General features: G+C 59.2%; 50 protein-coding genes (1 of these 50 running past the window's edge). 23 read left to right on the top strand and 27 right to left on the bottom strand.

Annotated features, from left to right (window positions below; translation table 11 throughout):
- The 5 genes from LH464_RS18165 to LH464_RS18145 form a co-directional block, all read left to right on the top strand.
- Positions 1-74, top strand: partial view of an NIPSNAP family protein gene (locus tag LH464_RS18165; protein WP_226787820.1) — the final stretch only. 538 nt of this gene lie to the left of the window's left edge; 74 of the gene's 612 nt are visible here — the last part of the coding sequence; its start codon lies beyond the left edge, outside the window; its stop codon occupies positions 72-74.
- A gap of 2 nt (positions 75-76) precedes the next feature.
- Positions 77-898 (top strand): sugar phosphate isomerase/epimerase family protein, encoded by an 822-nt coding sequence (locus LH464_RS18160; RefSeq protein ID WP_226787819.1) that lies wholly within the window; start codon positions 77-79, stop codon positions 896-898.
- Positions 895-1,341, top strand: coding sequence for an ArsR/SmtB family transcription factor (locus tag LH464_RS18155; RefSeq protein WP_226787818.1), 447 nt, complete (start codon positions 895-897; stop codon positions 1,339-1,341). The genes LH464_RS18160 and LH464_RS18155 overlap by 4 nt, the downstream gene beginning before the upstream one ends.
- Complete coding sequence (locus tag LH464_RS18150; RefSeq protein WP_226787817.1) at positions 1,338-1,481, top strand: hypothetical protein; 144 nt, start codon at positions 1,338-1,340, stop codon at positions 1,479-1,481. Before LH464_RS18155 ends, LH464_RS18150 begins: the two co-directional genes overlap by 4 nt.
- Positions 1,482-1,586: 105 nt before the next feature.
- Positions 1,587-3,329 (top strand): FAD-dependent oxidoreductase, encoded by a 1,743-nt coding sequence (locus LH464_RS18145; protein ID WP_226787816.1) that lies wholly within the window; start codon positions 1,587-1,589, stop codon positions 3,327-3,329.
- Between the two features lie 192 nt (positions 3,330-3,521).
- Here the strand turns inward: LH464_RS18145 and LH464_RS18140 are convergent, their stop codons facing one another.
- From LH464_RS18140 to LH464_RS24600, 5 genes are all read right to left on the bottom strand, one after another.
- Positions 3,522-3,842 (bottom strand): DUF2798 domain-containing protein, encoded by a 321-nt coding sequence (locus tag LH464_RS18140; RefSeq protein WP_226787815.1) that lies wholly within the window; start codon positions 3,840-3,842, stop codon positions 3,522-3,524.
- Between the two features lie 193 nt (positions 3,843-4,035).
- Positions 4,036-5,373, bottom strand: a complete 1,338-nt coding sequence (locus LH464_RS18135) for an HlyD family type I secretion periplasmic adaptor subunit (protein ID WP_226787814.1) — start codon at positions 5,371-5,373, stop codon at positions 4,036-4,038.
- Positions 5,374-5,382: 9 nt separating this feature from the next.
- The gene (locus LH464_RS18130; protein WP_226787813.1) at positions 5,383-7,527 is read right to left on the bottom strand and encodes a type I secretion system permease/ATPase; all 2,145 of its coding nucleotides are present in this window, start codon (positions 7,525-7,527) and stop codon (positions 5,383-5,385) included.
- A 17-nt stretch (positions 7,528-7,544) separates the two neighbouring features.
- Positions 7,545-9,527, bottom strand: a complete 1,983-nt coding sequence (locus LH464_RS18125) for a hypothetical protein (protein WP_226787812.1) — start codon at positions 9,525-9,527, stop codon at positions 7,545-7,547.
- Positions 9,528-9,657: 130 nt separating this feature from the next.
- Entirely contained in the window at positions 9,658-11,358 is a 1,701-nt protein-coding gene (locus LH464_RS24600; protein ID WP_255648465.1) for a hypothetical protein, read from the bottom strand.
- A gap of 558 nt (positions 11,359-11,916) precedes the next feature.
- Between LH464_RS24600 and LH464_RS18115 the strand changes: the two genes are divergently transcribed.
- The 5 genes from LH464_RS18115 to tcuB all read left to right on the top strand — a co-directional run bounded on the left by LH464_RS18115 (position 11,917) and on the right by tcuB (position 16,996).
- On the top strand, positions 11,917-12,687 hold the full coding sequence (locus tag LH464_RS18115; RefSeq protein WP_226787811.1) for a helix-turn-helix transcriptional regulator: 771 nt from the start codon (positions 11,917-11,919) through the stop codon (positions 12,685-12,687).
- 11 nt (positions 12,688-12,698) lie between these two features.
- Complete coding sequence (locus tag LH464_RS18110; protein ID WP_226787810.1) at positions 12,699-13,181, top strand: hypothetical protein; 483 nt, start codon at positions 12,699-12,701, stop codon at positions 13,179-13,181.
- A gap of 217 nt (positions 13,182-13,398) precedes the next feature.
- Complete coding sequence (locus LH464_RS18105; protein ID WP_226787809.1) at positions 13,399-14,346, top strand: LysR family transcriptional regulator; 948 nt, start codon at positions 13,399-13,401, stop codon at positions 14,344-14,346.
- Between the two features lie 80 nt (positions 14,347-14,426).
- Entirely contained in the window at positions 14,427-15,833 is a 1,407-nt protein-coding gene (gene tcuA / locus LH464_RS18100; RefSeq protein ID WP_226787808.1) for an FAD-dependent tricarballylate dehydrogenase TcuA, read from the top strand.
- 2 nt (positions 15,834-15,835) lie between these two features.
- A complete protein-coding gene (tcuB, locus tag LH464_RS18095; protein WP_315859686.1) occupies positions 15,836-16,996 on the top strand; it encodes a tricarballylate utilization 4Fe-4S protein TcuB in 1,161 nt (386 codons plus the stop codon).
- Positions 16,997-17,050: 54 nt separating this feature from the next.
- Here tcuB and uxuA read toward each other — a convergent pair whose 3' ends face one another.
- From uxuA to LH464_RS18075, 4 genes are read right to left on the bottom strand one after another with little or no spacing between them, the layout of a single operon-like run.
- Positions 17,051-18,265: a mannonate dehydratase gene (uxuA, locus tag LH464_RS18090; protein ID WP_226787807.1), complete on the bottom strand. Its 1,215-nt coding sequence runs from the start codon at positions 18,263-18,265 to the stop codon at positions 17,051-17,053.
- Between the two features lie 9 nt (positions 18,266-18,274).
- Entirely contained in the window at positions 18,275-19,555 is a 1,281-nt protein-coding gene (locus tag LH464_RS18085; RefSeq protein WP_226787806.1) for a TRAP transporter large permease, read from the bottom strand.
- A gap of 2 nt (positions 19,556-19,557) precedes the next feature.
- Positions 19,558-20,079 carry a TRAP transporter small permease gene (locus LH464_RS18080; protein ID WP_226787805.1) on the bottom strand — a complete coding sequence of 174 codons (522 nt, stop codon included), beginning with the start codon at positions 20,077-20,079 and terminating at the stop codon, positions 19,558-19,560.
- Positions 20,080-20,124: 45 nt separating this feature from the next.
- On the bottom strand, positions 20,125-21,105 hold the full coding sequence (locus LH464_RS18075) for a C4-dicarboxylate TRAP transporter substrate-binding protein (protein ID WP_226787804.1): 981 nt from the start codon (positions 21,103-21,105) through the stop codon (positions 20,125-20,127).
- A 75-nt stretch (positions 21,106-21,180) separates the two neighbouring features.
- Between LH464_RS18075 and LH464_RS18070 the strand changes: the two genes are divergently transcribed.
- Positions 21,181-21,891 carry a GntR family transcriptional regulator gene (locus LH464_RS18070; RefSeq protein ID WP_226787803.1) on the top strand — a complete coding sequence of 237 codons (711 nt, stop codon included), beginning with the start codon at positions 21,181-21,183 and terminating at the stop codon, positions 21,889-21,891.
- 91 nt (positions 21,892-21,982) lie between these two features.
- On the opposite strand, the gene LH464_RS18065 is transcribed toward LH464_RS18070, so the two are convergent.
- The 11 genes from LH464_RS18065 to LH464_RS18015 all read right to left on the bottom strand — a co-directional run bounded on the left by LH464_RS18065 (position 21,983) and on the right by LH464_RS18015 (position 34,681).
- Entirely contained in the window at positions 21,983-22,675 is a 693-nt protein-coding gene (locus LH464_RS18065) for a response regulator transcription factor (protein WP_226787802.1), read from the bottom strand.
- Entirely contained in the window at positions 22,672-25,359 is a 2,688-nt protein-coding gene (locus tag LH464_RS18060; RefSeq protein ID WP_226787801.1) for a sensor histidine kinase, read from the bottom strand. The genes LH464_RS18065 and LH464_RS18060 overlap by 4 nt, the downstream gene beginning before the upstream one ends.
- A gap of 75 nt (positions 25,360-25,434) precedes the next feature.
- Entirely contained in the window at positions 25,435-25,638 is a 204-nt protein-coding gene (locus LH464_RS18055) for a potassium-transporting ATPase subunit C (RefSeq protein ID WP_226787800.1), read from the bottom strand.
- Between the two features lie 70 nt (positions 25,639-25,708).
- Positions 25,709-26,755 carry a glutathione synthase gene (locus tag LH464_RS18050; RefSeq protein ID WP_226787799.1) on the bottom strand — a complete coding sequence of 349 codons (1,047 nt, stop codon included), beginning with the start codon at positions 26,753-26,755 and terminating at the stop codon, positions 25,709-25,711.
- On the bottom strand, positions 26,756-28,657 hold the full coding sequence (locus tag LH464_RS18045; protein ID WP_226787798.1) for a flavohemoglobin expression-modulating QEGLA motif protein: 1,902 nt from the start codon (positions 28,655-28,657) through the stop codon (positions 26,756-26,758).
- Positions 28,654-29,472 carry an N-formylglutamate amidohydrolase gene (locus LH464_RS18040; RefSeq protein WP_226787797.1) on the bottom strand — a complete coding sequence of 273 codons (819 nt, stop codon included), beginning with the start codon at positions 29,470-29,472 and terminating at the stop codon, positions 28,654-28,656. Before LH464_RS18040 ends, LH464_RS18045 begins: the two co-directional genes overlap by 4 nt.
- A 186-nt stretch (positions 29,473-29,658) precedes the next feature.
- On the bottom strand, positions 29,659-30,732 hold the full coding sequence (locus tag LH464_RS18035) for a DUF2218 domain-containing protein (RefSeq protein ID WP_226787796.1): 1,074 nt from the start codon (positions 30,730-30,732) through the stop codon (positions 29,659-29,661).
- 55 nt (positions 30,733-30,787) lie between these two features.
- The gene (locus LH464_RS18030; RefSeq protein WP_226787795.1) at positions 30,788-31,609 is read right to left on the bottom strand and encodes an ABC transporter ATP-binding protein; all 822 of its coding nucleotides are present in this window, start codon (positions 31,607-31,609) and stop codon (positions 30,788-30,790) included.
- The gene (locus LH464_RS18025; protein WP_226787794.1) at positions 31,606-32,640 is read right to left on the bottom strand and encodes a FecCD family ABC transporter permease; all 1,035 of its coding nucleotides are present in this window, start codon (positions 32,638-32,640) and stop codon (positions 31,606-31,608) included. Before LH464_RS18025 ends, LH464_RS18030 begins: the two co-directional genes overlap by 4 nt.
- A 2-nt stretch (positions 32,641-32,642) precedes the next feature.
- Entirely contained in the window at positions 32,643-33,686 is a 1,044-nt protein-coding gene (locus LH464_RS18020; RefSeq protein ID WP_226787793.1) for a FecCD family ABC transporter permease, read from the bottom strand.
- Positions 33,683-34,681 carry an iron-siderophore ABC transporter substrate-binding protein gene (locus tag LH464_RS18015; protein ID WP_226787792.1) on the bottom strand — a complete coding sequence of 333 codons (999 nt, stop codon included), beginning with the start codon at positions 34,679-34,681 and terminating at the stop codon, positions 33,683-33,685. The genes LH464_RS18020 and LH464_RS18015 overlap by 4 nt, the downstream gene beginning before the upstream one ends.
- 328 nt (positions 34,682-35,009) lie before the next feature.
- On the opposite strand from LH464_RS18015, the gene LH464_RS18010 reads away from it, so the two are divergent.
- A complete protein-coding gene (locus tag LH464_RS18010; RefSeq protein ID WP_226787791.1) occupies positions 35,010-37,151 on the top strand; it encodes a TonB-dependent siderophore receptor in 2,142 nt (713 codons plus the stop codon).
- Between the two features lie 44 nt (positions 37,152-37,195).
- On the opposite strand, the gene LH464_RS18005 is transcribed toward LH464_RS18010, so the two are convergent.
- Entirely contained in the window at positions 37,196-38,089 is an 894-nt protein-coding gene (locus tag LH464_RS18005; protein ID WP_226787790.1) for a helix-turn-helix domain-containing protein, read from the bottom strand.
- A 267-nt stretch (positions 38,090-38,356) separates the two neighbouring features.
- A complete protein-coding gene (locus LH464_RS18000; RefSeq protein ID WP_226787849.1) occupies positions 38,357-39,016 on the bottom strand; it encodes a GntR family transcriptional regulator in 660 nt (219 codons plus the stop codon).
- A gap of 306 nt (positions 39,017-39,322) precedes the next feature.
- Between LH464_RS18000 and LH464_RS17995 the strand changes: the two genes are divergently transcribed.
- The 8 genes from LH464_RS17995 to LH464_RS17960 all read left to right on the top strand — a co-directional run bounded on the left by LH464_RS17995 (position 39,323) and on the right by LH464_RS17960 (position 50,522).
- On the top strand, positions 39,323-40,090 hold the full coding sequence (locus LH464_RS17995) for a LamB/YcsF family protein (RefSeq protein WP_226787789.1): 768 nt from the start codon (positions 39,323-39,325) through the stop codon (positions 40,088-40,090).
- Positions 40,091-40,134: 44 nt separating this feature from the next.
- Positions 40,135-41,748, top strand: a complete 1,614-nt coding sequence (gene pxpB / locus LH464_RS17990) for a 5-oxoprolinase subunit PxpB (RefSeq protein ID WP_226787788.1) — start codon at positions 40,135-40,137, stop codon at positions 41,746-41,748.
- Positions 41,745-43,526: an acetyl/propionyl/methylcrotonyl-CoA carboxylase subunit alpha gene (locus tag LH464_RS17985; RefSeq protein ID WP_226787787.1), complete on the top strand. Its 1,782-nt coding sequence runs from the start codon at positions 41,745-41,747 to the stop codon at positions 43,524-43,526. Before pxpB ends, LH464_RS17985 begins: the two co-directional genes overlap by 4 nt.
- Entirely contained in the window at positions 43,523-45,364 is a 1,842-nt protein-coding gene (locus LH464_RS17980; protein ID WP_226787786.1) for an ABC transporter ATP-binding protein, read from the top strand. Before LH464_RS17985 ends, LH464_RS17980 begins: the two co-directional genes overlap by 4 nt.
- Positions 45,365-45,407: 43 nt before the next feature.
- Positions 45,408-46,943, top strand: coding sequence for an ABC transporter substrate-binding protein (locus tag LH464_RS17975; protein ID WP_226787785.1), 1,536 nt, complete (start codon positions 45,408-45,410; stop codon positions 46,941-46,943).
- 62 nt (positions 46,944-47,005) lie between these two features.
- On the top strand, positions 47,006-47,929 hold the full coding sequence (locus tag LH464_RS17970) for an ABC transporter permease (protein ID WP_226787784.1): 924 nt from the start codon (positions 47,006-47,008) through the stop codon (positions 47,927-47,929).
- Between the two features lie 5 nt (positions 47,930-47,934).
- Positions 47,935-48,783 (top strand): ABC transporter permease, encoded by an 849-nt coding sequence (locus tag LH464_RS17965; RefSeq protein WP_226787783.1) that lies wholly within the window; start codon positions 47,935-47,937, stop codon positions 48,781-48,783.
- Positions 48,784-48,788: 5 nt separating this feature from the next.
- A complete protein-coding gene (locus LH464_RS17960) occupies positions 48,789-50,522 on the top strand; it encodes a M14 family metallopeptidase (RefSeq protein WP_226787782.1) in 1,734 nt (577 codons plus the stop codon).
- A 139-nt stretch (positions 50,523-50,661) separates the two neighbouring features.
- Here LH464_RS17960 and LH464_RS17955 read toward each other — a convergent pair whose 3' ends face one another.
- The 3 genes from LH464_RS17955 to LH464_RS17945 all read right to left on the bottom strand — a co-directional run bounded on the left by LH464_RS17955 (position 50,662) and on the right by LH464_RS17945 (position 53,319).
- Positions 50,662-52,233: a GMC family oxidoreductase gene (locus LH464_RS17955; protein WP_226787781.1), complete on the bottom strand. Its 1,572-nt coding sequence runs from the start codon at positions 52,231-52,233 to the stop codon at positions 50,662-50,664.
- 78 nt (positions 52,234-52,311) lie between these two features.
- The gene (locus LH464_RS17950; RefSeq protein ID WP_226787780.1) at positions 52,312-52,842 is read right to left on the bottom strand and encodes a gluconate 2-dehydrogenase subunit 3 family protein; all 531 of its coding nucleotides are present in this window, start codon (positions 52,840-52,842) and stop codon (positions 52,312-52,314) included.
- An 81-nt stretch (positions 52,843-52,923) separates the two neighbouring features.
- Positions 52,924-53,319 (bottom strand): VOC family protein, encoded by a 396-nt coding sequence (locus tag LH464_RS17945; RefSeq protein WP_226787779.1) that lies wholly within the window; start codon positions 53,317-53,319, stop codon positions 52,924-52,926.
- A 183-nt stretch (positions 53,320-53,502) separates the two neighbouring features.
- On the opposite strand from LH464_RS17945, the gene LH464_RS17940 reads away from it, so the two are divergent.
- The 3 genes from LH464_RS17940 to LH464_RS17930 all read left to right on the top strand — a co-directional run bounded on the left by LH464_RS17940 (position 53,503) and on the right by LH464_RS17930 (position 55,182).
- Positions 53,503-53,808, top strand: coding sequence for a ribbon-helix-helix domain-containing protein (locus LH464_RS17940; RefSeq protein ID WP_226787778.1), 306 nt, complete (start codon positions 53,503-53,505; stop codon positions 53,806-53,808).
- A 104-nt stretch (positions 53,809-53,912) separates the two neighbouring features.
- A complete protein-coding gene (greA, locus tag LH464_RS17935; protein WP_226787777.1) occupies positions 53,913-54,395 on the top strand; it encodes a transcription elongation factor GreA in 483 nt (160 codons plus the stop codon).
- 109 nt (positions 54,396-54,504) lie between these two features.
- The gene (locus tag LH464_RS17930) at positions 54,505-55,182 is read left to right on the top strand and encodes a LuxR C-terminal-related transcriptional regulator (RefSeq protein ID WP_226787776.1); all 678 of its coding nucleotides are present in this window, start codon (positions 54,505-54,507) and stop codon (positions 55,180-55,182) included.
- Here LH464_RS17930 and LH464_RS17925 read toward each other — a convergent pair.
- Positions 55,138-56,658, bottom strand: coding sequence for a sensor histidine kinase (locus LH464_RS17925; protein WP_226787775.1), 1,521 nt, complete (start codon positions 56,656-56,658; stop codon positions 55,138-55,140). The two genes, LH464_RS17930 and LH464_RS17925, sit on opposite strands and share 45 nt — an antisense overlap.
- Positions 56,659-57,228: 570 nt before the next feature.
- Positions 57,229-57,561 (bottom strand): helix-turn-helix domain-containing protein, encoded by a 333-nt coding sequence (locus tag LH464_RS17920; protein ID WP_226787848.1) that lies wholly within the window; start codon positions 57,559-57,561, stop codon positions 57,229-57,231.
- Between the last annotated feature and the right edge of the window lie 110 nt (positions 57,562-57,671).

Genomic DNA, 57,671 nt, shown 5'->3' with positions numbered 1-57,671 from the left:
GTGGACCGGACTGGCTTACGCCGGACATGACGAGCCAGATCGCCTTGCCGCTGTCGTTCTCGCCGCTGAAATGACCATGCCAACGCTTTCTCTCGCTTATCTGACCACCTTCGACGTTGGACCTGTCGAGGCCGTCCGTATTGCGGCGGCCACCGGCTACCAGAAGGTCGGCGTGCGTATTCTGCCCGCCGCAGCCTCTGGCGAACCAGAATATCCGTTGCTCAGGGACGATGGTCTGCTGGCGGATGTACGCGCTGCACTCGACGATACCGGGATACGTATAGCCGACGTCGAAATCATTCGTCTCAAGCCCGAGAATGACTGGGATCTGTTCGCCCGGTTCTGTGAGCGGTGCGAGGCGCTGGACGCAGTGCACGTGCTGGTGGCCGGCGACGATGGTGAGGGCCATCGTCTGACGGACAGCTTCGCGCGGTTCTGCGAGATGGCGGCGCCCCATGGGTTGACCGCAGATCTCGAGTTCATGCCCTGGACGGCGGTGCCGGACCTCAAGGCCGCGTCGGCAGTGGTCGAGGCCGCCGGTCAGGCGAATGGCGGCGTACTGGTCGATGCCCTGCATTTCGACCGCTCGGCGACGACACTGGAGGAGATCGCCGCGTTACCGCGCAACAGGGTCAACTACGTGCAGTTCTGCGACGGGGTCGTGCCTTACGATCCGAGCGATGAAGGGCTCATCCGGATTGCCCGTGGTGAGCGGCTTTTCCCAGGGCAGGGCGGCATCGACATGCGTGGTTTTGCCCGTGCAATACCGCCGGATGTGACGATCAGCGTAGAGGTCCCGCACCGAGCGTTGGCCGAAAAAATCGATGCGCTGGGGCGAGCTGCCATGGCGCACGCGGCGACCATGGCAGTCCTGAGATCGGCAGAACGCTCTCCATGAGGGTTGCCACCCCCGAACCATTCACTCGACCAACATTAGGTGCTGGCATGAGAGAACGCGGCGAAATCGATAAGAAGCTGGATGCAGTGTTGAAGTCGTTGAGCGACCCGACCCGACGCAAGATCCTGGAAAGGCTTCGGTCAGCGGGTGAACTGCCGGTACACGCACTGACGTCCGCCGGCGATGTATCGCAACCGGCGGTGTCCAAGCACCTTGCCCGGCTGAAGCAGGCGCAGCTGGTGGCAATGAGAAGTCATGGCCGTGAGACCTTCTACCGGGTGGATGTGTCGGGGCTCTCAGTCCTGCACGAGTGGCTCCGGCCTAAGGAAATCAGGGCACCCCCTGCAAATGAAAAGGTGCGTGAAGGGGAAGATGCCCCTCACCACGCGAGAAAACGGCGCCTCGGTTTGGATAGCCACGAAGACGGAGGAGGATCTTCATGAGAGCCGTGGTCGCCACCCTTCTGTTTGGTGGAAACTTTCCGACAGAGAGGTCCGCCAGCGATGAGCGATGCCCTGACTGCAACGCCTTCGACGGTGGCATGCCCTGCGTTGCCCAGAGCCCGTTGAAACTCGCCTTCTGACAAAACTCATGCAGTTCTCAAACGACTGACGCAGCCCGACACGCCCTGCGGGTTCCTGACCACCCAAAGATGTTATCACGCGCGAAGCAAATCAGGAAGAAATCCATGGAGAGAAAGACAATGCCATCTGACGTCGTGCAGAGCTCGGTCGAGGAGATTGACCTTTTGGTTTGCGGTGCCGGTGCGGGCGGCATGGCGGCTGCACTTGTTGCTGCGTTGGAAGGCCTGACTGTCGTCCTCTGCGAAAAGACCGATCAGGTTGGCGGCACAACGGCCACCTCCGGGGGCACGACCTGGGTGCCGGGTACGCATCTCTCCGAGCTTGCAGGCGTTCCCGACAAGGTGGAGGATGCGCGGACTTTCCTCGAAAGCGTCGTCGCCAACCGTGGCGGCCTCCGCTTGAGAGAAGCCTTTCTCGCCTCAGGTCGCGAAGCAATCGAAGAATTGGACCATCGGACGGATGTGAAGTTTGCGGCCGCTACCGCGCACCCCGATTACCTGGATGGACCGGGCGCCGCCTATGGCGGTCGTGCGCTCGCCCCGCTTATGTTCGACGGCAGGCTGCTCAACCGTGAAGACTTCGCCCGGATACGCGCGCCACGCTCCGAATTCATGGGGCTTGGCGGCATGATGGTGGGGCGAAACGAACTTGACACGCTGCTGTGGCCGCTACGCTCGCTCGGCAATCTGCGAAATGCAGCAACTATCGTAGGACGCTATTTTCTCGACCGCCTCAGGTACCGCCGCGGAACGCGGCTGCTGATGGGTAATGCGCTGGTGGGGCGGCTTTTTTACAGCCTGCGCAAGGCGGAAGTTCCCATACTGTTCGAAACCCGGGTCAAGGAATTGATCATCGAGAATAACCGAGTGATCGGGGCTCTGCTTGATGGTCCGTCTGGACCGCGTCGCGTTATTGCGCGCAAGGGCGTCGTGCTGGCGACCGGCGGTATATGCTGGAACCGCAAGATTCGGGATCAACTGTTTCCTGAAGGTACTCGAGACTATGCGCTTGGCCCCATCAGCAATACCGGCGACGGAGCGGATCTGGCGGTAGCCATAGGCGCGCGCTTCGACGACGGCGGAGACAGCCCCGCCCTGTGGATGCCGTGCTCCTCCTATCGCCGTGCCAATGGCTCCCTGGCGGTCTGGCCACACATCATCCTTGATCGCGCCAAGCCGGGTCTCATTGCGGTCAGCGCCGCGGGAAAGCGTTTTGTCAATGAATCGGATTCCTATCATGATTTTGCCATGGGACAGATTCGCGAAGGAGCGATGCCGGCTCACCTGATCTGTGATTCCGCTTTCATGCGCCGATACGGCATGGGAATGGTCCTGCCAGGCGCGAGGAACCTCTCTCAGATGGTCAGAGCCGGCTATGTGATAGAGGCGAACACGCTTGTTGAGCTTGCAGCCAGGATAGGGTGTGACACAGAGGAACTCGGTGCAACGGTAGAGGCTTATAATCGAGCGGCCACCACCGGCGTCGATGAAGCTTTCGGACGGGGCGCCTCGGTGGTCAATCGCTTTAACGGTGATCCTGCCATGAAGCCGAACCCATGCCTGAGACCAATTGGCGATGGTCCTTACTATGCGATGGCAGTCCGTCCTGCAGATCTCGCATCCAGCGCAGGCCTGGCAGGTGACGAATTCGGCCGTATTCTCGATGAGGCCGGCAATCCGATCCCTGGTCTTTTTGCTTGCGGCAATGATCTCGCCTCGATTTTCCGTGGAACCTATCCTGGTCCGGGCACGACCCTCGGTCCGGCACTGGTTTTCGGCTGGCGCGTAGCGAAATACGCAGCCGGGAAGCTAGAGGATACACATGAAGTTCCACTCGGGGCAGCGTAAGGGCTGCCCTCCGTCTCCCGCCGAAATGCGGCGCTGACGTTTCGTCAATTGGATGCGGTGGGAGCGGCGCGGGTGCAAGGCCTTCACCACACCCTGCAAGGGAAGGCCTGGTTACGACCCATGCCCTGAATTGAAGCCCCGCCAACCAGAGTGGTGGCGAGGCAGGGCTGTACACGGGTGCAAGAGGAAGCGTTATGCCTTCAGACGCGCAGAGGATGACGTGATCCGGCACGCCATCATGAACCCGAGCTTCCCAACGCCTAGCGACAAGACGAAGGCTACCGGCCAGGCGATCATGAATGCGCTGCTCCACTCCGAAAGCCAGTCAAGACTCGGCCCGATGTGAAGGAAGGAAAAAAAGCCGGTCATGAGAAATGCCATCATCCCTGAGATGAAAAATTGCGCAATCACGATGGTTTTTGGGTCTGTCATTGTTGCTCCACGCATTGACGGGTGGAGCGGGCCCAAAAGCCACAGCACCACCTCATTTGGGTTGGTGCCGTGGGTTCGCATTCGCGACTTTCCTACCTAGGCAGGGACCGGAATAACCACACCGGCCTTAAACTTTTCGACGGACATCCCTTTATCCGACTCTTGATCGCAGTCAAGTCATCCGCGCCTCAGGCCGTGCTGAAGTGGTCCCCAAATGTGCCCAGCCACGTTGCGCAGGATGAGAGGCGAGGAGCGGACCGGATAGTCGCAACCTTCACCGTTCGGTAAAAGCGCGTGACATGCTGTCGGTGATCGGTTTGACGAGATATCTGAGGAACGTCCGCGCCTCTGTCTGCACCATGACTTCGGCCGGCATGCCGGGTGTTGGTGCAAAACCCTCAAGCCTTGCAAGCTCCCGTGCCGGCACATCGACGCGTACCAGATAAACGTCTTGAGCCGTCGTCTGCTTCGTGTCCTCCAACGCGTCGGCAGAAACGTAGATTACCTCGCCTTGGAGAACCGGTGTCGTCCGCTGGTTCAACGAGATCAGTCGAACCGTTGCATGCTGCCCCGCCCTTACCCGATCGATCACGTTGCGGGGTATCTGGACCTCGATGATCAGCGGCACGCCGGACGGCAGGATTTCGAGGATCCCCTTACCGCTTTCTATGACGCCGCCTGTGGTGTGATAGTGAGTACGCACCACGACCCCGGCGACGGGTGCATGGATGGTTGCCCGCTCCAGAATGTTTTCCGCCTGGCGTAACTGCTCGCGCACCGTGTCACGCTCGCTCTGGATTTCTTGCAGGCGGTCCAGGGCTTCTTCGCGATAAAGCTCGCGGGCCCGCCCGATCTCCTGCTTGCCCTTGACGATCTGCGCCTTGGTTTCTGCAACCTCTGCCTCCAGTCGACCGATCTGTCCATTGGCATCGGCCATCGCGCGCTGGATCGTCTTCAGGTCGTTCGCGCGAATGACGCCCTTGCGGTTAAGCGTCTTCTTGCTTTCATACTCCGCTGTCAGCAGGTCCAATTGCTGGACATATGCGTCCGCCTGGCGAGCATAGCCGCTTGCCCGGAACCGCAACGCTTCGACATTCTGGGCAAGCAGTGCCAACTCCCCGGAAAGCTTTCCCTGTTGTGCCTTGAAATTGAGTTCCTGGCTGATGAGGATCGGTTGCACGTCTGGATCGTCCTTGTACTTTTCGACCAGTGGCGGAATGATCATGCGTGCTGCGGTAACCGATTGCGCTGTCAATCGCGCGGCGGTTGCTTCCAATCGCATCTGTCGCAAGAAGAGTTCCCGGCTCTTGGCGCGAGCTGCCGTCTCATCGAGCCGAACCAGTGCCTGGCCTTCCACGACATGATCACCCTCCTTGACCAGCAGTTCGCTGATCACGCCGCCTTCAAGATGCTGGATAATCTTGTTGTGTCCGGTGGCAACGAAACTGCCTTGCGCTATCACGGCTGCCGCAAGCGGGGCCGTTACTGCCCAGGTGCCGAAGCCTCCAAAAAACAAAGCAATCAGGAGCAGGCCCACCATGGTCGGCTTCCAGATCGAGCGAGGAACGTTGGCATACCACTCGATGTCATGGACCTTGGCGATGTCGCTCATCCTTGGCTCCTACTGCAACTGGTGGCCGAAACTGCCGCTGTCGATAGCAATACCCCGGCTGTCGAGCGCATTGAGCACATCAGTTCGAATGCCGAACAGCGCGACCGTGCCGTTCACCAAAAGCAGGATCTTGTCGACGCAATGCAGAAGTGCGGGGCGTTGAGTGATTGTCGCAACCGTGATGCCGTGGTCTTTCGCATGCTTGAGCGCACGCATCAGCGCCGCATCACCGGCGCTGTCGAGATTGGAATTGGGTTCATCAAGCACCACAAAGCGAGGATCGCCGAAGAATGCCCGTGCAAGCGCAATTCGCTGCTTCTGCCCACCTGAAAGCGGCGACCCATCGGCTGCCACCATCGTCTCGTAACCATGCGGAAGGCTGGCGATCATTTCGTGGACATCGGCAAGTATGGCGGCTCGGTAGATAGCCTCGTCGTCGACATCGGTACGCATGCGGGCAATGTTGGCCTTGATCGTTCCCGGAAAGAGCTGCACGTCCTGTGGCAAGTAACCGATGTTTTCACCGAACTGTCTCTGGTCCCAGTTGCGCAGATCCATCAGGTCCAATCGAACATTGCCTGATGTCGGCAGGATGGATCCCACCAGCATCTTGCCGAGCGTCGTCTTGCCGGCGCCCGAATTGCCTATGATGGCAAGAGAATCTCCGGGTTGAAGACTGAAGGACAGTCCGTTCAGGACCACCCGCTTGGTCCCCTGTGGCACAAAGAGAAGCCGTTCGACATCGAGCCGTCCTTCCGGTTTCGGCAAACTCAGCCTTTCAAATGCCAGTGGCGACGCCTTGAGAAGCGCAGTGATCCTGCCATAGGCGGCACGCGCCTGACTGTATTGGTTCCAGCCCTCGATCGCTCCTTCGATCGGTGCCAGCGCTCGCCCGGCGATTATGGATGCGGCAATCACCATGCCGCCAGTCAGTTCGCCTTCGAGCGACAGGAACGCGCCCCAGCCCAGCAAGCTCACCTGCGTCAGCAATCGGACGGCCTTGGAGATAGCTGCGATCGCAATATTGCGGTCTTGAGCCACCACTTGAGCGCGCAGGGACGAGGCAGTGTCACGGCCCCATATCCGCACGGCTTCCGGTATCATGGCCAAGGCATTGATGATCTGCGAGTTTCGCGACATGGATTCGACGTGCAGGTTGGCTCTCACCTGCGCGCTGTTGGCTTCGGCGAAAGAATTTGCCGTCAGCCGCTGGTTGATCTGCGTCAGGATCAGGAGAACGATAGCTGTCGCCACCACGATCATGCCCAGATGAAGGTGGATGAGGAAGACAGCAATCACGAAGATCGGGGCGATAGGCGCATCCAGGAACGACAAGAGTGTCCGGGATACCAGGAACGAGCGGACCTGCTGAAGGTCTCCGAGCGTCTGGTATTCGCGGCCGGTGCCGTGGAGCGAAGCGCGTGCAGCAGCACTCAATACCGGCGCTCCGAGCTGGGCTGCGACCTCGACGGCCGTGCGCATGAGGATAAATCGCCGAAGCGCATCAAACATCGCCTGCAGGAGGATCGCACCGACGATGATGACACTGAGCATGACCAGCGTTTCGATAGACCGGCTGGTCAGCACACGATCGGAGATCTGGAAAAGATAGATCGGGATCGCCAGCACGAGCACATTGCTGGCGACGGTAAACAGCATGACGATCGCCAGGTTGTGGCGTACGGCCTTGATGCCTGCCTGCAGGCTGGCATCGAAATCGACTGCACCCAGCCGCTTGTGAAAGGTACCGCCATTGCCGCTACCTGCGCCGCCTGAATTCTTTCCTGGTCCATGTCCTCCGCCTTTTGACAGGACCGGACCGCAGTCACCGTCGATCGTAGTCATTCCCTCGCCGGCTTTTGCCATTGGCGGTTCCGAAATCCTTGGAAGTGGTTCGGTGATTTCCACGTTGTCGAAGCTAGCCCCGTCTTGTGACAGGGCAATCGCCTCGCCCGATGCCACATCGTCCCCCGTAACGGGCGCTGCCGCCGGGTTCTCGGACGGGGCGTCGCCCGCATGCCGGCATTCTTCGACGGCTTGTTCGATCTTCTGATACGCCTGGTCGAGCTTCGGGTCGGGCGGAGTGAGCTCGAACCTATCCGACCCGGACGTGGGTCCTTGGGCAGTGCCGATGTTGTCAGATCGGACGTTCAAGGCTGAGCTTCCCTCTATTAGGCCAGCAGGGTCTGCAGACCATCATCCTGGCTTTGAGCAGGATCGGTCGTGGTCGAGACGCCGGAGGACGGTTCGACATTGTCGTCGAGCATCGTTTCGTCGAGGAACAACACGGCCTCGCTTGCCAGGAGGGTAGGGTCTTGGCTTCCGAGATCGGGTTGTGACGAGATCAGCTCCGCCTGGATCAGCGTTTCCTGGGAGTACTGCTCGCCACCCACATATGTGCTGCCCAAGGAATCGAGGTCGAGAATTGCAGCGTTGTTGATGAGTGCGTTGCCGCCTGTCTCCACAGTCCAGTCCGCATCAAGGTTGGGGATGACCGCATCCATTGCCAGCGCGATCTGATCGTTGTCGCCAACGATGCTCGTCTGCCTGATGTACTGGAGGTTGATCAGGTCACCGCTTATGTAAAGAACCCGCAACCCTGCCAGGCCCGCAAAGGCGGGATCGTTCAGGAGAGCGTCAGGGAGCTCTCCATCGCCGTTCGCCAGGGACAATGCTGCCTGAAGATAGCTGTCCGGCAGTGCGCTGAACCGGTCGTCGCCGCCAATATTATGAATTGACGCCTGGTTCCAGAGAAGATTTGCCGAGGATGAGACCTCGCCGGCACCGTTGGTCTGGAAGCCGGGCATGGCCCCTATCTGGTCGGAATCGAACAACACGTTGATCTGCTCGATAATGCTGGCATCGTAGACCGAACCGCCGATAATGATCAGGTCATAACTGTAGCCGAGCTCGAAAATGCTCGTGTGATTGATCCCGGTATTGTCTCCTGTGATGACTGAGGTCTGCGCACCGGACGCAGATACGATGCCCACGTCATTGTCGGTCATGAAGATGTATTGCTCGAGCCAATTGACGATCATCAAGTCGCCGCTGATTTCTGTTACCGACCAGTAGCTCGGAAACTGATCGCTGATGCTTTCGGCGCCTTGCTGCGGAGTTCCCGGGGCCTGCCTCTCGAAACTGGCAATATTGAAAATATCGTTGGGATCAGAACCTTCGCTCCAATGGGAGAGCCCGCCGCCAAAATCATCCATGTCCCAGATCGCATTGATCTGTATGATCGCGTTAATTTCGAAATGATCACCGACCACTGCCGTGACCTTCGCTCCCGACCACAGGCTCTTCAGCACTGCATCATTGAGGACCGTATTGCCGCCCAAGGTGATTGTCACAGAGGCGTCGAGCAAGGGATGATCATAGTGAGAGGTTTCCGTATATCCCCCAACTTCCTCCGTTTCATCCTCGGTGCCGTCATCGAATGAGTGATGGTCCTCGAGCTTTGGCGCTTCCGTGACCAGGTGTCCGTTGACATAGATGCCGGACAGCGTCTCGCCCTGATGCATGACCGCATAGTCGCTGGCGCCGTAATCGGCGTCTTCGAGCGCTTCTGCGGCTGCCCTGACAAGCGTGATTATCTCGCCCGCCGAGCCTGGCGTGACGAGGTCAGCGAGCGGCGACAATTGCAAAACAGGTTGGGCCGCTTGGAGAACCGCCAAAGGATCGACCATTTCGGCAGAAACAACGAAACCATGGCCACCGACCGAAAAGACATCATTGTCGGAGAGTATGACATGCTGATGGAAGTAGTTCGCCACAGAGCCCGGCGGTTCCAAAGGTGGGACAATCATCTGGAACGATACGGTGCTGGCGAAGGCTGCGCGCGACGTCAACTCCATATCCGTGCGAAGAACCAACCGATCGAGCGCGTCGTGGTTTTCGATTTGCCGGTGCAGGGTGGGCCATGGAGAAGCTAGCGGAAAGATCGGGTAAAGAGGCCGGTAATTGAGATATGGGTCATACCCTTCAAACTCATAATCAGAGGCGAACGTACTCCCGTCCACGGGACTGGATTGAGCTTCGTGCGTGGTCGAGACGAAGGAGAAATCGGTATAGCTCTCTCTCGCCCTGGCCTGTTCCAGATTTGTATGAAACATCCCTATGAAGTGGGCGATTTCCTCGGTGATTTTGTCCATGCCTAACACGACTTCGACTCCCTACCTGTTATCGCCTGTCGAATACGGCAGTCGGAGGCCTGCACAGGGATCTGTCCAGGCCTCCGCTGATCGGTCCCACTGTCGGTAGAAGACCGATAACTCTTTTCGCTTATGCTCCGTCGTCGTCCTCGCCCACCGTTGTGCTGGTCAGGCTGCCACCGACGATTGTCATGTCGATCGCATTCTGCTGCAGGTTGGCGCCTAGAACGATATCCTGGTTGAACGCGTGCGTATCGATGACCGCATCGGCAGACGCAGAACTGGTGCCGGTCACGAAGCCATCATCACCATTGTTCGACCCCCAGGTTCCGCCGGCTCCGCCGTTGCCACCGTCGCCATTGGTCGCGAAACCGCCTGCGCCGCCGTCACCGCCGGCTCCGCCAAGTGCCCAGCCGGCGAATGCATCACCGCCGAGGCCATCTGCCCAGGCACCGCTTAGAGCCGCACCGCCGTCGCCACCGCCGGCCGAGGCACTGCCGCCCGTTGCCGCGCCAGTAGTTGCCGTGCCGCCGAGGGCTGCTCCGCCGGTCCCAGCACCGCCATCACCGCCATCGCCGCCCGTACCCGAGCCTGTGCCAGTGCCTGATCCAGTGCCCGTTCCGGTACCTGCGGCTGCGCCACCTGCACCACCTGCACCAGCTCCGGTGGCGGCACCGCCAGCGCCGGATGCGCCACCTGCACCACCACCACCGCCGGAACCGCCGCTGCTATCGCCACCGTCTCCACCGGTTCCATCTCCGCCGGTACCATCGACGTCAGTCGAATTCAGGAACGCCATGACGTCGCCGATCGTCGATGGCGTCGTGCCACCGGTACCGGCTCCGCCGTCGCCACCCGCATCGGCATCACCACCGTTGGCGTTACCACCATCGCCGGTGTCGCCACTGTCGCCGGCCGTGTTGCTGCCGCCTTCGGCACCGTCACCGCCAAATGCCAGACCTGCGCCCAGGCCCAAGCCCAATCCGAGGCCTAGTCCGAACCCATCGCCACCACTGGCGCCACGGCCACCGTCGCCGCGACCCCCTTCAACGTCGCCATTCTCGGCCGAGCCGCTGGAGCCGTCGCCACCGCTTGCGTACCCGCCGGCACTGATGCCGCCGGCCGCTAGGCTGTTGGCCTCGCCACCGGTGCCGTCACCACCCGTTGCGGAGCCTCCGGTTGCATAGCCTCCGTCAGCACCATCTCCTCCATTGGCGTTAGCATGGCTGCCGCCTTCGCCACCGCCACCACCTGCGCTGATGCCCTCTCTGGCAATCGCCAGTCCACCGGTTGCGGTCTGAGTGGGCGAGTACCCACCAGAGTTATCGACGGTTGCTGTTCCCAGGTAGTCGTTGTCCTGGATGTTGGCGACCTGGTTGAAGACGTTCCCGACGTTGTTGCCCCCGCCTCCGAGTGCACCGTTCAGAACGTTGTCAAACTGGATATTGAATACCCCGTTGACCGAACTGCCACCGCTGACGTCTATGTCTGCAAAGTCGTTGTCATCCGGTAGGTAGCCTTCCATCGCCAAGTCGACGTTTACGCCAACATCGACCGTGGTCGTGTTGACGTTCTCGTTGAGGTTCTTGCTGGCGTTGAAATTGCCATTCAGGTTGCCATTGAGATTAGCGTTGCCGTTGCCATTGAGATTGTAGCTCTCACTGCTCTGGCTCTGGTCACTGTGTTGGTCTTGACCCTGGTATTCAGATTGTTTCTGCTGCTGTTGTTCCTGCTGGCGCTGCTGTTGCTGCTGCTGCTGCTCACTTTCGGAGCTGGGATCAGGAACCATGGGAACGTTGTTCCCGTCGTGGTTGTTGCGTTTCGTAGGCATGTCGATTGTCCTCTGTCACTAACCGCGACAGCGTGACCGCCATTCATCTCCTTGGGGCCTTAGCCGTGCGATTGGATTTCGGGAACGCGGCACACCTGCCGGCGGCCGCGACTATACAAGTGTGATTTGTTGGCTATGACGATCCTCCCTAACGAGTTTCGGGGTTGGCTCACCATGGGCGTCGGCGTTGGTCTATGGAGAAGCCAAGAGAAGAGTTTGATCCCATCCTGGCATATCGGTAAGATGCCTATTGGAGCTAAATCGTCCGCCCCTCGTGCTCGAAGGGTCCGCCTCATGCGCGTTTTAGTTAGCCTAAAGTCCTAAAGGACCGGAACGTACCTGATACATGGGTGCCAGGCGAACAGTGCCGAAATTCCCCTCAAAGCGATATCATTTCAATAGCCTAAACGACGATTCTTTGTAGAACGGCTGTTGCCGCCGGTGAGTTCATGGCGAGATCGCCTCCACCTTTCGAGCTATTCCCAAGCTCGCCCTCATGGATTAGAGTTTGCTAAGTAACCACCGGCGAAAGCTGTGGCGAACGGGAGGAGGCAGGCCATGATATCGAGGGAATTGCCGCCACAACAAAACGCTAGCTATGGATGGACAGAGGCCGGGTTGCAGCCCGAGCAGCGGACGATTGTCGTTGCCGCTTCGCCGGGCGTCATATCGGTGTCGATGGCCGGTGCGATCGAACGCGAGTTCCCCTGGCTGCACGTTCACTGCGTCGATCGTCTTGGCGCAGCATTGTCGAGCGTTCATGACCCAGTGGAACTGATTCTGATTGACCTTTTCTTTCTCAAGCAACTCGAGCAGTGCCTGGAAATCTTCATGTCGCGCTACCCAGGCTTGCGGCTGGCTTTTGTCACAGACACACAAGCAGCCAGCCCTCCGGATGAGCTGTGCAACTTCAATCCTCAGGTGCTGCGGGGCATACTCCCGCTTGACGTCAGGCTCGATGTGTTTCTCTCGAGCCTTCGCATAATCCTGGGGGGTGGAACACATTTCGTGGCGCCGCCGCTGCGCCAATACGGGCCTGCAGACACGGCGCAGCCGCTCCAGCTGGATGCCGTACTTCAGGCGGACACAAGCACTACACTCGCGCGATTGACAGCCCGGGAAATGGAAATCCTGGGGCACCTTGCCGAAGGAAGTCAGAACAAAGTTATCGCTGCGATCCTTGGACTGTCCGAGCATACCGTGAAGGTCCACATCCACAACCTCATCAACAAGCTGGGAGCCCGCAACCGCACCGAAGCCGCTGCCTGCTATCTTCGGGAAACAGGTGTGACCAAGCTGAAGACGACGCTATCGCGCTCGCTTGAGTAGGTTGGCACGCCATGCCCCGGTTCAAGGATGTACTGCTACTCGTCGGGCAGTTGAACTACACATGGACCAACACCGAAAGCCTGTTGATCCACATGATCGCCGGACTGGCGGACGTCGACAAGGAAACGGCGATCGTCATATTTCTGACGCTCAACACACCAAGGGCCCGCATCGATCTGGTGGAGCGGCTGGCCAAGATGCAACGGATAGATCCTGGCTGCCGAGATGATGTCCTGGTGGCCACCAGGCGCCTGTTGGAAGAGGCCAAGCTGCGGAACAAGTATAATCACTGCATCTACTCATTCGATCCCGCAGGCGAGATCGGCCTCACGCAATCATTGCGGATCTTCGAGAGCAGGGATGCGATCAAGTATGGAAAAATCGAAGCCCTCGACGATGCAGAGATCGGCCGCATCAACGGCAGTATCCAGTCGCTGATCAGCATCAATCGAAGTTTCTGGGATATAACCGAACGCTATGGCTTTCCAAAATAGCGCATGGGCGGAACTGCGCGGGCAGGACGACAGCAGGCCAACTGTTCGATCCCAGGACCATTGCCGGAAATTGCATTCACGGCAATGGTCGCTTGGCAGGTTTTTGCCGTATAGCTTCAGCTGACATCCCAAAGCATGGCTAAGTGCGTGATGTTCCCGTTGCGCGGCGGAAAGCCTTGGGACGCTAGATTTCAAGGCCTGCTGCCAGGAGAAAAGAATGGAACTCAGACAGCTCAAGTACCTGGTGACGGCCGTCCAGTTGGGAAGCATAGGGAAGGCCGCAGCCGAACTGGGCATGGCGACCTCTGCTTTGAGTCAGCAGATCAGTCGGCTTGAAAGTGAGCTTTCCACACGGCTTCTGGTCCGAGGGGCATCGGGCGTTACCCCCACCGAGGCAGGGGCAGCCTTCTGCCGCCATGCGACCCTTGCACTCAGAAATATAGAAGCCGCCGCTTCATCCGCGCAGGGTGCCCGCCTGTCGGGAGTGGTTTCCCTGGGCCTTGCGCCCACGACATCTTCCATCCTGGCTTTGCCGCTTATCAAGGCGATGGCGCGGCGTTATCCGAGTATCCGTCTGCAACTCGTCGAAGGCATGTCAGGTCATCTGGCCGATATGCTCAAGACGCGACAGATTGATCTCGCAGTCCTGTTCAACGCCGAGTCGGTCACGTTTGCCCGTGGCGAGGCAATCCCGTTGCTCGACGAAAGCCTGTTCCTGATCGGCTATCCATCGGACGCGGAGAAAGCCTGCCCAACGAGCCGGGATCAAAGCGCCGTGTGCCTTGCCGAGGCCGCGTCGCGGCCCCTCATCCTTCCCAGCCGTGGCCATGGGTTGCGATCCAGTCTGGACCGTTCTTTTGCAGCCGCGAAGGTCAGTCCGAACATTGCAATGGAAATTGATTCTCTGGCGGTCATCATGGAGGCTGTCGCAGAAGGGCTAGGCTACACTATCCAGCCTGGAGCGGCGCTGGCCCGCACCTCGGTGGAGGGACTGGACGTTCGTCCGATATCCGACCCCGGCGTTCACCGGATGAACCTGCTGGCGAGCCTTCCTGAGCACGAGCTTTCGCCGGCGGCACTCGCTCTACGGGCGCAGCTGCGCAAGGTCGTGGCGAGTTTGGTCCTCGAGGGCAGGTGGTTAGGCGCGGCCCTTCACGATTCGTGAAGTGTCCTTCATGGATGCTTGATGGTCTGGCTCACATGATTTTCCTAGAGGTGTTCCGACATCGGTAGGGAGTGAGAATATTGATCGACGTTCTGATCGTCGGAGGCGGCAATGCGGCTTTGTGCGCGGCTCTCATGGCAAGGGAGGCAGGCGCGTCGGTCCTGATGCTCGAAGCATCTCCCAAGGAATGGCGGGGAGGGAACTCCCAGCACACCCGAAACCTCAGATGTATGCACGACGCACCGCAGGACGTCCTCATCGAGGCATATCCAGAGGAGGAATTCTGGCAGGACCTGCTCAAGGTCACAGGCGGGGAGACGGACGAGCATCTGGCGCGGCTGGTTATACGGGCGTCCTCCACCTGCCGCGACTGGATGCGCAAGCACGGTGTTCGTTTCCAGCCGCCGCTCTCCGGCGCATTGCACGTCGCCCGCACCAACGCGTTCTTCATGGGTGGAGGCAAGGCGCTCGTCAACGCGTACTACCGCAGTGCCGAGGGGCTCGGCGTGAAGGTGCGATACGATACGCCCGTGGCTGAGATCATCCTTGAAGGCGACCGGTTTGTTGGTGTGGTCACTGAATCCGGTGAGAGAATAACCGCAAGGGCGGGTGTGCTCGCAGCGGGTGGCTTTGAATCCAATCGAGAGTGGTTGCGCGAGGCCTGGGGACGCAACGAGAGGGGTGAATGGCCTGCCGACAACTTCCTGGTCCGCGGCACCCGCTTCAACCAAGGCGTGCTGCTCAAGTACATGATGGGGGCCGGCGCCGACACCATGGGCGATCCCTCCCAGGGTCACTGCGTGGCCATCGATGCGAGGGCGCCTCTCTATGACGGCGGCATCTGTACGCGCATCGACTGTGTCTCCCTGGGGGTCGTGGTGAACAGGCAGGGTGAGCGTTTCTACGACGAGGGCGAGGACTTCTGGCCCAAACGCTATGCGATCTGGGGTCGCCTTGTGGCACAGCAGCCCGGCCAGATAGGCTATTCGATCATAGACAGCAAGGTTACAGGACGGTTCATGCCGCCGGTGTTTCCAGGCGTTGTGGCCGACAGCCTCCCGGAACTGGCAGCGAAGCTGGAACTGCCTGTGGACGCCTTCATGCAGAGCCTCAACGACTACAACGCAGCTTGTCAGCCGGGTATCTTCGACCACACAGTCCTCGACGACTGTCGGACAGATGGCCTCGCTCCCGCCAAGACACACTGGGCGCAACGGATCGATAAGCCACCGTTCTACGGCTACGCTCTCCGACCAGGCATCACATTTACGTACCTCTCTCTCAAGGTTGACGACACCGCCGCAGTGCGCTTTGGGGATCGTCCAAGCCCGAACCTCTTCGTCGCCGGGGAGATGATGGCGGGTAACGTCCTCGGCAAGGGCTACACCGCAGGCGTGGGCATGAGCATCGGCACGGCGTTCGGCCGCATCGCCGGAACGGGCGCGGCAGCGGCCGCCCGCAACATGCAAGATATCAGGAGTAAATGAGCATGGCCGTCCTCGATAATCTGATGGATCTCGCTGGTAAGGCCGAACGCGAACTCGATGCCAATGTGGCTGAAGTAGACCGCCTCCTGCACATCTGCAACGCCTGCAGGTATTGCGAGAGCTTCTGCGCGGTCTTCCCTGCGATGACGAGGAGGCTCGACTTCAACGAGGCCGATGCCCACTACTTGGCGAACCTCTGCCACAACTGTTCCGCCTGCCTCTACGCCTGTCAGTACGCGCCACCGCATGAGTTTGGAGTAAACCTGCCCAAGACGCTGGCGCGGGTGAGACGCGACACTTACATCGAGTATGCGTTCCCCAGAGCTTTCGGTGAGATCTACCGCCGTAACGGCTTCGCCGTCGCAATGGCGGTCAGCCTGGGTGTGGCGGCGTTTCTGATCGCGACGATCATGATCAAGGGCAGCCTTTTCATCGACGGACTGGAGGGGGAGTTCTACGCGATTTTCCCGCACAACGTACTCGCCGTGACATTTGGCGCCGCTTTTGGCTGGTCAGTCGTCGCTCTTGCGATTGGGGTTGTCCGCTTTTGGCGACAGATCTCCGAACCGGGAGCACCCATCCCGTTGCAGGATGCCGTCGGAGAGGCGGCCAAGTCGGCGCTTACGCTGCAGTATCTGGGCGGCGGGCATGGGGACGGATGCAACAACGAAGATGATGCCTTCACCCTCTGGCGGCGACGCTTTCACCACTTCACGTTCTACGGTTTCATGCTCTGCTTCGCCTCCACGTCGGTCGCGACGCTGTACCACTATCTTTTCGCAATGGAGGCGCCGTATCCGGTTTTCGGCCTGCCCGTGCTGCTTGGCACTGCGGGCGGCATCGGGCTCATCATTGGTCCGGCAGGTCTGTTCTGGCTGAACATGCGCCGCAACGACCTGCAGGTCGACGAGCGGCAGAAGAGCATGGATCGCGGCTTCATTGCGCTTCTGTTCTTCATCAGCTTGACGGGACTGGCGCTGCTTGCCTGGCGGGAGACATCGTGGATGCCGCTGTTGCTGGCTGTCCACCTGGGGTTTGTGATGGGACTTTTCCTCACGCTGCCGTACGGCAAGTTCGCCCACGGGATCTTCCGCTGCGCCGCGCTTCTCAAGCATGCGATCGAAAAGCGAAGGCCGAATCCCGTGCAGGCGGGCAGCGATTGAGCGCAAAAGCGCGGGCCCGGTCGTCCTCTGCACCAGGAAGGAAGGCGGTGCAGCTTATGGTCGTTCGCCGGCTTGAAACAGCAATCCCGCGGCTACACCCCGCAGTTCTGCCAAGCCCTTTAATCGACCGATCGCCGGGTACCCGGGTTGTGCGCCTCGGTCCAGATCATTGAGGATATCCTGCCCGTGGTCTGGGCGGAACGGAATGACGGCGTCGGCGCGTCCCTCAGCGCGGCGGCGGCGTTCCTCGCGCAACAGGGCGGCCATTACGGCGACCATGTCGGTATCTCCCTTAAGGTGCTCATCCTCAAAGAAGGAGCAAGGGAGACCGTCCGTTTCCCGCTTGACGTTGCGAAGATGTGCGAAGTGGATCCACGGCCCGAGCCGACCAATCATTCCCGGCAGATCATTGTCCGCCCTGGCCCCTAAGGAGCCCGTGCAGAACGTCACTCCATGGGAAAGGCTCGGAACGGCATCAAGCAGCGTTTTATAATCCGCTTCGGTCGACATGATCCGCGGAAGGCCCAGCAGCGGGAATGGCGGATCATCAGGATGGCAGCATAGCCTCAGCCCCAGGCGCTCCGCATGTGGCACGACCTGCTCCAGGAAATCTATCAAGTGTCGGCGCAACTGATCTGCATTGATCTCGCTATACCGGGCGAGTTGTTGCTTCAGGTTATCAAGGGACGGCTGCTGGGCTGCTCCCGGCAACCCCGCGTTGACATTGCGCGACAACTGCAGGCGTCGTTCGTCCGTCATTTCGGCAAAGCGTTCTCGTGCCTGTCGGCATATGTCCGTGGTGTAATCCGAAGCGGCATCGTGCCGCTTCAGGATGAGAAGATCGTATGCGACGAAATCAACCAGATCGAAACGCATTGTCGTGCCGCCGTGCGGCAGGCGCCAGGCAAGATCTGTCCTTGTCCAATCCAGGACGGGCATGAAATTATAGCAGATTACCTTGATTCCGGCCTCTGCCAGGTTTTCCATCGACGTGACATAGTTGGCGATGTGCTCGCGCCATCGGCCAGTCTGGGTTTTAATTTCCTCGGACACAGGCAGGCTCTCGACGACTTCCCAGGCAAGCGTTGTCGGCTGCCCGCAGGCGTCAGTGGCGATCTCCCTCTGGCGCCGTGCGATTTCATGTTCCGTCCAGACATCGCCATACGGAACGTGGTGCAGTGCGGAGACGATACCCTCGGCACCTGCCTGATGTGCGTCTGCAATCGTGACCTTGTCCACAGGCCCGAACCACCGCCATGTCTGTCTCATGCTGACACCTCAACCAAAGGCTAGATTTGGAAGCCACAACACCAGGCCGGGCATGAAGAGCAGCGCGGCGATGAGGGCGACAATTGCCGCGATGAAGGGGATCGACTCGATGGAGTATTCCTCAATCGATACGTTCATCAGCGAGCATACCGCGAACATGGCCGATCCACTCGGCCATGTCATGCCGCCCAGAGTGACGATCGACATCATCAGGATGCCGAAATGAACAGGGTCCATCCCCACCTGCACGATAATCGGCACGAAGATCGGGGTCAGCAGCAAGACCATGACGGTACTATCGAGTGCAAGGCCTGCGATCAGCAGGAATACCAGAATGACCAGTACGATCATGTTGGGATCAGTTATTCCGGCCAGCATCCAGCCTGCAAGCTCCTGAGGAACCTGCATGTAGATGGTGGCATAGCCCACCATGCCGCTCATCAAGATAATGAGCATGATCAACCCGACGTCTGACGTCGCCTGCCCAAAGCTCTTCCAAACCTCTTCGAGGGTCAGTTCGCGATGGGCAAGGAAGCCGATGACCAGAGCATAGACGACAGCGGCCGAGCCCACCTCGGAAGGTGTAAACAAGCCGCCGCGGATTGCCAGAACGAGCGCGACGGGAAACAGCAATGCCCATTTCGCCTCCCAGCATGCAGTCCCAAGGGCCCGCAACGTTGGACGCGTGCTGTCGGCAACCACATATTTCCGCTTTTTGGCGATCAGGTAGGTGGTCAGCATCAGGACTGCCATCATCAGGAAGCCTGGTATGATGCCGGCCAGAAACAGCCGGCCGATCGAGACGTTGCCGACGAAGCCGTAAAGGATCAGGCCGATCGACGGCGGGATCGTGGCAGTGATGAGGGAACCGACGGCGATTGCTGCGGCCGAAAAGCCTTTGCCGTAGCCCTTGGCTACCATTGTGGGGCCGAGGATACGTGCTTCCATGGCCGCATCAGCCACGGCGGAACCAGAAACGCCGCCCATCAGCGTCGAGAGCACAATCGCCACCTGCGCGAGCCCACCCGACATCCAGCCGACAGAAATAAGCGCCACCTTGAGCAGGCGCGAAGTGATGCCGCTCGCGTTCATCAGGTGACCCGCAAGCACGAAGAATGGAACGGCCAGCAGCGGAAAACTCTGGCTCATAGATGCGATCTTCTGCACGCCGATCGACATCGGCATGCCGGCGGTTGTCATGAAGAAGATGAAGCCTGCTATGCCCGTCGCAAAGGCGACAGGCATGCCGACGACCATCAGGACGACGAAGATAATCGTAATCAACAGCATGATCAAAGCTCCAGCGTTGGCGCAGAGGCTTCGATTTCCGCCTGCGTGCGGTTATAGATCAGCAGCTCCTGTTGCCGCCCACGGAAAGCTCGCACCATGTTGTAGACCAGGGTGGAGCCCAACATCAGGCAGCCGACCGGCACGGCAACCGTAACCCAGGAATAGGAAAGGGTACTGTCACCGAAGGTCCGCTCGCGGTTCAGCCAGGTGAGGTTCCACCCCTCGACGGCGAGAACGGCCAGGAAGGCGATAATGACAATGGCGCACGCGACTTCAAGCCAGAAGCGGCGCTGGTACCCGAGACGCGATACGAGCACCTCCATACCGAGATGCGACTTCTCCCGCATTGCCTTGTTCGAGCCAATGAAGCAAAGCCAGATGAAGAGCAGCTGCGCCATGTCCACCGACCAGATGAGCGGGTGGCCAAAGAAACGCATGATGGCGGCGATGAAGACGAGGCCGGTGATGCCGCCGAGCAGAGCGACGCAGATCGCCAGCTCAAGTTGAACCAAACGCTTGAACATAGTGTCCCCGATGTGGCGGGCCCACTATGGGCCCGCGTCATGACTTTACTTGCTGGTGATGGCCTGCAGTTCGTCGCGCAAGGCGCTGTAGCCTAGCTTGTCGTAGACACCTGCGGTGGCTTCCTGGAAGGGTGCCAGGTCAACATTGTTGACGGTCATCCCGGCAGCGACAAGATCGGCCTCGATCTTCGTCAAGGAATCCTGCGTTCCGTAGGATGCGATGTCGCCGGCCTTGAGCGCTTCATCCCGCAGCATAGTCTGCAATTCGGCGGGCAAGCTATCGAACCAGGGGCCAGAGGTGACCAGGCCGGTTATGAGGTTGATGTGACCCGTCTTGGTCAACACCTTGGTCACTTCGGGAAGATTGGCTCCCAAGCCTGCTGGCAGCTGAGCTTCGACGGAATCTATGACTCGCTGCTCGAGTGCAGAATAGACCTCGGCAAATGGCATCGGTGTTGGCACGGCGCCCATTGCTGAGACGGTTTCCACCCAGACCGGTGCGCCGGGGGTTCTCATGCGATTACCCGAGAGATCGGCAGGCACGTTGACTTCCTTGTTGGTCCACAAGTGTCGCTCGCCCTGCCACCAATTGAATGACAGGACCTGGTGACCTGACGCGTCGTGCAGCTTTTTGACCCATTCCTCGAACTTGGCCGAGACGACGACCTTGCGGATGCCGTCATAACCAGATGCAAGATAGGGCGCGCCGAGCACGCCGAACTCGTTCACGAATGCAGCCAGGCGCCCGCCATCAACGATGACCGCCACCGGAGCACCGGCGCGTGCCTGTTCAAGGACGTCCTCATCGGCGCCAAGCTGCGAGTTCGGAAACAGCTTGACCTCGACTGCGCCTTTGGATGCTGTGGCGACATTGTCGCGGAAGGCTTCAAGTCCCTTGTAGAGGGGATCTGAAGCCGTCAGCGCGGTATTGATGCTAAGCGTGTAATCTGCCGACAGTGCCGGTGATGAAAAAGCGATGGTGCTGACCGCAACAGCGGCGAGCGAAGAAAGCGAGATGAAATTCATGGATAATCCTCCCAAAAACCAATACGGCCCTCCAGCCTCTTTGCAAGACTAGTATGGTAGTATAGAGGAGTCAATATGGCAGCGAACTTCAAGCTCACGACATTACCGACAGACGCGATGCTTGCCCGGCAGATCAGTGTGGGTGGCCGGGTCTACCAGGTGTTGCGGAACGCCATAGTGCAGTTGCATCTGCGCCCGGGTGACACACTCTCCGAGGCAGAAATTGCTGGCCAACTTGGTGTCTCGCGCCAGCCGGTCCGGGAAGCTTTCATCAAATTAGGTGAGGCGGGACTGGTGGAAATTCGTCCGCAGCGCGGAACCTTTGTGCGCCTGATCTCGAAGCACGAGGTCGAGAACGCTCAGTTCCTGCGTGAGGCCATAGAGGTTGCGGTCGTGCGTAAAGCGGCACTGCAAGCTTCGCCCGAAAGCATTGCACAGCTTCGGGATGTGATCGAACAGCAGCGCATAGCTGCTGCTAAAGGTGATCACTCCGGATTCCTGCGCCTGGATGAAGGCTATCATCAGGCGATTGCGGGAAGCGTTGGATGTGATGATGCCTGGCGGGTTCTGGACAGCCTGAAGGCCCAGATGGATCGCGTCCGCTATCTGTCGCTGCCGCAGGCGACCCCCTTGGTCGTTATCATCGACCAGCATGCGAAGATTGTCGATGCCATCGAGGCAGGATCGCCGGCAGACGCAGAAGCCGCCATGCACCTTCATCTTCGCGAGATATTGACGTCATTGCCGAAGCTTGCCGACGAAAACCGCGCCTTCTTCGCGGATTGAGCCTGAAGCGAACTCCCGAGCGCTTGGCGTCGCTGATCGGGCCGAGAAAACGCCAGCCAGCGCCAGCTCCGAAGAAAGTCAGGCGGTTGCGTCAGTCCGCCTCGGCCAGCCGGTATCCGACGCCGGTCTCCGTGAGGATATAACGGGGAAGGTCTGGGCTTTCCTCGATCTTTTGCCTCAACTGACGGACGTATACTCTCAGATACTGGACATCGGTGATTTCTCCCCAAACGTTGTCCAGCAGAAAGCGATGGGTTAGCACCCGCCCAGAGTGTTGAACGAGCAGTCTCAGGATGTCGTACTCCTTGGGAGTGAGTTTTATTTCCTCTCCCTTGATCTTGACGATCCGTCTGACAAGATCAACGAGCAGCTCTCCGGTCTGAAAAATAGGCTTTTCACCTTGTGTCTGGAGGCGATGACGAAGAGCGACGCGAATGCGTGCGACCAGCTCATTCATCCCGAACGGCTTCGTCATGTAGTCATCCGCACCCAGTTCCAGCGCTTTGACTATGCCTGCCTCGTCTGTGCGACTGGAGAGAATGACGATCGGTACGGAAGTACCCTCGGCGCGCCATTTGGCCAACAACTCATGCCCGTTCATATCCGGCAGTCCGAGGTCGAGCAAAATGAGATCGGGGTTCTCCACGGCAAGCATTTGCATGGCTACCTTGGCATTCGATGCGCCGACCACCACAAAGTCCTGTGAAGAAAGGCCGACGTCCAGAAGCTTGCGGATCGGAGGTTCGTCATCGACAACGAGTATTTTCACAGCTGCCTGGCTCATTCTGGGTTTCCTTGAGGTGAATTCGTTTTCGGCAGCGTGATGGTGAACATCGCTCCGGGTCGATCCGGCCGGTTCTCTGCAAGGATGCGGCCACCCATTGCTTCAATGAAGCCTCGGCAGATCGACAGGCCGAGGCCGGTCCCCGCCGTCACGTAATCGATTTTCCTGACGCGATAGAAGCTGTCGAATATCCGCTCCGCGTCTCCCGGTGGTATCCCCGGGCCTTCGTCAAGGATACGCAGGACGATACCGGTATCGTCAGCCCACCCCCTGATTTCGATCCTGGAGCCCTCTGGCGAATATTTCGCGGCATTGTCCAGAAGGTTAAAGACGGCTTGCTCGAACAATACCGGATCGATTCGAAGCATGGGCAGGTCGGGCGTTATCGCCACTTCAATCTTGTGAGCGCCGGTGATCTTGGTGGCGCGGGCGAGCGCCGACCCCACGATGTCTCCGAGGTAGTGAAGCGCATAGTTCGGTTCCAACGCTCCGGCACCTATTCGCGTCATATCCAGGAGGTTGCCGATGAAACGGTTTAGACGCTCGGATTCCTCAATGACTGTCGACAGCAAATCCTCTCGTGACGTTTCGGACAACTTTCCCCAAAAATCCTTCAACGTTCCGGCGGACCCCAGAATTCCCGCCAGGGGCGTCTTGAGGTCATGGGAGATGGACGTCAGCAGCGCGGTCCTCAAACGGTCAGTTTCAGCGGCAAGCTTGGCGTTGTCCACATCCGCCACGAGATGGATACGCTCGATCGCGAGCGCCGCCTGGTCCGACAGCGCATCGAATAGCCGTTGCTGCTCAGGGGTTAGCAAGGGACCCTGCTTGTCATTGTCGAGACCAACCACTCCGATTGCGCCACGTCCTGTTCTCAACGGCAGATAAAGCCGCTTGGCTCCGGGCAGGGTGTCGGCCGCTCGGCCGGCGGGCCGATTGTGCTCCCATGCCCATTTGGCGGCAGCAATATCGGCGTCCACCAGAGTGTCGTCCGGCGGATAGCCGGCCCTGACGCTGAGTGTTCCGTCTTCCTGAAGAAGGATGACGACCCGCAACTTGAGCATGGACGCGATCTGATACGCGGTGGCCCAGAGAACATCGTCGAGGGTGCCGGTTCCGGCTAGCTTCTTCGAGAAGAGGTAGAGGTCTTCTGCCGTGCGGGCACGCTGCCGTGCCGCTGTGGCCTGACGCTGCACAGCCGCTGTCAGATTACTGGCAATGAGTGCCGTCCCCAGAAAAAAGAGAAGAGCGATGACGCTTTCGGGGTCCCGCACCGAAAGCGTGTAGCGTGGCTCGAGGAAGAAGAAGCTGAAGGTAACCGCACCGAAGAGAGAGGCATATAGGCCGGGACCAAGGCCGCCCTTTACGGCAGACGCCATGACACCCATCAGGAACACCAAGGCGAGGTTGCGAACATCGAGCGTTCTGTCGAGAAGGGCGCCTATGGCCACAGCCAAGGACATGAAGACAGTACTCGCAATGTAGTGCTTGAATCCGGGACGTTTGCGTGGCGTGGCTGAGCGAACACCGGGTGAGACAATTTCCTCCTCACCGCCCGACATGACGTGAATACTGATCGTTCCGGAGTGCCGGATAAGATCGTGCGTGATCGACCCTTCCCAGACCTCGCGCCATCGGGGCTTGTTCGACTTTCCGATGATGAGGTGATTGAAGTTGTTGGCATTTGCGTAAGCGATGATCTCGCGCGCAATGCTGGAAGCCGGGAGCGTTACGGTGTCTGCCCCCAATTGCTCCGCCAGCCGCATGCACGCGGCTAGTCGGTCCTTGTCTTTCTCCGGCAGGTTGGCTGCTGAAGCGGCCTCCAAATGCAGGGCCGCCCACGGGGCGCGAAGCCGATCAGCCTGCCGGCGGGCGTAGCGGACCAGTGCTGCACCATTTCTTCCATGATCAAGACATACAAGGATACGCTCGCCCGCTGCCCAAGGCCCGGAGATCGCGTGTGCCTGCATGTGATTTAAAAGCTGTTCGTCGACCCGTTGCGCGGTACGACGCAAGGCCAGCTCTCGCAACGCCGTGAGATTTCCCGCAGAAAAGTAGTTCTCGATCGCGCGCTGCGCTGTCCTGGGGACGTAGACCTTACCGTCCTGCAATCGCCTGATCAGATCTTGTGGCGTGATGTCGACGATCTCAATATCGTCGGCCCGATCAATAACAGAGTCAGGGACGGTCTCCTTGACCCGAATGCGCGTGATTTGCGCCACAACGTCGTTGAGGCTTTCGACGTGTTGAATGTTAAGCGTCGTATAGACGTCTATGCCTTGGGCGAGAAGTTCAAGCGCGTCCAGATAGCGCTTCGGATGCCGGCTACCGGGGGCATTGGTATGCGCGAGTTCATCAACGAGCGCCAAAGCGGGACGGCGCTCGATGAGGGCGTCCAGGTCCATCTCGTCAAGGACCTGTCCCTTGTAATCAGTGGACCGACGCGGAACGATCTCAAGGCCTTGTATCAACGCTTCGGTTTCCGGCCGGCCATGCGTTTCGATGACACCGACGACAACATCGACACCGTCGGCCTGCATTGCCCTCGCCGACAACAGCATTTCGTATGTTTTCCCCACGCCTGGAGCTGCGCCGAGGAAAATTTTGAGCTTGCCGCGTGCCTCCCGGTCCGCTCGCTCAAGCAGTGCTTCAGGTGACGGGCGACGTTCTTTGCCACTGTGCATATCGTTGACCACCGATCCTGACCCTCCGATATCGGCAGCGCATCACCATGGGCCACCGACACTGCTTCGTACCTCTCAGTTCGCCACGACGTTGTCCAGCGTCAACACGCTGCGTTCGATAACCTGCTCGACATGGTCAATTGGAGCGTTACAGGCCTGCGCAATCCGCTCGGCCTTGTAGCGGATAGCTCTCTCCGTAATGTGGGGATCGAGGCCGGCACCTGATGCAACGGCGAGCCTACGGCAGTTTCCGGTGTGACGGCCCGACCAACTGCCCAAGCGGCGCCTGGCGCCCGCAATGTTCAGCGTCTATTCCAGAGCTTCCGGATGCCTGATCAGCTTTCCTCGCCTACAGCGTCGCCAACGTCCGATTTGAGAGCTGGCCCGCGTAGTTCTTTTGCATTTCTACCTTCTGTTCCAGTGCCGCGATGACATCGGGGGCCAGGTCGACACCGTGGAGTTCGGCTATATTGGGTAGGCCTCCGGGCGTGAACACATTGATTTCGAGGACTTTGTCGCCGACGATGTCGAGTCCGACCAGAAACATGCCGTCTTCGATCAGTTTTGGCCGAACCATATCGGCAACCGCGAGGATCTTGGGTGTGATTTCGACGGCCGCCGCAGTGCCCGCAGCGTTCATGTTGGAGCGTACTTCGCCCTTCGCCGGCACGCGCCGGAAGGCGGCGTAGGCACCGTCGCGTTGCAGGGGCCTGCCATTCATCAGGAAGAGCCGAATGTCTCCCGCGGTAGCGTCCGGCAGATAGCCTTGTGCAATCAGATAGCCTTCACCGCTGACCGCCTCGAAGATCTGGTTAAGGTTGGCTTCCTTGCTCGAGGCAATCTTGAATACGTTTCTGCCACCTGATCCCTGTAAGGGCTTGAGGATGACGCCCTGCTTCTGTTCGTCGATGAAGGCGCGAATTTCCTCGATGCTTTTTGAGATCAATGTGACGGGGCGCACCGCTTCTGGAAAACCCTGAAAATAGAGCTTGTTCTGTGCGCGCGCCAACCCATCGGGGTCGTTCACTGTGAGAACGCCGCGCTCTGCGGCCAATCGCCCAAAGATGGCGCCGGCATGCGCCGCCCATGGCCTCTCGTCGGCGTCTTCGGAAGGGTCGTTTCGGAGGAAGAGCACATCGACTTCGCTGATATCGATGGTCTGGATATCCGCCTGGTCGCCTTGTAGTGCAGAGATGAATGCGTCCGCTTTTCTAGGTTTTGAGCTCTTGGATGTTGTCGCGCGTATCAACAGGCTGTTGTCCGGCCGCAGGACGAAGTCTCCAGGGGTCACGTAACAGACCTCATGGCCACGAGCCATAGCGGCGATTGCCAGGGAGGTCGTCGTGTAAGTCCCAGCTTCGCCCTCGATCGAGTTCACAAAAAAGGCAATTCGCATTCAAAACTCCTGTCGTTGAATCATATCAAGTGGACGCATGCCGCTTCTGGCCCGCTCAAGCCGCTGGCGTCCTTCTGCGGTATCGAGAAACATGGGTTGGACTGCTGGGCGGCGAAGAAGCCCTCGGTCAGCAAGTTCCTGCATGACACTGAAATGTGATGCGGAAATCTTCCCCATCCAGAAGGGCTCCAGGGCGCCGCCTTTCTCCAGGTGATCCAGAAGGGCGAGCAGGCCACGCAGATAGATGGCGTCTTTGGCAAGACCTCCGCCGCGGTAAAGCCGCAGCACCAGATTGAAGGCAGCCGGTTCCGAGAAATCATAGTCGTCGACCATCGTCGCGTAGGTCTCGGCAAATGTCGCGCCGTCCAGCATAGAGGCGCAGCCGACCACACGTCCGGCAATCAGCTTAAGCCGCTCGGGCGTCATTCCGCCCGCGAGGTATTCGGCGAAGACGGCAATCCCTTCCTGCATTCCCTCGTAGCCGGCAAGGCCCGAGCGGAAAAGCCGCAATCCTTGGGCGGAGCCATTGAAATAGGTGAGAAGATGAACCCCGATTTCATGCGAAAGAAGAGGTTCAATACGGTGCACATCCATGAGCGTGCTGCGGGCTATCAGCAGACGATGGCCGGACACCAACAGGCCGGAGGGCAGGTCGTCACGGAGCTCGATCGAGACCTCGAAATCCTCTAGTTGTCGATGATAGGCGGCAATCATCGCCCTGGCGCGGTGTTCAACCAGAAAGCAGTCGGCAATCCTGTCTTCCGCACCCGTATCCTTATCCTTATCACCACCTGGTTCACTATCGACCAACGTGCCGAGGATCGTCTTGGCCTCGCGGAGAAGTGCCGGCTCGACAGGTCCATAGAGTGCCCGGCTAAACTCGACGAATTTGGAACCCTGACGTGAGGATAGCAGCGATAGCTGCAGATCGAGCTCCTGCTGCTTCTCGCGATAGAGTTGGTACAGGACGGGGTCTTCAAGATGGTCGAAGGAGATCGAGAACAGCTTTCGTTTGACAGCTTCAACCTGCAACGCGAGCGGGCGATAAAGAAAGATCGGATGCTCCTTGGCGGCACCGCTCCTGAAGGCTTCAAACGCGGCCTCTGCGTTGATCGGCGTGACCGCCAGCAGAAAATCGAATGTCGACGCGATATCGTCGATACTGCGGTCCACTTTGGAGACCGCATCGACAAATGCCTTGCGACCCAACGCTCTGTGTGTCGTCAGACGGAAAATCTGATGCATCTCGATGAACGAGGAGAAAGCCTGCAGGCCCGCATCGACGAGCATGGCTACGAGCTGATCTCGCAGCTCCGGATATATCTCGTCGGATCCGGGTTGCCGATAGACAGGCGCAAATCTCACCGCCAGTGCCGAGCAGCCGAGCTCTCTGGCAAGCTGCTTGTCACCGCTGGAGGGAGCAGCATCTGTCTTTTCAACGCGCGGTGTGCGAAAGCGCGCCTCACTGTCTCTGACCGCTGTCGAGAACGCGTCGGCCGCTGCAATCGCGTCGGCGCTCGACCAGATCGATACGTCGAATGGTGGCAGAAAAGGAGCATCCGCGGTGAGAAACCTGTCCTGTGATAGCTCGCCGATGTCAAAGAGCATGAAGGCGCCGAAGCGCTCCTCCAGAATGCTGGCGATGGCATTGATCACGGCAATTGCGGTATCCACCTGAGGTGCGACCAGGTATGAGGCGTTGGCCTGAGCAATGTCGCGAGCGGTCGGCTCGGCCCCATCCTTCGCAATGTGAACGCACAGGAACGGCAGGGGCCGGTCAATATGCAGGCGTCCGCCGTCGGGCAGCTCGCGGCGTATGGACTTTCCCTCCCGGACACACGCCGAGAGGTCATCCAGCCAATCCTCTTCGTCCTGCTGGCTGACCGGCTGTGTTTTGGTCATCGGCCTGCCTCCAATGCTCGCTCCAGCACGGGAACCGAGGAGGCGACGATTCCCCGAAGCTTTTTGAGGATCCCGAGGTCCGGCTCGCCCGTCCACTCGTCCATGAAGAACTTCTTGAATTCGACAGCAATGGCGCAGCCGGAAGCCGGGAAGCGTTCATGGATGAAACGGGTCTGTTCACCCTTGCCTTGGAAGGCGACGTTCTCCTGAACGTCGAGTGGTTGTCCGTTGATTTCAAAAGATCGAAGATGATTGATGAAGGCGTCAAGAACGTAAGACCAGCGGGCGCGATCCATGGAGGACGTGCCGATATTGATGTCCGGCGCCTTGGCCTGCTCCGTCGGCGCGGCTGAAGGTCCCGCCCGGCGATGATTATAGCTGTGTACATCAAGCACGATGAACCGGCCATATCGGTGCTCGATACCCTTCAAAAAGGCGTCCAGCATATCGTAATAGTCGTCATGGACCTGAAGGGAGGTCTCGGCGTGATGCGATGACAGCCGATCTTTCCAGACGTTCAGACCCCAGGCTTGCTCGGGCGTGAGGTATATCGCACCGTCGCGCGCCCGGTTGATGTCGACTTCGAACCGTGACCGATGAAAAACGATCCGGTTGGGAACATCGCGCGTTGTAAATTCCGTGAAAGGATCTTCTTCGCGAAGCCGTTCGTCGGATGAAAGCGCATATAATTCCAGCAGTTCTGGGCGAACAAGATGTCCTTCGTGAATTGCGGTGGAGACGACGGGTGAGGCGCCACGTTGGATTGTCCAGAGGGCTTCGATCCGGGGCGGTGGCTCAATCAGAGAATGCGTCATGCCGGCTTAACGCACGGGAACTTAAAAGGTTACGCGAGTTCGTTGACGCGTCAAAAGCCCGCGCCGCTCACTTGCACGGCAGCTCGCCTGTCCTATGGGCTAGGACGCGGGCCAAGTACGCTTGGCCGGCGTCAATCAGGACAGATTGCTGTGATCACCGTCCATATCGGATCGGAGGGCTAACCTTTACGTGAGCTGGGTGCCCTCGTGTTCCCAATACCAGGCGGCGTACATCCGCTTCCGCTCATGCCCGCGCGTCTTCAGGAAGGAGCGGATGGAACGCACGTCCTCCTTTTCACAGGCGACCCAGACGAAGGTTTCGCTGTCGACTGAGGTTATCGCATTCTTGATGGCTTCAACCAAAGCGCCCTTCGCCCCGGCTGGATAGTTCTTTCGGTGCAGCCAGCGAATTTCGAGCGAACCGGCGGATGGAAGAGCCTGTTCTTCGGCCTCATCAAGGACCTCGATGATCGCTTGCATTCGGGTGCCCACTGGTACTTGGGCCGCAATGCGCGCAATGGCGGGAAGGGCACTCTCGTCTCCGGCCAGAAGAATGGACTTTGCCAGTGGATGGTCGCCGCCTCCCGGTCCGAGAAGCGCCACCTTCTCTCCGGGTTGCGTATCCCTGGCAAAATCAGCTCCTGGAGTGTGGACGCCGGGTGCCGGGTGCTGAAGGAAATCGATCCATAATTCCCGGCGTTCGACGTCGACCGAGCGGATGGTGTAGACGCGCACCAGAAGTTCGTCCTCACCTTCCGGCCAGTCGGTACGCCCATCCTCGCGCAGTCCCGGCCAGACGGGAGGCCTGCCCTTCGGGGGGACGAGCAGGCGAACGTGCATGTCGCCGCCGACAAAGGGTGTGATGTCGGAACAGGCAAATTTCACCCGTCGCATCAGCGGTGTCACGTCCTCGGCAGACACCACAGTGACGTGATGGATGTTCGGCAGAGAAGCCCGCCGAGTGGGATCGGACCAGTTCAATTCGAACGGTTCCTCGCCAGCGAAGTAGAACAGATGTTCGGCAATGATGTTGCGGGTTAGCTGAAGTGCTTCTTCCGTTGGGCAGGTGAGTTCGATCAAGAGCTGATCTGACTGGCGACGAATGCCAGCGATCCCGATCTCGCTCTTCAGTAACACCAGGTCTCCGTCACGATGAACATCTGAATGTTCGATGAAGTGCTCGCAGATCTCGTCGAGCATACTTCCTGCATCCGTCGGCAGCGCTGTGCCGGAGAGTTTGAATTCCTGAACTCCGTTCATGGGCGCTCCTCCTTCTGGTTGTTTGTGGTGCATGTGGGCATGATTATTGTGCCGGTCATGAGATCGGCGAGCCTTGTTCCGATATCATCCGGTGCCGACCTATCGGTAGCATGATCGGTCTGCCGGACGTCGGGTCGGCGATGATGCGGCTTTCGAGGCCGAACACATCGCGCACATTTTCGACTGTGAGCACGTCTCCGGGCTTTCCCGATGCATGGAGGCGGCCTTCTGCCATTGTGACAAGGTGATCCGCGTAACGTGCAGCAAGGTTCAGGTCGTGTAGCACCATGACGATCGTCGTGCCGCGCGCTTGGTTGAGATCGGTCAGAAGATCCAGCACCTCGACCTGATGGTTTATATCCAGAAAGGTCGTGGGCTCGTCCAGCAGCAGAAGGTCGGTCTGCTGCGCCAGCGCCATCGCGATCCAGACACGTTGGCGCTGGCCGCCAGACAGCTCGTCCACCGGTTTTTCCGCAAGATCGAATGTCTTTGTCGCCTCCAACGCGGCTGCGACGGCCTCGTCATCCCGTCGTGTCCAAAGGGACAGCATTCCGTGATGGGGATGCCGGCCGCGACTGACAAGGTCGGCCACGGTAATCCCCTCGGGAGCGATCGGTGACTGGGGCAGTAATCCGAGGATCTTCGCCAGTTGCCGAGGAGGGATGCGATGGATGGATTTGCCGTCGAGGAGCACTTGGCCGCTTCGTGGCGACAATAGTCGCGACATGGTGCGTAACAGCGTGGACTTCCCGCACGCGTTGGCACCGACGATGGCGGTGATCTTGCCGGGGGGCACATCGAGATCAAGCCCATCCAGGATCAAGGTATCGCCGTACCCGGCAGCAAGCTTCTCGACGGTCAGGGAATGGGTGGTCACAGAGAGCCTCCGGTCCGGTTGACGCGTACAATCAGATAAATCAGGTAGGGAGCGCCCAATGCGCCGGTCACCACGCCTACCGGGTAACGGCTTGGCAGCAGGAATTGCCCGCAATAATCGCCGGCAAGGACGAGTACGGCACCGACGAGCGCGGATGGTATCAGCAGCGATCCATTCGTGCCGACGATGCGAGCAGCAATGGGTGCAGACAGGAATGCGACAAAGGAAATAGGTCCCGTCACCGCAGTTGCGATCGCGATCATGGCAACGGCGGCGACGATGACGACGATGCGCGTGCGTCCGACATCGGTGCCAAGCGCTGCGGCGGCGTCGTCACCCAGTCGCAATGCCTCCAGATCACGGGCGCGGGTCAGCAGTAAACCGCCGAAGAAGACAAGTGCCAGCAGAAGTGGGAATGATTGAGCCAGCTGCACGCCGTTGACGCTGCCCGTCAACCACCGCATCGCCTCCTGCAAATCCCATGCCGCGGCGCGTGACAGCGTATAGGCGATGAAGCTGTCCATCATGGCTGATACGCCGATGCCGACAAGGATGAGCCGTGTCCCTGCGACGCCGTTCCTGAACGAAAGCCCGTAAATCAGCATCGCCACGCCCAGCCCGGCGACGACCGCAAAGATCGAGACCAGGGGCCCATCAAGCTGCAGGACGACGATCGCAAAGACGGCAGCCGCACTGGCGCCGGAGCTGATGCCGATGATATCGGGGCTTGCGAGGGGGTTGCGCAGCATAATCTGGAAGGATGCACCGGCCAATCCGAAGCTCAATCCTGCCAGGACTGCCAGCACGGCCCGCGGTAGCCGCAATTGCCCCACGGTGAAAGACGCCCCGGCTACATCCTGTCCCAAAAGCACCCGGCCAACGTCGCCGGGCGGCGTGAAGGATTGCCCCCACATCAACGTCACAGCAAACATCGCCGCGAGAAATGTGGCAGCCAGAACGATCATCAGAAAGCGCCGCCGCTCGCGGCGACGACGACCATCGGTAATTGTCTCTACGGGGAGGGCTGCCATCGTCACAATTCGCGAACCCGTTGGCGTCTGACGATCCAGATGAAGAACGGCGCACCGATAAAGGCGGTGACGATCCCGACATCCAGCTCGCTCGGGCGGGCAATGATGCGTCCGACGACATCGGCAGCCAGGAGCAGGCCTGCTCCGATCAGTGCGGAAAATGGCAGGAGCCAGCGGTGATCGACCCCCACGAGCAAGCGGCACAGATGAGGCACGATCAACCCGACAAAGCCTATAGGCCCGCAGATCGCGGTGATGGCGCCACACAAAAGGATTGCGCCAAGGGCCGCGATTGCCCGCGCCAGCGCGACGCGCTCGCCCAGGCCGGCGGCCATGTCGTCCCCCAAGGCCAGTGAGTTCAGCTTTCTGGCTGAGAACAGGCTGATCGCGAAGCCAGCGGCAAGAAACGGCAGAACATGGGACATTCGATCGAACGTTGCGCCGCCAACCCCGCCCACCTGCCACGACCGTATGCCGCCGGAAATGTCGTTTCGTGACAACACGACAGCGATCACCAGGGAGGAAAACGCGACGGATGTGGCTGTTCCCGCCAGAGCGAGCTTCAGAGGTGTCGCACCGCCGCGACCCAGCGAGCCGATTGTATAGACAAAGATCGCGGACGCCGCGGCACCCAGGATGGCCACCCAGATATAGGCTTGCGCGGATACGATATTGAACCATGCGACCCCGACGACAACGGCAAGGGAAGCACCCATGTTGACGCCCAGAATACCTGGATCAGCCAGTGGGTTCCGCGTCACGCCCTGCATGATTGCGCCAGAAAGTCCAAGCGCTGCTCCGGCAAGCAAGGCCAATATCGTGCGTGGAATACGCGCCGCAACGGCGGCCTGATCCACGCTGTCCACTCGTCCACCAAGTGCTGCGACGATCTCAGGCCAGCCGACTTCGCGCGTGCCGATCGCCACCGAAAGGGCGCAGAACATGACAAGGGCTGCAACCACAGCCACCAGCCAGATGGTTCGGATGCGGTTGGACCTTTCGGCGAAGCTCGCCCGCCCGAGTGAGGTGACGCTCTCTGCTGTCATTCGGATTTTTGCGCAGCCCGCGCCAGCAGGTCCACATAGTCCTTGAGGACCCAGGAGATCGACAGCGGCGTCGGATTAGCTGCGGTTCCCAGTGGGTCGCTGCCCAGCATGACGGTCGCATTATTGGCAACGGCAGGCATTCGGGACATCAACGGGTCGGCATCCATCGCCTCAAGGAGCGCGCTGCTGCCATAGGTCACGACGATGTCCACGTCGTCGAAAGCGTCGATTCGCTCGGCGCTGATTGATCCCGAGAACTGGCCGGGCTTTGTTGCCTCCGAGACGCTTTTCGGCGCAGTCAGTCCAAGGTCCTTGAAGAATTTCACGCGGGTATCGTTGGCCGTATAGAAGTTGACGATGCTCAGGTTCGTGGTGTCGAGATGCGTGATGAACATCGCCGACTTTCCTTCGAGCTGGGGATGCTGGGCGACGGTTTGAGCTATTTCGCCGTCGATCCGGGCAATCAACGCGTCACCCTCCGCTGCCATGCCCAACCCCGCGCTGTTGAAGCGGATCATGTCGCGCCAATCGGTTGCCCAGGCAGATTCGGGATAGGCAATGACCGGAGCAATCTGGCTCAGCGTGTCGTACTCGGCCTGTGTCAGGCCGGAATAGGATGCCAGGATCACATCGGGATCAGTTGCGGCGACTGCCTCGAAGTCGATCCCGTCTCCCTCATCGAAGAGGACGGGTTTCTCGGCGCCGAGCTCTGTCAGTTTTTCCGCTACCCAGGGCAACATCCCGTCACCGTCATCATCACCGAAATTGGCAGCGGCAAAACCAACGGGCACAATGCCAAGGGCCAGTGGAACTTCATGGTTTGCCCAGGCCACTGTGGCGACCCGTTCGGGCTTTTCAGCAATGGTTGTCGTGCCCAGTGCATGTTTGATGGTGAGCGGATAGCCGGTGCCTCCGCCAGCCCATGCGTGACCGAATACGACCAACGACAGGCACGTAGCGGCGACCGGTAAGGAAAAGCGAAAGATCCGCAGCATGGGCGAACTCTCCATCATGTTTTAAGTGGACTTTCACTTTCAGGTTCATTAGGCGCCGTCAACTCTGACGCCAACACCTTCCGCACAAGCGGGGCGAAGTTTCCGTAGATTCCTACAAAAACCGGGAAATCTACAATACTGGATAAAGCCGCTCAAGTTAGTGGGCATTGCAGGGGTATTTTACGCTAGTTCGGGTGCCGGCCATGGAAGAGGGAAACCTCTGCGCATGAGCGTGCGGGATGCAGCGGATCATGTCTCCAACGAAACTTGTCGACATGCGTGCGTGTGCCGGCTGACCGCAAGAGCAACATTAGTCCGGAAAGTGATCATGGAAATCGAAACAACAGGCGGCAACAAGAGGCGAGCCCTCATTCGCTATCGGAATGCCGTACTTCTGGGTTGCACGGCACTTGTCGCCTTGGGGTCGACGCATCTGCGAGCACAAGAAGCTCAAAATTCTGGGAACGAGACGGTCCTCGAGACGATTACCATCGAGAGCACCGGAACAGGCACCGACAACGACTCACGCTCGATTGTTGCGACGCAGACCACTGGGGTCGGCAAGATGCCAGGGGACATTCTGACAACGCCCGCGTCGGTCTCTGTCATCACGTCGAAGGAAATCAAGGAGCGCGGCGCGGACAGCATCGAGCAGGTCGTCCAATATACCGCCGGTGTCGTCACCGACTATTACGGTTCGGATGACCGTTTCGACTATTTCAAGATCCGCGGTTTCACTCCCTTTACATATCGCGACGGCCTGGTGATCGGCAGAACCTGGAGCGGGATCCGGGAGGAGCCCTATGCTTTCGAGCGCATCGAGGTGCTGAAGGGAGCCAATTCCACGGGCTTTGGGGTTTCCGATCCCGGCGGGGCGGTGAACTATGTTACCAAGACCCCGAAGAGCGAGCGTTTCGGCGAGGTTTACGCCACGGGCGGCTCGTTCGCGCACAAGGAGACAGGGTTCGATTTCGGCGACAACATCACGGAAGATGACACGCTCTCGTACCGTCTGACCGGCAAATTCCAGCGGTCAGACGCAGAATACGATCATTCCCAGGATGATGAAAATTTCATCATGGGCGGCCTGACTTGGCGACCCACCGACGCGACCAGCCTCTCCCTCATTTTCGATCATCTGGACAGGGATGGCACGCCCAGTGGCGGCGGTCATCCCCGGGGTACGAATTTCGACAGGGATCGCTTCTTCGGGGAGCCGGGCTATAACTACGATACGACGAACAGGAACACATACAGTGTCATGTTCGACCATGATTTCGGGAATGGCCTGACCTTCAATTCCGGTGCACGCTACAGCAAGTCCGACACCGGATTCGGCTACGCATACATCTTTGATGCCCTGGGTGCCGACAACCCTGCGGGCACCGTGGACCGCTCCTTCTTCGGTAGCGACAAATCCTCCGAACAGTTCATCGTCGATGCGCATCTGCTTTACGAGACACATGTCAACGACGTGGAAAGCCGCACGCTTGCCGGTGTCGAATATAACAAGTTCAAGTCGGAGGGTGACAGCTTTTATGGCCCTGCACTTCCGATCGACTGGCAGAATCCGGTTTATTCCGGTGGGCCGGGATTCCTTCCGCCTTATGACAGCAGAAGAAATGACCAGAAGACCAAGGCAGTCTACCTGCAGCAGGACCTGACCTTCTTCGACAAGCTGACAGCGAGCGTTGGCCTACGCAATGACTGGCTCGATCTCAAGGAAGACGGCACCAGTCTCTATACCGGGCCGTATGGTGGTGAAGCCGATCTCAGCGAATTTACCAAACGCTTCGGACTGAGCTACAAGATTACCGACGAACTCGCAGCCTATGCCAGTTACGCCGAATCTGCCGCGCCACCCAGTGTGGGGACCGAGCCGACGACTGGCAAGCAGTATGAAGTCGGGATCAAGTATCAGCCGGACGCATTCCCTGCACTGTTCACCGCTTCCCTCTACGACCTGACGATGGAGAATATTACCACCTACGAAGCTCCCACTTACCTGCCGGCGACCGTCGACAAGATCCGGCATCGCGGCCTCGACCTCGAGGCTAAGATGGAGTTGACGAACAATATCAACGTGATTGCAGCCTACTCCTACATCGACTCCGAGATCGTCGAGAGAGGTGGATCCTTCGATGGCAAGAGCTTTGCACAGGTTCCGGAGCAGATGGCTTCTGTGTGGGGCACTTATACACTGGAAGGCGAAGGCGCACGTGGCGACATGACCTTCGGGTTGGGCGCTCGCTATATTGGTTCGTACTATTTCGACAACGATAATACCCGGAAATCGGACGGCGCCATCGTCGTCGATGCGGCCTACACCTACCAGATCCAGGAGAACACGACGTTCCAGCTTAACGTCAGCAACGTGTTCGACGAGAAGCATATCGCCAATGATGACGGCGGTGCGTACTACTACAATCCGGGCCGGGCGATCTACGCGTCGCTGCGCCAGACCTGGTAATGCATTTGTCCCACCCGCGTCCGAGCGGGTGGGACATCACAAAGTCAGCCCGCTTGCCGCATGCGCCGCCATGCGGCAGGTGTTTCCCCGGCAATCTGGCGAAATGCCTTGGTCAGGTGCGCCTGGTCGGAAAAACCGAGCTGTGCGGCGATGTCGGCGACAGTCAACTCGCTCTCCGCCAACAATTTCTGTGCAAGCTCGACGCGCCGTCCAAGTTGCCATTGTAGCGGTGTCTTGCCGGTTGTCTGTTTGAAGACATTGGCGAACCAGCTTTCCGACAAGCCGACGGTGGTAGCCATCTCGGCGACAGTCAGCCGGCAATCGGAGCACTCATTGAAGCGCGAGATCAGCCTGTTCATCTGCGCCTGTGTCAACCTGCCATTGGTTTGTTCATTGCCTTGTTCGGGTATCTCCAGAAGGCCGGCGACGATACAGCCCACAAGGCTTTCGGCATATACTGCGTGCTTGGTCGGGTTTGAAACTTCGTTCACCAGCAGGCTGGCAAGCGCTTCGATTGCCCTGATGTCCTGAATTTCCACGGGTCGGCGCAATGCTGCGAGCGCAAACGATGTTCCCACTGAAGGGGCTAGATACCTCAGAAGTCGATCCTTATGCAGATGGATATCCAAATGCGAAAACCGATGCGAGGACATGAAGCTGGTCCATAGGGGAACCCCGGCGGGCACATAGATGGCACGCGTCATCGGACGATCATGACGTCCCAGCTCTCCATCACGGTTTGACATCCGGATGTGAGGGGAGACATCATTGAAAAAGATTACGATACGCGGGTCAGGGGATAGGTAGTAGGCCTTGGCCCCGGACTGACCTTCCGCATCCCAGTACACGCCCATCAAGCCATCGAGGCCACGCCATTTCACCGGTGCAGTGGCGCGGATGCCTTCGGTATAGCAGGTCATGGAATGCCGGTAGGTCAACGCCAGAAACCCTCCGTTCTTTGGAGAAAGGATGGCTTGCGCGTTTGGCAAACCATTGTGTCGAAGCATTTCATTGTAACCAGCTATCTATGACAGCGTTCAGCCGCCATGCTTAGCAGAAGTTCCATGGTTTAATATGAGAGCGTTTATCATGTTTATTCGTGATGGCAATATAATTGGGAGTTTTTCTGCCAATGGCTCCTCAGCGATCACGAACGTTGCGTCAATTGCTTGCTGGCAACAAGGACACGTTACGAATGGAGTCTCCTAGTCGGAGATTCGCCCATATGCCCCAAGAATGAACCGTTCAGCCTGATTCAGGTAGGCTTCGAGGGTGGCTGCAGCAGCAGCGGAATCGCCACTCTCCAGTTGGATAAGAATGCTCAGATTCTGGTCGATGTATCGGCCATGCAAAAACTCGGGGTCCTTCAACAGGCCGAAAATGAGCCTCAGTTCTAGCGAGACCTGCCCGAAAAAGGCGGATAGACGAGGACTGTCGGCCAACTCGACGATTGCGGCATGGAATGCGATATCGGCGCTGCCGACGCCAAGCCAGTCTCTGACATCCCGACAGCGGTGCGCTGACTCGACAGCCGAGCGCATTTTCTTCGCCCCCGGGTGGCTGGGATGCGCCTGCGCCAATGCCGGACATTCGATCAGCCGCCGGATACGATAAATGTCGATTATGGATGACATGCCGGGCGTCGAGACGAAAACACCACGATTGGCCTCGTGGCGCAGCAAGCCCTCCTTGGTAAGGATGCGGAACACTTCACGGAGCGTATTGCGTGATACCTGCAATTCTTCGCTGAGGGTGAGTTCCGAGAGATGGCTGCCGGGTGTGAGCCTGCCGGAAATGACCTGTTCGCGAATGCGACCGGCCACCGTTTCGGCCAGCGTCTGCACCGGCTCATTCGCACGTGCCACGCCGCGTGTACTGTCGTTGGCGGGGCTGGAAGACTTCGCTTCTCCCTGAGGTTTACGTGCAGCCAAGCAGTGCCCCTTTCTGCGGTACAATTCCACCTTCCGGTAGTCCGCTTCGTTGCCCGCTACAAGCGAAATGACGCTCTGATGGGGCCGATGCGAAACTAAACCGTGCAAAATTTTCGCTGTGCGCAATTCATGTGCAATTGATCATTTGTAGGGCAATACACTAAAATTGTTCAACACTCTGGACAGCATTGTTCTCCTTTGTTAGCGTTTAGTCAACGTTGACAGGGACGCTCCACCTTTATGCTGACCATCGATCTCAATAGTGACTTGGGCGAAAGCTTCGGCGCCTGGACGATAGGCGACGACGCCGCCATGCTTGATGTGGTCAGCAGCGCTAATGTTGCCTGCGGGTTTCATGCCGGCGATCCGGCGGGGATACTGAGGACGCTGCGAGCCGCCGCCGAGCGCGGTGTGGCCATAGGTGCGCATGTCGGCTATCGGGATCTGGTCGGTTTCGGGCGTCGCAACATGGATCCGACGAGCGACGAGCTGATTGGCGACGTCATCTACCAGATCGGTGCGCTCCAGGGTCTGGCGAAGGCTGCCGGCACGCGCGTGAGTTATGTGAAGCCACATGGCGCGCTCTACAACACCATCGCGATCGATGCGCGACAGGCCGCAGACGTGATTGCCGCAATCCGCGCAATCGACGACAAGCTGGTGCTGATGGCGCTCGCAGGCTCGCCGCTTGTCAAGCGGGCGCGGGCTGCCGGCCTGACTGTTGTGGCCGAAGCCTTCGCTGACCGGGCCTATACAGCCGAGGGCAATCTCGTATCGCGCCGGGAAAAGGGTGCGGTCCTGCACGATCCCGAACTTGTGGCCGCGCGCATGGTGCGCATGGTTAAGGAAGGTGCCATCGAAGCAATCGATGGCACGGTGACGAAGATCGACGCCCAGTCCATCTGCGTTCATGGCGACAACCCTAGCGCCGTCGCTATCGCGCAACGTCTGCGTATGCTTCTCGAGCAATCCGGCCTTGCCATCCAGCCCTTCACAGGGGCTGCGTGAACATCATGCAACCCGCCACGCATTCTCCCTCCCGTGATACATCCATGCGTATCCTGCCGGTGCGGGCGGATGCGATGCTCGTGGAATTGGCCGATCTCGGCGAAGCGCTGGCGCTGTTCGACGCGCTGGAGAGTGCTCCCGTCGACGGTATCCGTGAAATCGTTCCGGCGGCCCGCACACTCCTGATTTCCTTCGATCCCACAGCCATTTCCGATGAAGCGCTGGTGCAGGTCGTCACTGAGCGCGCAGGCGGCGAGCGCAAGGCGGCGTCGGGCGCGTTGGTTGAGATCCCGGTTCGATATGACGGAGAGGATCTGGTGGAAGTTGCCGGGATCCTGGGCATGAGCGCCGACGAGGTTGTGCGGCTCCATGTCGAAAGCGACTATGTGGTGGCTTTCACCGGTTTTGCGCCGGGGTTCGCCTATCTCGCCGGCGGTGATCCGCGCTTGTCGGTTCCGCGCCGCAAATCGCCGCGCACGCAGGTTCCGGCAGGCTCGGTAGGCCTGGCCGGGCAGTTCAGCGGAGTCTATCCAAAAACCAGCCCCGGCGGCTGGCAATTGATCGGTACGACACCTCTTGCCATGTTCGATCTCGATCGCACACCGGCCTCTTTGTTGCAGCCCGGCAACCGTGTGCGGTTTCGCGACATGTCCGCTGGCAGGGCCTACGAGATCGCAACGGTGGCAAAGGTCGGTGGAGCCGATGGGGCTGGAGCCTCTGCCAAAGAAAATAGCAGTACTGCTGTCATCGAAATCCTTTCCGTCGGTCTGCCGGTCCTGTTCCAGGATCTTGGGCGCATGGGCCAGGCGAGCCAGGGTATCAGCATGTCTGGCGCCGTTGATCGCGCCAGCTGCAAGGCCGCCAATCGCCTTGTCGGCAATCCCGTCGAGGTGCCGGCTCTCGAAATCGCGCTCGGTGCCCTGAGTTTCCGCATGCATGGCCGGGGCGTCATAGCCGTTACCGGCGCCTTGGCTGATATCGTTATTGCCGCTGCCGACGGTTCGAAGACCTTGGCGCCTCACCACAGCGCAATTGCGCTCGATGACGGCGACGTGGTTTCGCTGAGCGTGCCGTCTGCCGGCATGCGCTCCTATCTGGCGCTGCGGGGCGGTTTCGAGGTGGCACCGGTTCTCGGTAGCGTCGCTACCGACACATTGGCACAGATCGGCCCCGCACGACTGGCGAAAGGCGACCGGGTCGCTATCAGGCCGGCACCAGCCGGATCGGTTGTCTCTGTATCAGAAATGCCAGCGTTCGACATGCCGCGACCCTGTGAACTCGTCGTTCTCGACGTTGTCATGGGCCCGCGTACAGACTGGTTTACCGAACGAGCAGTCGAAAGCTTCCTGGCGCAGGAATGGAACGTGACGCCGCAGTCGAGTCGAGTCGGCATCCGTCTCGCCGGCGAGGCGCTAGAGCGTGAAAACCATGACGAACTGCCGAGCGAGGCGACCGTACGCGGGGCGCTGCAGGTGCCGGCCAGCGGCCAGCCCGTGTTGTTTCTCGCTGATCATCCGTTGACCGGCGGTTATCCGGTCATCGCCAATGTCGCCGGTCATCATCTCGATCTTGCCGGCCAGATACCCGTCGGAGCCCGCATTCGCTTTAATGCGACCAGCCGCTTTGCTCCTCGCATCATCTCAGGAAAACGCACATGAAGAAGGTTCTGATTGCAAACCGCGGCGAAATCGCGGTGCGGATCATCCGGGCCTGCAAGGACTATGGCCTCGCATCGGTCGCGGTTTACGCCGATGCCGATGCCGATGCGATGTTTGTCGCGCAGGCTGATGAAGCTTTTTCCCTGAATGGTGCCACTGCCAAGGAAACCTATCTCGATATAGGCAGGCTCATTGCCGTTGCGAAATGCTCCGGTGCCGATGCCGTTCATCCCGGGTACGGTTTCCTGTCGGAGCGCGCCGAGTTTGCGCAGGCGGTGATCGATGCAGGTCTGACCTGGATCGGTCCGGATCCCAAGGTCATAGAATCGCTGGGCGACAAGCTCAAGGCACGCAGCATTGCCCAGAAGGTAGGCGCACCGCTGGTCGCCGGCAGTGACGGCGCGATTTCTTCCCCCGCCGAGGCCCTGGCCTTCGCCCGCAAATTCGGCTTGCCGATTGCCATCAAGGCAGCCCATGGCGGCGGTGGGCGTGGGCTCAAGATCGCTCGTCAGCTTGACGAGGTCGAGGAACTCTTTGAATCGGCAACGCGTGAAGCAGTTGCCGCCTTCGGTCGCGGCGAATGTTATGTCGAGCAGTTTCTCGACCGTCCGCGGCACATAGAGGCGCAGGTGCTGGCGGACCGTCTCGGCAATGTTCTGGTTGTCGGAACGCGTGATTGCTCGCTGCAGCGACGCAACCAGAAGCTTGTCGAGGAGGCGCCCGCACCCTTCCTTTCCACCGAGCAGCGGCAGAAGATCCACACGGCATCGCACGATATTTGCGCCGAAGCCGGTTATACCGGTGCCGGCACGGTGGAATTCCTGCTGAGCGCCGACGGCGTGATCTCCTTCCTGGAGGTCAATACCCGTCTTCAGGTCGAACATCCTGTGACCGAGGAGACCACCGGTCTCGACCTCGTTATCGAACAGTTCCGCATTGCCGAAGGCCTCCCTGTCAGCATCACCGAGACGCCCGAGCCGCGCGGCCATGCGATCGAGTTCCGCATCAACATCGAAGATCCCGGCCGCGGTTTCCTGCCGTCGGCCGGCGAGATCACCGAATTTGTTGCGCCGTCCGGTCCAGGTGTTCGGCTCGATTCTGGTGTTTCCGGTGGTTCTGCCATTCCGCCGATGTTCGATTCCCTGGCGGCGAAGCTGATCGTCTGGGGTTCGACACGCGAACAGGCGATCGCCCGTGCCCGCCGTGCGTTGAGCGAATTCCGGATCGAGGGCGTGCCTTCGGTCCTGCCGTTCCATCGCGCGGCAATCGAACATGCCGACTTTGCCGGCACGGATTTTCGGGTGCACACGCGTTGGATCGAGACTGATTTTGCCGAAACGCTGGAAGCGGCGGCGCGCCCTCTGCCCGCAGCCGGAACCGGCCTGCTGCGTGGCCATGTGGAGATTGACGGAAAGCGCGTCCAGCTCGGAATTCCCGATGCCTTCCTGCGGCTGCTCGGCCAGATGCCGGGACAGGTTTCACAGTCGAAAGCCGGCGATGCCGATAACGATGCAGGCGCCGTGATTGCGCCGGTTCCCGGCCTGCTCGTTCACTGGAATGTTTCAGATGGCGCTATTGTAGAAAAGAATGAAATTCTGGCAATTATGGATGTGATGAAGATGGAGACGGCGGTAACCGCGCCGGTGGCCGGTACCATCACCATCCTGGCCGCCGCGGGGTCCTCGCAGACCGCCGGTGCAGTCATTGCCCGCATCGAGCCGAGCAGTGCTGCCAAGACCATCACCGTGCCAATGCCCAAGCCGGAGACGCCGACATGAACATCCCGATGGACGACCGCCCTGTGCAAGCCAGGAAGCCGCTACTGTCGGTAGAAGGACTGAGCGTCGAATTCGGTTCGAGCCGCGTCGTCGACGACCTGTCCTTTTCGGTCGAGGCTGGCAAGACGGTGGCAATCGTCGGCGAATCCGGTTCCGGTAAGTCGGTGACCTCGCTGTCGACCATGCGGCTGGCCGACATGATGGGTGCGAACTTCGCCTCTGGCCGCATCCTGTTTGGCGACAAGGATCTGCTTAGGGCCTCCCAGAAGGAGATGCGCTCGATCCGCGGCAAGGAGATCGCGATGATCTTCCAGGAGCCGATGACGTCGCTCAATCCGGTCTTCACGATCGGCGATCAGATCTGCGAAGTGCTGATGCTGCACGAGAAGATGGGCAAGAGTGCCGCTACAGTGGAGGCCGGCCGGCTGCTCGACATGGTGCGCCTGCCGGATTCCGCGGAACTCTTGACGCGTTATCCGCACCAGCTTTCCGGCGGCATGCGCCAGAGGGTTATGATTGCGATGGCGCTTGCCTGTCGTCCCAAGCTGCTGATTGCTGATGAGCCGACCACGGCACTCGACGTGACGATCCAGGCGCAGATTTTGAACATCATGCGAGATCTGCAGAAGGATCTCGGCATGGGCATGGTCTTCATCACCCACGACATGGGCGTCGTTGCGGAGATGGCTGACCATGTTGTCGTCATGTGGAAAGGCAAGAAAGTCGAGGAAGGTCCGGTCAAGGAGATTTTTGCCAACCCGCAGCATCCCTACACCCGCACGCTTCTTTCCTCTGTGCCGCGTCTGGGCAGCATGACTGGCGAAGAGTTTCCAAAGCGCATGCCACTGACCGTGTTGCAGGACGGCGAGCCCACCGTGGTCGGTGAGGAACGCGTTCAGGACACGGCGAAATACGACGCGAAGCCGCTTTTGTCGGTGAAGGACCTGTTCGTCCGCTTCGACATCCGCAAGAACCTTTTCGGCAAGGCTACGCATCGCTGTAGTGCCGTGCAAAAGGTCAGCTTCGATATCCACCCGGGCGAGACGCTGGCGCTGGTCGGTGAATCCGGGTCCGGCAAATCGACCATCGGGCGCACGATCCAGCAGCTGCAGTCGGCGATGTCGGGCGAGATTGCCTTCAACGGCCGCACCTATTCCTCCATGTCGGCAGCCGAGCGGTTCCGTATGCGCCAGCAAGTGCAGTACATCTTCCAGGATCCGTTCGCTTCGCTCGATCCGCGAAAGACGGTTGGTTTTTCGATTGCTGAACCGATCAACACGCATGGCCTGATATCCGACCGCAAGGCGGTTCGCCGGCGCGTCGACGAGTTGCTGGAGCGTGTCGGTCTGACATCCGCTTATGCCGAGCGTTACCCGCACGAGTTTTCCGGCGGCCAGCGCCAGCGGGTTTGCATTGCCCGCGCGCTTGCCTCCGACCCCAAGCTAATCATCGCAGATGAAGCGCTGTCGGCGCTCGATGTGTCGATCCAGGCGCAGATCATCAATCTCTTCATGGACCTGCAGGCGGAGCGTGGGCTCGCCTATCTGTTCATCAGTCACGACATGGCCGTGGTGGAGAAGATGAGCCACCGGGTTGCCGTCCTCTATCTTGGGCAGATCATGGAAATGGGCTCGCGTCGGCAGGTGTTCGAGACGCCGGGCCATGACTACACACGCCGCCTTCTGTCCGCCGTGCCGGTTGCCGATCCGACGGCGGTCCGCCAGACGGCAATGATCGAGGGCGAAATCCCCAATCCGGTCCGTCGCGTCGGCGACGAGCCCGCCATCCTCACGCACGAGGAAATCAATCCAGGCCACTTCGTCGCGAAGAGCGCCTGAATACTCGCGAAAAAACCGCAAGAAGCTGAAGAGGAACAGGTAAATGACAACGTTCAAAAGGGGAATGGCAGCGACCGTCATGGCGCTCGCCCTGTCGGGCACTGCTCTTACGGCAGCACCCGCTTTCGCCGCCGGCAAGCTCACAGTGTCGTCGCCGCAGGATCCGGGCAGCTGGGATCCGGTCGACACTTTCCTTGTCCAGTGGGCGGCCGTTGCCACCAATATCTTCGATGGCCTGACCTATCGCGGCCCCGATCTCAAGCTTGTTCCGGGACTTGCTGAAAGCTGGGAAGAGCTGGACGAAGGCAAGCGTATCCGCTTCAAGCTGCGCCAGAACGTCAAGTTCCATAACGGCGAGCCTTTCGACGCTGCGGCTGTCAAGTTCACCTTCGAACGCCTGCTGGGCGACGAGGGTGCCAAGGGTCCGCAGCGCTCCAATTACACGGCGATCGAAAGCGTGGAGATCATCGACGACTTCACCATCGACATGAAGCTTCAGGCTCCAGATCCTGTTCTCCTGACCAAGCTGGCCGGCTATGGCGCGATGATCGTGCCGCCGAAGTACATCCAGGAAAAGGGTGAGGACAACTTCAATACCAATCCTGTCGGTACCGGCGCGTTCAAGTTCGTGTCCTATACGCCAAAGGTCGACATCAAGCTCGAAGCCAACCCGGACTACTGGGCCGGAGCACCGAAGCTCTCGGAATTGGAATACCGGTTCATCAGTGAGCCTGCGACTGCCGTCGCGGAACTTCAGGCCGGCCGCGTGGATCTCGTGATCCCGCCCACCATTCCGATCGGCATGTTGCCGGTGATCGAGGGCGACGCCAACCTGGAGGTCGTTTCCGTACCTGGCCCGACGGTCGATGCGCTACGCTTTAACACCCGTGACGGCATCACTGCCGACCCGAGGGTGCGCAAGGCCCTGACTATGGCGGTTGACCGCGCAACCATCGTGCAGTCTCTCCTGGCCGGTCAGGCCACGGAGATCGCGTCCTTCCAGGGTGAGTTGTCCTTTGGGTACGATCCTGAACTGAAGCCGCTGCCTTTCGACCCGGAAGGTGCAAAGAAGTTGCTCGAAGAAGCCGGCGTCGAGCCCGGCGCGGCTGTGCAGATCGACGTTCGTGGCAATGACACGACGATGAACGAAGTTGCGCAGATCGTTGCCAGCTATCTTCAAGCTGTCGGAATCACTGCAACGATCAAGCCTTACGAAACCAACGTCCTGCTGAACGATATCATCCCGCAGGGCAAGACCGGCGCGATGTTCCAGCAGAAGTGGGGCGGCTGGACCTTCGACTACGACAACACCGCTTACGCGATGTATCATTCCGGCGAGCGCTGGAACCCGTATGACAAGGATGAGACGCTGGACAAGCTGCTGGAATCGCAGCGTCCGCTGACCGACCGTGCCGAGCGGGAGAAGATCCTTCGTGAGATCGCTGTCTATGCGGCCGATCGTGCTCTGGAAATGCCGCTCTACAACACCAAGGCGATCTTCGGCATCAGCAAGCGCGTCAAGGGCTTCGAACCCGCTCCCGACAACCGCATGAAGTTCACGGGCGTTACGTTCGAGTAATTTACACCGGGCGCCGCCGCGTATCGCGGCGGCGCTTCCTTTACCGCTTCAGGGGCAAATACGTGGCCACTTTCCTCATCAAACGATTGCTTCAGGCGATTTTCGTTGTGATTGCCATCACCCTCCTTGTGTCGTTCGCGATCCGTCTTACCGGCGATCCGGCGGTAACGATGTTCCAGGGGGGAGGCAGTATGACCGAAGATGACCTGGCGCGCATTCGTCAGGCGCTGGGTGTCGACAAGCCGTTCCTGGAGCAGTACCTGACCTTCCTCAAGGGGCTTGTGACGTTGGATCTCGGGCGCAGTTTCACCGGAAACGCCCCGGTGACGGGCCTGATCGCACAGGCGCTTCCCGCAACGCTGCTACTGGCCTTCGTCTCGATTGCGGTCTCGATCGTGCTGTCTATCCCGCTGGGCATCAAGGCGGCGACGGCTCGCGGCAAATGGGCTGATCAGCTTATCCGCATCCTGTCGCTCGTTGGCCTCTCCTTCCCGAATTTCTGGCTCGCCACGATGCTGGTTCTGCTGTTTTCCATCACGCTCGGCCTTTTGCCGCCGAGCGGCATGGGCGGCTTTTCCAGCTACATCATGCCGGCCGTCACCATGGGCGTCATTCTTACTGCCACCAATGTGCGGCTTGTCCGCACCTCGATGCTGGAAACCTTGCAGTCGCAATACATCATGGTAGCCCGCGCCAAAGGCCTGAGTGAAAGCAAGGTCCTCTACAAACATGCCCTGCGTAACTGCGCGATCCCGCTGATCACCTATTTCGGTATCCAGTTCGGTGGGCTGCTGGGCGGCATTGTGGTTATCGAAAGGGTGTTCAACTGGCCGGGTCTCGGCACGCTTGCATTCGACGCCGTTGGCGCGCGTGACTTTCCCGTTCTTCAGGGCGTGATTACCGTTCTTTCGCTGATGATCGTCGGCATAAACCTTCTGGTCGATATTGCCTACGGGCTGATCGATCCGCGCATTCGCACGGAGTAATCGCCATGACTGCAAGTACCTCACGCGTATCGCGCTTCAGAAGCCTCGAATTCATTCTCGGCGCGTTTCTGACCACTGTCATCTGCCTTGCGGTTCTGTTTTCCGACCTGCTGTTTCCCGGTGGCGCCGACAAGATCGACCTGATGGCTCGCCTTGCGAAACCGTTTGCCAGTGCCGCCCATCCTTTCGGCACCGATCCCCTCGGTCGTGATGTCCTGGCGCGGGTGGTGGCGGGTGGAAAGATCTCGCTGCTCGTCGGCATAAGCTCCGTGCTCGGAGCTGTGGTGATCGGTGTGCTGGTGGGGCTGGTCGCGGGCTACTACCGCGGTTTCTGGGACATGCTGGTCATGCGCTTTGCCGACATTCAGCTGGCAATGCCCTTCATCCTCCTGGCGATTACCTTCATCGCGATTGTCGGTGGCAGCCTGACCAACACCATCATCCTCTTGATCGTATCGCAGTGGGTGCAATATGCCCGCCTTGTGCGCGGTTCGGTACTGACGCTGCGTGAGCGTGAGTTCATTCTTTCTGCCCGCGCTATCGGCGTGAAGGACTGGCGCATCATTGTCCAGCACCTTCTGCCCAACCTGCTCGGCCCGGTGATCGTGCTGATGACGTTGAACGTCGCCAATAACATCTTGTTGGAAAGCAGCCTGACCTTCCTTGGCATGGGCGTCGATCCGACGATCCCAAGCTGGGGCGGCATGCTGGCCGACGGCCGCACCTATCTGCAGACCGCCTGGTGGGTCAGCGTTTTCCCTGGAATTGCGATCCTGCTGACGGTGCTCGGCCTCAACCTTCTCGGCGATTGGTTGCGCGACAGCCTCGACCCAACCGGTAGAACCTCAAGGTAATCTGCATGACATTGATCTATGAGAAGTCGTTCGAGCGCAGCCTCGATCAACTGGTCGCGCGCGCTGTCCCGGGTCAGCACTTCGAGGCATGGACTTTCGATGATGCCAAGAGCCGCCGTGAAGCCGAGCGGCGCCTTCGGGAAAAGGGTGTGTCCGCTCACATCCGCAGCGCCTACAAGCCGCTCCTTTTCGTCTTTCTCGAAGAGATTGACCTTGTTGGCGTAGAAGCGATCGAGGTTCGTTATCCGGTGCATGCCAATGCGCCTTCCAATCGCTTCCGGCTGGAGGCCTATCCGCTGGCGGCGCTGGTCGGTGATGCAGGGATTGCTTTCGTTCCACGCGAGGACGGCGCATTTTTCTATGATGTAACGCTGACGCGCGCGGGCAGGACCGAGACCCTGAAGGTGTTTGCTCCCAACCGCCTCCATGCGGATATCGTCGGGGAGATGAATGTATCTCCAACGGGCTGGTTCCGGCTTCAAGGCGACGATATCGGCGAACGCCTGGAAACGGATTACGAGTGCCTTTTCGGCGCTGCCATCCAGGCGGTTGCCGATCAAGACTGGGGTACGCAGGAACCGTATTTCGAGGAACTTAATATCTGCGTCGTGCATCCGGCCGAAGACTTGCCGCTTGCCGTCGGCGATGAAGTCGTCAGTCTGCGTGAGGCTTTGCACGAGGATTTCTATTTCTCGCTCCTGGAGTTCTTCCAGAAGAAGTCTGGTCGGCCACTGGGCGACCGTGGCCTGAAACCCGGCCAGATCGTTCCTGAAATCGTCAAAAGTGAAGGCGAGATCTCGGTTCGTATCGAGACGCGGCCGCTTACCACCGCTTTCCTCGATGGCGGTGATCAGGCAATCGACACCGCGAGTGAAGCTCCGGCAGCGAGCCAGATGGTCAGGCTTCTTACCGATATCGGTGGCAAGGAATTCGACGCACGGTCGCGGTCAGGCCGCAAGGTTGCGGCGTGCTATGTCGCTGGCAGCGATGCGGCGGTGATGATCAGCGGTGGTCAGCATCCGAACGAGACGACCGGCATTGTCGGTGCCATACGCGCCGCCCGCAGACTGAGGGAGCGGCCGAACGCACATTTCACGATCTCGCCGCTCGAAAACCCGGACGGTTATGCCCTGCATCAGCGTCTGCGCATTGATAACCCGCGCCACATGCACCATGCCGCCCGCTACACTGCACTCGGTGACGACCTCGAATACCGGACGCATGAAAATGCCGGAGAGCATCTCAATGAGAAGGACATCCGCTTCAAGGCGCAGGAGATCAGCGACGCCAAGTTGCATGTGAACCTGCACGGCTATCCCTCGCACGAATGGACCCGCCCGCTTTCCGGCTATGTGCCGCGCAATTTCGCGATGTGGACATTGCCGAAGGGCTTCTTCCTGGTGATGCGCCATCACGACGGCTGGTCGGAACAGGCCGAAGCTATGCTGGATCGCGTGACGCGTCACCTGGGTGCAATTCCCGGGCTGTTGGCCTACAACGACCGGCAGATCACGCTCTATGAAGTTCATGCTGGTGAAACGGGCTACCGCGTCATCAACGGGTTCCCCTGCTTGTCTTCGGTCTATGACCGTCACACAGTGCCGCTGACGCTGATCACTGAATATCCGGACGAGACCATCTACGGCGACGATTTCATCACCGGCCACACGGCACAGATGGAGACCGTTCTCTCTGCCTATGAGGCATGGCAGGAGATCTTCAACGGGAACATCGCATAGGCCGGCGTTACAGCTGCCAAGGCAGGTAGTCTCGCATAAAAAAGTGACCGGTGGCCCGGTCACAGTTGGCGCGGTCCTGTGTGAATTTGAACCGCACGAGGGAGCCGGCCGCGACGTCGCGGCCGGAATGATCGGACGTTCAGATGGTCCCGGCAGCCATTTCCTTGGCGATGTGATCGGCCTGGCGGATGGCAAGCGTGACGATCGTCAGCGTCGGGTTCTCCGCAGCCCCCGTCGTGAACTGGCTGCCATCCGAGATGAACAGGTTCTGGATGTCATGCGTCTGTCCCCATTTGTTGACGACGCCATCGGATGCCTTCTCGCTCATGCGGTTGGTGCCGAGATTGTGGGTCGAGGGGTAGGGCGGGGTCGGGAAACTGCGCGTCGCGCCAACCGCCGCGTAAAGCGCCTCACCCTGCGTGTAGGCGTGGTTTCGCATGGCGACATCGTTCGGATGGTCGGTAAACCAGACATCCGGGATCGGCATGCCGTATTTGTCCTTCAACTCGCCATGCAGTTTCACGGCGTTCTGTTCCTGCGGCATGTCCTCGCCGACGATCCAGAGGCCGGCCATGTTGGCGTAGCTGTCCATGGCGGACGCGAAGGAGCGGCCCCAGCCACCCGGATCGAGGAAGGCCGCCATGAAGGGAATGCCGAGCGCCAGCGTTTCCAGCTCGTAGCCACCGACGAAGCCGCGTGACGGATCGTGCTTTGCCTCGTCACGGATGATGCCGGCCATGGTGGTGCCGCGATAGAAGTGCACCGGCTTTTCGAACACCGCATAGACCGAGCCCGTGGTGTGGCGCATGTAGTTCTTGCCGACCTGGCCCGATGAGTTGGCAAGCCCGTCGGGATATTTGCTCGATGCGGAATTGAGGAGAAGGCGCGGGCTTTCGATGGAATTGCCAGCGACGCAGACGATGCGGGCCTTCTGACTCTGCAGCTTGCCGTCCTTGTCGGCATAGACCACGGCCGTCACCTTGCCGCTGTCGTCATGCTCGATCTTGACGACATGGGAGTTCGGTCGAACCTCCAGCTTGCCGGTCGCCTCACCCTTCGGGATTTCGGTGTAGAGCGTCGACCACTTGGCGCCCCATTTACAGCCCTGGAAACAGAAGCCTGTTTGCTGACAGCTCGTGCGGTCGTCGCGATCGGCCGAATTGATCGCCATGTTGCCGGTGTGACATTCCTTGTAGCCAAGCTTGTCGGCGCCCGCTTTCAGGATCTTGAAGTTATTGTTGCCCGGCAGGCCTTCAATGCCGTTGGTACGGGTCACGCCCATCTTGTCCTCGGCCTTGGCATAGTAGGGCTCGAGTTCGGCCAAGGTGATGGGCCAGTCGAGCAGGTTGGCGCCGTCGACCTTGCCGTAGTTGGTCAGCGCCTTGAGTTCGTGCTCCTGGAAGCGCAGGGATGCGCCGGCCCAGTGGGTTGTCGTGCCGCCAACGGCCTTGACGATCCACGCCGGCAGGTTCGGAAAATCCTTGGATACGCGCCAGCCACCGCCGGTGGTGCGATTGTCTAGCCAGGCGAGCTGTGAAAAGCTCTCCCATTCGTCATTGATGAATTCCTCGTATTCGATGCGATTGCCCGCTTCGAGGATGACTACGTCGACGCCTTTCTGCGCAAGCTCGTTTCCGAGCGTTCCGCCGCCCGCGCCGGAACCGATAATGACGACGACGCTGTTGTCGTTGAGATCATAAGGGGCTGCCATGATATCCTCCCGGATGTGAATGCTGTGTCGCCACTAGAAATTCGCCCGAACCGCTTCCTCCAGCGGGGGCGATGAGCGTCAGAGCCATTCGATGTCGTTAAAGCCGCGCTCGACGTAGCCGCCCTTGGAATAGGACTCCCCCTCGTAGCCGAAGATCGGCCAGATCTCCTTCTGGTTGTAGAGACTGACGACGAGGTCGCCTCGTACAGCTTGGAAGAAGGGCGTTGTCTCGATGTCGCGCAGGATGGCGACACGATCGTCCTCCCACGCCATGCTGCGATAGCCGCCGGGGCCTGAGCGTTTGTCGAGATCGGCAATGCCATCTTCGATCAGTGTTTTGTGTTCCGGCGTCTTTGCGGCGAGGGCATCCTGCCCCTTTACCGCCACGGCATAGAAGCGATCGGCAAGTTGATCGTGCGGGTAGATGTCGCGCGCAAGCCGGATCAGGGTTGCCATGGTTTCAGGCTTGAGTGTGGTCGCTTCCAAGGCCCAGGCCGCCTCGGGACAGATTACTGCCTGGCCTGAGATCAGGAGCGCTGCGCCCACTGTGCCGCGCTTGAGTAATTCGCGACGCGAAAGGCCGCGCGAAGGCTCATAGATTGTTGTCATGGTATTTCCTCCCATCTGGTCGAATGCATGCCCGAAGGCAGGCGAGAATGCGCCGCCGCTCCTCCTCAGGGCGGCGGCGAATTACTTGAAGCGGCCGTGCCGCTGCAGCACCTCGATCTTATAGCCATCCGGATCGGTGACGAAGAAGAAACGAGCGAGGAGGCCCCCGTCGCGATTGAAATCAACGATCTTACCGAGTGTGATGCCCGCACCCGCGAGCCTGGCGTATTCAGCGTCGAGGTCAGACACGGAGACGGCGATATGCCCGTAGCCATCGCCCAGAGCATACGGTTCGGTGCGCCCCTTGTTGATCGTCAGCTCGACCTCGAACGGGCTTTCGGCATTGCTCATGTAGACGAGGGTGAACGTATCGAAATCCAGACGGTCCGCCACCTCAAGCCCGAAAACTTTGCCATAGAAATCGACTGAACGTGCCTCGTCCAGCACGCGGATCATGGAATGAATTGCCTTTGCCAACGCCTGTTCTCCGTGAATTTCCCACAAATCTACGCGTCAAGGCGACAGCGCTGGTAGCAGTGGGCTACCGCAGATAAGAAAGTGTCAGGCGACATCGGGGTAACCGCGGAACTGGCACTTCTTTGTTTGACGGTTCCGCCGCGCGAAGACATATTAGAACTATAATAATAAGAGGAGGAGGCTATGTGTGAAATCTATGCGGGGCAAAGCCCGGAGCGGTATCGCCCGATCAATCGTTCCGTGCGCATTGGGGGGCATTCGACCAGCATTCAGCTGGAATCGGCATTCTGGGCGCTGCTCGATGAAATTGCAGAAAAGCAGGGCTGGTCAACGGCGCGTTTCCTTTCCACACTTTATGATGAAGCGCTCGAAATCAACGGCTCGATCTCGAATTTTAGCTCGCTCCTGCGCACAAGCTGTCTCATCTATCTGATGCGGACGGATAAGGCCGAGCGCGGGCAGGCACCCTTCCACATCGCCGCCGAATAGGGACATAAGCGCGACGCTGCAGCTGTCGCAGCCGCAAGCGGATTGCTCGAGATATCGGGCAATCCTGTAGGAAAGCACACCACACTTCAAACGGAGTTCAATTCGTGAGCGTTGCCTTCACCAAGGAAGAGAGTTCCGAAACTGCCTCGGAAACCCTGCTGCCTGATCGTGCGATTTCACCCCATCCCAACCTGGTTACGGCAGCGGGGTTGCAGGCTCTGGAATTGCAGCTCCAGCATGCTCGCTCGGCGTACGAGGCCACGAGCACGATCGAAGACGTGAATGAACGGCGGCGGATCACGACAATCCCCTTGCGTGATCTGCGCTACTTCAGCGAAAGAGTTCGCACTGCTCAGGTTGTCCCCGACCCGGCATCAACAGATGCCGTGGCTTTCGGCAGCACGGTCACGTTCAGCCGCGATGACGGCCGCGTCCAGACGTACCGGATCGTGGGAGAGGATGAAGCTGACCCCAAGGCGGGAACAATCTCCTATGTATCTCCGGTAGCAAGGATGCTGATGGGCAAAGCGATCGGGGATGGCGTGAACGTGGGCGGTCAAGAGCTCGAGATCATCGATATCTCGTAGAGACTTGATCGTATCAGAGCTGCCAGTGAGCGCTAATTTTGTTGGTTGCGGCATCGAATGTGTGTATTATCTTATTAAGCGGTTGTTAATGGGGTAGGGGACAGCGCGCATGGCAATCTCAGTGGCATTCGTCGACGATCATCCGATTCTACTGGATGGTCTTGTCAGTCTTTGTTCGAACAAGAGCGACCTCAATGTGGTGGGGCAGGGGTCCAGCGCATTTGACATTTTGAGGATCGCGGAGGATTTGCGACCGGATGTGATGGTTGTCGATCTCAGCATGCCGGGCGATCCCGTTGCTTCCATTGAAACGCTGACACAGAAACACCCGGCCGTTCGGGTCGTCGTCTTCACGGCTGCGCCCAGTATCGAGACCGCAGTGCAGATGCTGAAGTTCGGCGTGTCCGGGTACGTCTTGAAGGGCGGCCAGGCATCAGAGCTTTTCGAGGCTATCAGGGCCGCGAGCGCTGGAGAAACTTTTATAACGCCCTGCTTTGCCAGCAAGGTTATTATGGCTGTTCGGAAGGACGATGTCTCAAACAAGGCCGGAATGGATGCTCGGCTCAGTTATCGGGAACTGCAAATCGTCAGGCTCCTCATGCGGGGAAGCAGGAACCGAGAGATCGCGACTAGTCTGAACATCAGCGAGAAGACAGTTAAGCATTACATGAGCCTTCTGATGCAGAAGCTTGCCGTCAGAAACCGCGTCGAGGTGGTGCTGGCGGCCCAGAAGATGAACATGCTAGCAGACAGGTTCTCGGACGCCGGCAGCAAAAGGCTCAATTGAGGCTGGGGTCTCTCTCAGCTCCCGCAATGCGGTATAGTCATCAAGTGGTAGAATCGAGACCACGGATGTGCCGTTTGATCTGCGGAGGACCCGCATCTTTCCACCAAATGCGCGAACCCTCCTCCGTTGCGTTAACCGGCCGAGATGAAGCCTCCGCTTTGCCCCGACCGGCAAGGACTTTGCTTCCCCAAGGTCAGTGACGGCAATGATGATGAGGCGCCGTCTTATCCTATATCGAACATGCCGTTCATTGTCCCTGACGTGGTGATGGGCATTGATGAGTGCTTCCTGGACAAAGCGATATATGCAGATGTTCAGATGGCTGATTCGCTGTTCCGGGGCGACCTCCTGGTGAAGATGAACTGCATGTCCCGTCAGATCCGTATGGCGCTGGACCGCTAGCCGTATGGTTTGCTGCAAGGACAGGTCATCGAGTTCCGGAAGAACAAGACCGACCGATACATCCCGAACTTCATCCAGGACCAAAGTCACGAGATGATGGATCTTGTCCAGCAGTTCGGCGGGGGCTCGTACGACGCCATTCCGTTTCTGTTCTGCCGCCAAATCGCTCAGTGTGAGCTTGAGCAGCGTCAGTATTTGGATTGGTCCGTCATGGAGCTCACAGCCAATCTGATCCAGCAGTTTTTCGTTGAGCTTACCGGCCTCACGGCGCGCATTTTCCGCCGAGTATCTCAAGGCCTCGTTCTGGTTTGACAGTTCCAGAGCTCTACGAAGGTTATCCCATATGGCGCTATACTGCCGATCAATCAGTCTGCTGCCACCCCGCACCATTATGTAAAGGGTTGCCATCAGGGGTAATGAAAAGGCGAAGACAATACCCATGGTGCTCCACCATGCCCCCGATAAATCCTCCAAAAGGTATGCGGGGTTCTCATAGAATTCGCCCACGAGCCGTACATTGCCGGCTTCGTCCGTCGCCAACGGCGCGTAGACTTCAATAAACGCTCCATCGACTTCCTGTGCGGTGTACTCATGCTTTGAACTGCTGGTCGTGGATACGACAAATTCTCCCGAGAGGGCTCGCCGAAGCTCGTCGAAGACGGCAGGTGTCCCCTCCGCCGAAGTCGATTTGGGGTAGAATAGCGTACCGTCCGGGTTCCAGATCTTGAGCTGCGCCACATGCCGATTGCTCTGGTCTCTGCGCGACAGCAGGTCGAGTTGCGCACTCAGATGAGGGCTTGCCTGTTTGCGCTCCATCTCCTCGTTGTCGAGCATGGGCGCGATAAACGTCCTGAGATAGCCCGCACCGACGCTACCCGCGCCTCTCATCACCGCATGTTCAATACTTTTCGTTGTCCAGAAAGCAAATCCGAACATGAGAGCGAGGAGGATTGACGAGGTTATGAGAAAGAACCGTGTCTCAAGCCGGGACCGCCGAAAGATATCCATTCTTGAATAAGGGGATCCAGTCCTCACTGTTGGCACGAACAAGACTCCCTGCGACGCCTCGATCAACCGGACCCGAAATCGTATTGAATGCGAGCAGCAACGGGACTCACCTTCGGAGAAGCATTCTGTTTCGGATACGGTCGAACGCCTGAATATTAACTGAACCCGATGGCGATTTATTCGGACTTTAGTCCGATCTGCCGTAGACCTTATGTCATAATCTGTCGTCCGGAAGTACTACTCCCGAAAAGGTCTCTTGGTTTGAACAATTGCCAGGCCTTGTCACCTAATTGGTTCCCTGAACCGCCCCCACTTTCGACCGGACACTTAGCATAAGCAGGAAAGCTCAAGAACAGGCTTGTGCCCTAATGAGTCTCGACAGGTTGACCTGATGATTGGTGACGTTCGGCGGCAACGCTGGACAACGGAACGCAAACTGCAGAGCAGCGAAACATTGCGGTAGTTTAATCATAAACCCTCTTTTTTTGAAGGTTTGGTATTGAAAACGAATAACTCTGCTATCTGAGCCAAGTTACCTTTTGTGCTACAGCCACGCAATGCGCGCCGGTGGATGTTGGCGCCCGTGTGCATCGGGTTCAGGATCAAGCGTTGAGAGCTTATCAGATCTGAGGGGCACTATTTGCGTGGAGCGGCGGCTACGGCTTCCGCCTGTATGACGCACAATTCCAACTCCCGAAGGGACATGCTATTCGCAGCATAGGCAAAGCGTTCGACTAGCGTGGATACGTCTGCATCTATGTCGGGCCCGGCCGGGACGCCCAGCAACCAGTTGGGTGTCGTACCGAGGGTGGCGGCGATACGCACGAGAGTTGCTAAATCGGGCTCTCTCCTCCCAGACGCGTAGTGAGCATATCTCCGCTCTTCCAATCCGACACGACGTGCCGCCTCGGCATTGGAAATACCAAGCTGTTTAGCACGTTCCTGAAGCCGTCTTGCCAAAAGATCCATGGGAACACCTTGTTCCCGGGGAACACCACTATGGCCACGAACAATATGGAGTGATATAGGAACAATATGTAGTGTTTCCGCACGGAGGGACAACCATGGAACTACGCCAG

The organism is Pseudorhizobium xiangyangii (genome assembly GCF_020531965.1).
In the GTDB taxonomy this organism is placed as follows: domain Bacteria; phylum Pseudomonadota; class Alphaproteobacteria; order Rhizobiales; family Rhizobiaceae; genus Neorhizobium; species Neorhizobium xiangyangii.
The sequence above is the reverse complement of the archived record's forward strand: the minus strand, read 5'-3'. Positions and strand labels throughout refer to the sequence as shown.

Excerpts from the sequence above, each read along its gene's own strand:
- LH464_RS18160 (WP_226787819.1), top strand. The coding sequence starts at position 77 with ATGCCAACGCTTTCTCTCGCTTATCTGACCACCTTCGACGTTGGACCT.
- LH464_RS18155 (WP_226787818.1), top strand. The coding sequence starts at position 895 with ATGAGGGTTGCCACCCCCGAACCATTCACTCGACCAACATTAGGTGCT.
- LH464_RS18150 (WP_226787817.1), top strand. The coding sequence starts at position 1,338 with ATGAGAGCCGTGGTCGCCACCCTTCTGTTTGGTGGAAACTTTCCGACA.
- LH464_RS18145 (WP_226787816.1), top strand. The coding sequence starts at position 1,587 with ATGGAGAGAAAGACAATGCCATCTGACGTCGTGCAGAGCTCGGTCGAG.
- LH464_RS18140 (WP_226787815.1), bottom strand. The coding sequence starts at position 3,842 with ATGCGAACCCACGGCACCAACCCAAATGAGGTGGTGCTGTGGCTTTTG.
- LH464_RS18135 (WP_226787814.1), bottom strand. The coding sequence starts at position 5,373 with ATGAGCGACATCGCCAAGGTCCATGACATCGAGTGGTATGCCAACGTT.
- LH464_RS18125 (WP_226787812.1), bottom strand. The coding sequence starts at position 9,527 with ATGGACAAAATCACCGAGGAAATCGCCCACTTCATAGGGATGTTTCAT.
- LH464_RS24600 (WP_255648465.1), bottom strand. The coding sequence starts at position 11,358 with ATGCCTACGAAACGCAACAACCACGACGGGAACAACGTTCCCATGGTT.
- LH464_RS18115 (WP_226787811.1), top strand. The coding sequence starts at position 11,917 with ATGATATCGAGGGAATTGCCGCCACAACAAAACGCTAGCTATGGATGG.
- LH464_RS18110 (WP_226787810.1), top strand. The coding sequence starts at position 12,699 with ATGCCCCGGTTCAAGGATGTACTGCTACTCGTCGGGCAGTTGAACTAC.
- LH464_RS18105 (WP_226787809.1), top strand. The coding sequence starts at position 13,399 with ATGGAACTCAGACAGCTCAAGTACCTGGTGACGGCCGTCCAGTTGGGA.
- tcuB (WP_315859686.1), top strand. The coding sequence starts at position 15,836 with ATGGCCGTCCTCGATAATCTGATGGATCTCGCTGGTAAGGCCGAACGC.
- uxuA (WP_226787807.1), bottom strand. The coding sequence starts at position 18,265 with ATGAGACAGACATGGCGGTGGTTCGGGCCTGTGGACAAGGTCACGATT.
- LH464_RS18085 (WP_226787806.1), bottom strand. The coding sequence starts at position 19,555 with ATGCTGTTGATTACGATTATCTTCGTCGTCCTGATGGTCGTCGGCATG.
- LH464_RS18080 (WP_226787805.1), bottom strand. The coding sequence starts at position 20,079 with ATGTTCAAGCGTTTGGTTCAACTTGAGCTGGCGATCTGCGTCGCTCTG.
- LH464_RS18075 (WP_226787804.1), bottom strand. The coding sequence starts at position 21,105 with ATGAATTTCATCTCGCTTTCTTCGCTCGCCGCTGTTGCGGTCAGCACC.
- LH464_RS18070 (WP_226787803.1), top strand. The coding sequence starts at position 21,181 with ATGGCAGCGAACTTCAAGCTCACGACATTACCGACAGACGCGATGCTT.
- LH464_RS18065 (WP_226787802.1), bottom strand. The coding sequence starts at position 22,675 with ATGAGCCAGGCAGCTGTGAAAATACTCGTTGTCGATGACGAACCTCCG.
- LH464_RS18060 (WP_226787801.1), bottom strand. The coding sequence starts at position 25,359 with ATGCACAGTGGCAAAGAACGTCGCCCGTCACCTGAAGCACTGCTTGAG.
- LH464_RS18050 (WP_226787799.1), bottom strand. The coding sequence starts at position 26,755 with ATGCGAATTGCCTTTTTTGTGAACTCGATCGAGGGCGAAGCTGGGACT.
- LH464_RS18045 (WP_226787798.1), bottom strand. The coding sequence starts at position 28,657 with ATGACCAAAACACAGCCGGTCAGCCAGCAGGACGAAGAGGATTGGCTG.
- LH464_RS18040 (WP_226787797.1), bottom strand. The coding sequence starts at position 29,472 with ATGACGCATTCTCTGATTGAGCCACCGCCCCGGATCGAAGCCCTCTGG.
- LH464_RS18035 (WP_226787796.1), bottom strand. The coding sequence starts at position 30,732 with ATGAACGGAGTTCAGGAATTCAAACTCTCCGGCACAGCGCTGCCGACG.
- LH464_RS18025 (WP_226787794.1), bottom strand. The coding sequence starts at position 32,640 with ATGGCAGCCCTCCCCGTAGAGACAATTACCGATGGTCGTCGTCGCCGC.
- LH464_RS18020 (WP_226787793.1), bottom strand. The coding sequence starts at position 33,686 with ATGACAGCAGAGAGCGTCACCTCACTCGGGCGGGCGAGCTTCGCCGAA.
- LH464_RS18015 (WP_226787792.1), bottom strand. The coding sequence starts at position 34,681 with ATGCTGCGGATCTTTCGCTTTTCCTTACCGGTCGCCGCTACGTGCCTG.
- LH464_RS18010 (WP_226787791.1), top strand. The coding sequence starts at position 35,010 with ATGGAAATCGAAACAACAGGCGGCAACAAGAGGCGAGCCCTCATTCGC.
- LH464_RS17995 (WP_226787789.1), top strand. The coding sequence starts at position 39,323 with ATGCTGACCATCGATCTCAATAGTGACTTGGGCGAAAGCTTCGGCGCC.
- pxpB (WP_226787788.1), top strand. The coding sequence starts at position 40,135 with ATGCGTATCCTGCCGGTGCGGGCGGATGCGATGCTCGTGGAATTGGCC.
- LH464_RS17985 (WP_226787787.1), top strand. The coding sequence starts at position 41,745 with ATGAAGAAGGTTCTGATTGCAAACCGCGGCGAAATCGCGGTGCGGATC.
- LH464_RS17980 (WP_226787786.1), top strand. The coding sequence starts at position 43,523 with ATGAACATCCCGATGGACGACCGCCCTGTGCAAGCCAGGAAGCCGCTA.
- LH464_RS17975 (WP_226787785.1), top strand. The coding sequence starts at position 45,408 with ATGACAACGTTCAAAAGGGGAATGGCAGCGACCGTCATGGCGCTCGCC.
- LH464_RS17965 (WP_226787783.1), top strand. The coding sequence starts at position 47,935 with ATGACTGCAAGTACCTCACGCGTATCGCGCTTCAGAAGCCTCGAATTC.
- LH464_RS17960 (WP_226787782.1), top strand. The coding sequence starts at position 48,789 with ATGACATTGATCTATGAGAAGTCGTTCGAGCGCAGCCTCGATCAACTG.
- LH464_RS17955 (WP_226787781.1), bottom strand. The coding sequence starts at position 52,233 with ATGGCAGCCCCTTATGATCTCAACGACAACAGCGTCGTCGTCATTATC.
- LH464_RS17950 (WP_226787780.1), bottom strand. The coding sequence starts at position 52,842 with ATGACAACAATCTATGAGCCTTCGCGCGGCCTTTCGCGTCGCGAATTA.
- LH464_RS17940 (WP_226787778.1), top strand. The coding sequence starts at position 53,503 with ATGTGTGAAATCTATGCGGGGCAAAGCCCGGAGCGGTATCGCCCGATC.
- LH464_RS17930 (WP_226787776.1), top strand. The coding sequence starts at position 54,505 with ATGGCAATCTCAGTGGCATTCGTCGACGATCATCCGATTCTACTGGAT.
- LH464_RS17920 (WP_226787848.1), bottom strand. The coding sequence starts at position 57,561 with ATGGATCTTTTGGCAAGACGGCTTCAGGAACGTGCTAAACAGCTTGGT.